The 57,671-nt window shown below is 67.5% G+C and carries 43 protein-coding genes and 1 pseudogene (1 of these 44 cut by a window edge); 19 read left to right on the forward strand and 25 right to left on the reverse strand.

From position 1 onward, the window contains the following. From CAG29_RS28470 to CAG29_RS08170, 6 genes and pseudogenes are all read right to left on the reverse strand, one after another. Positions 1–2,887, reverse strand: a 2,887-nt coding sequence (locus tag CAG29_RS28470) for a beta strand repeat-containing protein (RefSeq protein WP_371916621.1), incomplete at its 3' end; no start/stop codon positions are given. 84 nt (positions 2,888–2,971) lie between these two features. Continuing rightward, positions 2,972–3,325: pseudogene (locus tag CAG29_RS29015) on the reverse strand (ESPR domain-containing protein); the annotation flags it as partial. A gap of 309 nt (positions 3,326–3,634) precedes the next feature. Beyond that, complete coding sequence (locus CAG29_RS08155; RefSeq protein ID WP_085694198.1) at positions 3,635–4,837, reverse strand: EAL domain-containing protein; 1,203 nt, start codon at positions 4,835–4,837, stop codon at positions 3,635–3,637. Between the two features lie 143 nt (positions 4,838–4,980). Then, positions 4,981–8,640, reverse strand: coding sequence for a transporter substrate-binding domain-containing protein (locus tag CAG29_RS08160; RefSeq protein ID WP_085582312.1), 3,660 nt, complete (start codon positions 8,638–8,640; stop codon positions 4,981–4,983). Then, positions 8,641–9,267, reverse strand: coding sequence for a response regulator transcription factor (locus CAG29_RS08165; RefSeq protein WP_085582310.1), 627 nt, complete (start codon positions 9,265–9,267; stop codon positions 8,641–8,643). A 150-nt stretch (positions 9,268–9,417) separates the two neighbouring features. After that, positions 9,418–10,551 carry an EAL domain-containing protein gene (locus tag CAG29_RS08170; RefSeq protein ID WP_256575594.1) on the reverse strand — a complete coding sequence of 378 codons (1,134 nt, stop codon included), beginning with the start codon at positions 10,549–10,551 and terminating at the stop codon, positions 9,418–9,420. Between the two features lie 428 nt (positions 10,552–10,979). On the opposite strand from CAG29_RS08170, the gene CAG29_RS08175 reads away from it, so the two are divergent. Together CAG29_RS08175 and CAG29_RS08180 are read left to right on the forward strand one after the other, a co-directional pair. Next, entirely contained in the window at positions 10,980–11,249 is a 270-nt protein-coding gene (locus CAG29_RS08175; RefSeq protein ID WP_085582306.1) for a hypothetical protein, read from the forward strand. Between the two features lie 183 nt (positions 11,250–11,432). Further along, positions 11,433–11,852, forward strand: coding sequence for an organic hydroperoxide resistance protein (locus CAG29_RS08180; RefSeq protein ID WP_085582303.1), 420 nt, complete (start codon positions 11,433–11,435; stop codon positions 11,850–11,852). A 63-nt stretch (positions 11,853–11,915) separates the two neighbouring features. Here CAG29_RS08180 and CAG29_RS08185 read toward each other — a convergent pair whose 3' ends face one another. Beyond that, positions 11,916–12,335: a cupin domain-containing protein gene (locus CAG29_RS08185; RefSeq protein WP_085582301.1), complete on the reverse strand. Its 420-nt coding sequence runs from the start codon at positions 12,333–12,335 to the stop codon at positions 11,916–11,918. Positions 12,336–12,472: 137 nt separating this feature from the next. Next, positions 12,473–13,393, reverse strand: a complete 921-nt coding sequence (locus CAG29_RS08190) for a transcriptional regulator GcvA (RefSeq protein ID WP_085582299.1) — start codon at positions 13,391–13,393, stop codon at positions 12,473–12,475. 141 nt (positions 13,394–13,534) lie between these two features. Between CAG29_RS08190 and CAG29_RS08195 the strand changes: the two genes are divergently transcribed. The 6 genes from CAG29_RS08195 to CAG29_RS08220 all read left to right on the forward strand — a co-directional run bounded on the left by CAG29_RS08195 (position 13,535) and on the right by CAG29_RS08220 (position 19,320). Further along, the gene (locus tag CAG29_RS08195; RefSeq protein WP_218189701.1) at positions 13,535–14,827 is read left to right on the forward strand and encodes an aminotransferase class I/II-fold pyridoxal phosphate-dependent enzyme; all 1,293 of its coding nucleotides are present in this window, start codon (positions 13,535–13,537) and stop codon (positions 14,825–14,827) included. 26 nt (positions 14,828–14,853) lie between these two features. Continuing rightward, positions 14,854–15,726 (forward strand): TauD/TfdA family dioxygenase, encoded by an 873-nt coding sequence (locus tag CAG29_RS08200; RefSeq protein WP_170930035.1) that lies wholly within the window; start codon positions 14,854–14,856, stop codon positions 15,724–15,726. Then, a complete protein-coding gene (locus tag CAG29_RS08205; protein ID WP_085694200.1) occupies positions 15,723–16,757 on the forward strand; it encodes a hydroxyacid dehydrogenase in 1,035 nt (344 codons plus the stop codon). The genes CAG29_RS08200 and CAG29_RS08205 overlap by 4 nt, the downstream gene beginning before the upstream one ends. 15 nt (positions 16,758–16,772) lie before the next feature. Further along, positions 16,773–17,195 carry a DoxX family protein gene (locus CAG29_RS08210; protein ID WP_085582291.1) on the forward strand — a complete coding sequence of 141 codons (423 nt, stop codon included), beginning with the start codon at positions 16,773–16,775 and terminating at the stop codon, positions 17,193–17,195. 63 nt (positions 17,196–17,258) lie between these two features. Next, positions 17,259–18,761 carry a UbiD family decarboxylase gene (locus tag CAG29_RS08215; protein WP_218189702.1) on the forward strand — a complete coding sequence of 501 codons (1,503 nt, stop codon included), beginning with the start codon at positions 17,259–17,261 and terminating at the stop codon, positions 18,759–18,761. Beyond that, the gene (locus CAG29_RS08220; protein ID WP_085633408.1) at positions 18,754–19,320 is read left to right on the forward strand and encodes a UbiX family flavin prenyltransferase; all 567 of its coding nucleotides are present in this window, start codon (positions 18,754–18,756) and stop codon (positions 19,318–19,320) included. The genes CAG29_RS08215 and CAG29_RS08220 overlap by 8 nt, the downstream gene beginning before the upstream one ends. A 142-nt stretch (positions 19,321–19,462) precedes the next feature. Here the strand turns inward: CAG29_RS08220 and CAG29_RS08225 are convergent, their stop codons facing one another. After that, a complete protein-coding gene (locus CAG29_RS08225; protein ID WP_139831480.1) occupies positions 19,463–20,836 on the reverse strand; it encodes an MFS transporter in 1,374 nt (457 codons plus the stop codon). 101 nt (positions 20,837–20,937) lie between these two features. On the opposite strand from CAG29_RS08225, the gene CAG29_RS08230 reads away from it, so the two are divergent. The 4 genes from CAG29_RS08230 to CAG29_RS08245 all read left to right on the forward strand — a co-directional run bounded on the left by CAG29_RS08230 (position 20,938) and on the right by CAG29_RS08245 (position 23,467). Beyond that, positions 20,938–21,864: a LysR family transcriptional regulator gene (locus CAG29_RS08230; RefSeq protein WP_170930036.1), complete on the forward strand. Its 927-nt coding sequence runs from the start codon at positions 20,938–20,940 to the stop codon at positions 21,862–21,864. 154 nt (positions 21,865–22,018) lie between these two features. Next, the gene (gstA, locus tag CAG29_RS08235) at positions 22,019–22,630 is read left to right on the forward strand and encodes a glutathione transferase GstA (protein ID WP_085582283.1); all 612 of its coding nucleotides are present in this window, start codon (positions 22,019–22,021) and stop codon (positions 22,628–22,630) included. Between the two features lie 62 nt (positions 22,631–22,692). After that, on the forward strand, positions 22,693–23,064 hold the full coding sequence (locus tag CAG29_RS08240) for a Rid family hydrolase (protein WP_085582281.1): 372 nt from the start codon (positions 22,693–22,695) through the stop codon (positions 23,062–23,064). Beyond that, positions 23,054–23,467 (forward strand): nuclear transport factor 2 family protein, encoded by a 414-nt coding sequence (locus CAG29_RS08245; protein WP_085582279.1) that lies wholly within the window; start codon positions 23,054–23,056, stop codon positions 23,465–23,467. The genes CAG29_RS08240 and CAG29_RS08245 overlap by 11 nt, the downstream gene beginning before the upstream one ends. Before the next feature lie 28 nt (positions 23,468–23,495). On the opposite strand, the gene CAG29_RS08250 is transcribed toward CAG29_RS08245, so the two are convergent. Together CAG29_RS08250 and CAG29_RS08255 are read right to left on the reverse strand one after the other, a co-directional pair. Beyond that, a complete protein-coding gene (locus CAG29_RS08250) occupies positions 23,496–24,185 on the reverse strand; it encodes an alpha/beta hydrolase (protein ID WP_085656536.1) in 690 nt (229 codons plus the stop codon). A gap of 97 nt (positions 24,186–24,282) precedes the next feature. Next, complete coding sequence (locus tag CAG29_RS08255; RefSeq protein ID WP_085582276.1) at positions 24,283–25,218, reverse strand: phosphatase; 936 nt, start codon at positions 25,216–25,218, stop codon at positions 24,283–24,285. Between the two features lie 298 nt (positions 25,219–25,516). Here CAG29_RS08255 and CAG29_RS08260 point away from each other — a divergent pair, with 298 nt between their 5' ends. The 3 genes from CAG29_RS08260 (at position 25,517) to CAG29_RS08270 (ending at position 28,225) form a co-directional block, all read left to right on the forward strand. Further along, positions 25,517–26,011: a PaaI family thioesterase gene (locus CAG29_RS08260; RefSeq protein ID WP_085582274.1), complete on the forward strand. Its 495-nt coding sequence runs from the start codon at positions 25,517–25,519 to the stop codon at positions 26,009–26,011. A 204-nt stretch (positions 26,012–26,215) separates the two neighbouring features. Next, on the forward strand, positions 26,216–27,517 hold the full coding sequence (locus tag CAG29_RS08265) for an OmpP1/FadL family transporter (RefSeq protein ID WP_085694202.1): 1,302 nt from the start codon (positions 26,216–26,218) through the stop codon (positions 27,515–27,517). A gap of 45 nt (positions 27,518–27,562) precedes the next feature. Continuing rightward, positions 27,563–28,225, forward strand: a complete 663-nt coding sequence (locus CAG29_RS08270; protein ID WP_085694204.1) for a glutathione S-transferase family protein — start codon at positions 27,563–27,565, stop codon at positions 28,223–28,225. A 6-nt stretch (positions 28,226–28,231) separates the two neighbouring features. On the opposite strand, the gene CAG29_RS08275 is transcribed toward CAG29_RS08270, so the two are convergent. From CAG29_RS08275 to CAG29_RS08290, 4 genes are read right to left on the reverse strand one after another with little or no spacing between them, the layout of a single operon-like run. Continuing rightward, positions 28,232–29,350: an agmatine/peptidylarginine deiminase gene (locus CAG29_RS08275; protein ID WP_085694206.1), complete on the reverse strand. Its 1,119-nt coding sequence runs from the start codon at positions 29,348–29,350 to the stop codon at positions 28,232–28,234. A gap of 23 nt (positions 29,351–29,373) precedes the next feature. Then, complete coding sequence (locus CAG29_RS08280; RefSeq protein ID WP_085582266.1) at positions 29,374–30,477, reverse strand: extracellular solute-binding protein; 1,104 nt, start codon at positions 30,475–30,477, stop codon at positions 29,374–29,376. 1 nt (position 30,478) lies between these two features. Next, positions 30,479–31,387, reverse strand: a complete 909-nt coding sequence (gene aguB / locus CAG29_RS08285; RefSeq protein WP_085582264.1) for an N-carbamoylputrescine amidase — start codon at positions 31,385–31,387, stop codon at positions 30,479–30,481. Positions 31,388–31,390: 3 nt separating this feature from the next. Further along, positions 31,391–32,443, reverse strand: a complete 1,053-nt coding sequence (locus CAG29_RS08290) for an agmatine/peptidylarginine deiminase (RefSeq protein WP_085694208.1) — start codon at positions 32,441–32,443, stop codon at positions 31,391–31,393. A 138-nt stretch (positions 32,444–32,581) separates the two neighbouring features. On the opposite strand from CAG29_RS08290, the gene CAG29_RS08295 reads away from it, so the two are divergent. After that, a complete protein-coding gene (locus CAG29_RS08295) occupies positions 32,582–33,457 on the forward strand; it encodes a LysR substrate-binding domain-containing protein (RefSeq protein ID WP_085694210.1) in 876 nt (291 codons plus the stop codon). 48 nt (positions 33,458–33,505) lie between these two features. Here the strand turns inward: CAG29_RS08295 and CAG29_RS08300 are convergent, their stop codons facing one another. The 9 genes from CAG29_RS08300 to gspG form a co-directional block, all read right to left on the reverse strand. Then, positions 33,506–46,006 (reverse strand): filamentous hemagglutinin family protein, encoded by a 12,501-nt coding sequence (locus tag CAG29_RS08300; protein WP_085694212.1) that lies wholly within the window; start codon positions 46,004–46,006, stop codon positions 33,506–33,508. Between the two features lie 204 nt (positions 46,007–46,210). Further along, the gene (locus CAG29_RS08305) at positions 46,211–47,314 is read right to left on the reverse strand and encodes a substrate-binding domain-containing protein (protein WP_085582256.1); all 1,104 of its coding nucleotides are present in this window, start codon (positions 47,312–47,314) and stop codon (positions 46,211–46,213) included. A gap of 505 nt (positions 47,315–47,819) precedes the next feature. Continuing rightward, on the reverse strand, positions 47,820–49,031 hold the full coding sequence (gene gspF / locus CAG29_RS08310) for a type II secretion system inner membrane protein GspF (RefSeq protein WP_085582254.1): 1,212 nt from the start codon (positions 49,029–49,031) through the stop codon (positions 47,820–47,822). Then, entirely contained in the window at positions 49,031–50,437 is a 1,407-nt protein-coding gene (gene gspE / locus CAG29_RS08315; protein ID WP_085694214.1) for a type II secretion system ATPase GspE, read from the reverse strand. Before gspE ends, gspF begins: the two co-directional genes overlap by 1 nt. Further along, positions 50,434–52,812 (reverse strand): type II secretion system secretin GspD, encoded by a 2,379-nt coding sequence (gene gspD / locus CAG29_RS08320; protein ID WP_085694216.1) that lies wholly within the window; start codon positions 52,810–52,812, stop codon positions 50,434–50,436. The genes gspE and gspD overlap by 4 nt, the downstream gene beginning before the upstream one ends. Then, positions 52,809–53,357: a type II secretion system protein GspM gene (gene gspM / locus CAG29_RS08325; RefSeq protein ID WP_085633391.1), complete on the reverse strand. Its 549-nt coding sequence runs from the start codon at positions 53,355–53,357 to the stop codon at positions 52,809–52,811. Before gspM ends, gspD begins: the two co-directional genes overlap by 4 nt. Further along, a complete protein-coding gene (gene gspL / locus CAG29_RS08330) occupies positions 53,350–54,507 on the reverse strand; it encodes a type II secretion system protein GspL (protein WP_085640512.1) in 1,158 nt (385 codons plus the stop codon). Before gspL ends, gspM begins: the two co-directional genes overlap by 8 nt. After that, on the reverse strand, positions 54,504–55,457 hold the full coding sequence (gene gspK / locus CAG29_RS08335) for a type II secretion system minor pseudopilin GspK (RefSeq protein WP_085694218.1): 954 nt from the start codon (positions 55,455–55,457) through the stop codon (positions 54,504–54,506). Before gspK ends, gspL begins: the two co-directional genes overlap by 4 nt. A gap of 8 nt (positions 55,458–55,465) precedes the next feature. Continuing rightward, positions 55,466–55,924 carry a type II secretion system major pseudopilin GspG gene (gene gspG / locus CAG29_RS08340; RefSeq protein WP_085582242.1) on the reverse strand — a complete coding sequence of 153 codons (459 nt, stop codon included), beginning with the start codon at positions 55,922–55,924 and terminating at the stop codon, positions 55,466–55,468. 146 nt (positions 55,925–56,070) lie between these two features. Between gspG and gspI the strand changes: the two genes are divergently transcribed. After that, positions 56,071–56,448: a type II secretion system minor pseudopilin GspI gene (gene gspI, locus CAG29_RS08345; RefSeq protein ID WP_085694220.1), complete on the forward strand. Its 378-nt coding sequence runs from the start codon at positions 56,071–56,073 to the stop codon at positions 56,446–56,448. 44 nt (positions 56,449–56,492) lie between these two features. Here the strand turns inward: gspI and CAG29_RS08350 are convergent, their stop codons facing one another. Further along, complete coding sequence (locus CAG29_RS08350) at positions 56,493–56,924, reverse strand: type II secretion system protein N (RefSeq protein WP_085582238.1); 432 nt, start codon at positions 56,922–56,924, stop codon at positions 56,493–56,495. A gap of 131 nt (positions 56,925–57,055) precedes the next feature. On the opposite strand from CAG29_RS08350, the gene gspH reads away from it, so the two are divergent. Together gspH and CAG29_RS08360 are read left to right on the forward strand one after the other, a co-directional pair. Beyond that, on the forward strand, positions 57,056–57,508 hold the full coding sequence (gene gspH, locus CAG29_RS08355; RefSeq protein ID WP_085582236.1) for a type II secretion system minor pseudopilin GspH: 453 nt from the start codon (positions 57,056–57,058) through the stop codon (positions 57,506–57,508). After that, positions 57,505–57,671, forward strand: partial view of a prepilin-type N-terminal cleavage/methylation domain-containing protein gene (locus CAG29_RS08360; protein ID WP_085582234.1) — the 5' portion only. It continues 442 nt past the right edge of the window; 167 of the gene's 609 nt are visible here — the first part of the coding sequence; it begins with the start codon at positions 57,505–57,507; its stop codon lies off the right edge, out of view. Before gspH ends, CAG29_RS08360 begins: the two co-directional genes overlap by 4 nt.

Here is a 57,671-nt window from a genome sequence, read left to right on the forward strand (position 1 = left end):
TGGCGCTGGAGCCGGCGGCGAGGCCGGTGATGCGGCGGCCGTCGGCGCCATTGGCGATGTTCACTTCGCCGCCCGCCGTTGCCGTCCCGCCGACGCCATAAGCGGCGTTGCCCAATGTCGCGCCCGTGGCGGACGAGTTGGAGCCCAGTGCCACACCGTTGGCAAGGGTCGCACTCGCCAGCGGCCCGATAGCCACGCTGTCCTGGCCGGTCGCGCTGCTGTCAGCGAGGGTCGAGTTGCTGTGGAAGTATTTGATGCCCGCGCCGTTGTTGACGAGGCTGTCGACGGTTTGGTTGGTCGCGAACAGTTGCGAGCCGTTCACGGCGTCGGTGCTGGTGGCGTTCAGGGCGCCAGCTGCGACGTTGGTCAGCTTCACCGCTGTGCCGGCCGGGTTGAAGGTCACTTGGGTCTTGGTTGCGGCATCGTCGTATTTCACCGCCACGGCGGCGGTGTTGGTCACGCTGGTGTTGAGGTTGCTCAGCGCGGCGCCCACGTCACTGCTGGTCAGCGGGCCGGTATTGGCGCCCGTCACGCTGATGCTGTTGGTGGAATAGCTCGGCGCTGTCCACGCACCGGTAGTCGCGTTGACCGCCGCGCCACCGCCCAAGGCCGACGCCGTGTTCTGGCTGTCGGCGAACAACTGCGAACCGTTCACCGCATCGGTGCTGGTGGCGTTCAGGGCGCCGGCTGCGACGTTGGTCAGCTTCACCGCCGTGCCGGCCGGGTTGAAGGTCACCTGGGTTTTGGTCGCGGCATCGTCGTACTTCACGGCCACGGCAGCGGTGTTGGTTACGCTGGTGTTGAGGTTGGTCAGGGCCGCACCGACGTTGGTGCTGACCAGCGGGCCGGTGTTGGTGCCTGTGGCGCTGATGCTGTTGGTGGAGTAGCTCGGTGCCGTCCATGCACCGGTGTTCGCATCCAACGCTGCGCCGCCGCCCAGTGCGGTCGCGGTGTCCTGCCCGGCCTTGTTCAGTTGGCTGACGTTGACGGCATCGGTGGCGCTGGAGCCGGCGGCGAGGCCGGTGATGCGGCGGTCGTCGGCGCCATTGGCGATGTTCACTTCGCCGCCCGCCGTCGCCGTCCCACCGACGCCATAAGCCGCGTTGCCCAACGTCGCGCCCGTGGCGGACGAGTTGGCGCCCAGCGCCACACTATTGGCGAGGGTCGCGCTCGCGAGCGGGCCGATGGCGACGCTGTCCTGGCCGGTCGCGCTGCTGTCAGCCAGAGTCGAGTTGCTGTGGAAGTACTTGATGCCCGCGCCGTTGTTGACGAGGCTGTCGACGGTCTGGTTGGTCGCGAACAACTGCGAGCCGTTGACCGCATCGGTGCTGGTGGCGTTCAACACACCGGCCGCGACGTTGGTCAGCTTCACCGCTGTGCCGGCCGGGTTGAACGTCACTTGGGTCTTGGTCGCAGCATCGTCGTACTTCACCGCCACGGCGGCGGTGTTGGTCACGCTGGTGTTGAGGTTGCTCAGCGCGGCGCCAACATCACTGCTGACCAGCGGCCCGGTGTTGGCCCCCGTCACGCTGATGCTGTTGGTGGAATAGCTAGGCGCCGTCCACGCGCCGGTGGTCGCGTTGACCGCCGCCCCGCCGCCCAAGGCAGACGCCGTGTTCTGGCTGTTGGCGAACAACTGCGAGCCGTTCACGGCGTCGGTGCTGGTGCCGTTCAAGGCGCCGGCCGCGACGTTGGTCAACTTCACAGAGGTGCCCGCCGGGTTGAAGGTCACCTGAGTCTTGGTCACGGGATCGTCGTACTTCACGGCCACGGCGGCGGTGTTGGTCACGCTGGTGTTGAGGTTGGTCAGCGCTGCGCCGACGTTGGTGCTGACCAGCGGGCCGGTGTTGGCCCCTGTGGTGCTGATGCTGTTGGTGGAATAGCTCGGCGCCGTCCACGCACCGGTTGCCGCATTGACCGCCGCGCCGCCGCCCAAGGCAGACGCCGTGTTCTGGCTGTTGGCGAACAACTGCGAGCCGTTCACGGCGTCGGTGCTGGTGCCGTTCAAGGCGCCGGCCGCGACGTTGGTCAACCTCACAGAGGTGCCCGCCGGGTTGAAGGTCACCTGAGTCTTGGTCACGGGATCGTCGTACTTCACGGCCACGGCGGCGGTGTTGGTCACGCTGGTGTTGAGGTTGGTCAGGGCTGCGCCGACGTTGGTGCTGACCAATGGGCCGGTGTTGGCACCCGTGGCACTGATGCTGTTGGTGGAATAGCTTGGCGCCGTCCAGGCACCAGTTGCCGCGTTGACCGCCGCACCACCGCCCAGGGCCGACGCTGTGTTCTGGCTGTTGGCAAACAACTGCGAACCGTTCACCGCATCGGTGCTGGTGGCGTTCAGTGCACCGATAGCGATGTTGGTCAACTTGACCGCCGCACCCGCCGGGTTGAAGGTCACCTGGGTCTTGGTCGCGACATCGTCGTACTTCACCGCCACGGCGGCGGTGTTGGTCACGCTGGTGTTGAGGTTGGTCAACGCTGCGCCGACGTTGGTGCTGACCAATGGGCCGGTATTGGCGCCCGTGGCGCTGATGCTGTTGGTCGAGTAGCTCGGCGCCGTCCATACACCGGTGGTCGCGTTGAGTGCGGCGCCGCCGCCCAGGGCCGTCGCCGTATCCTGGCCGACCTTGTTCAGTTGGTTGACGTTGACGGCATCCGTTCCGCTGGAGCCGGCGGCCAGGCCGGTGATGCGGCGGCCGTTGGATCCGTTGTTGATGTTCACCTCACCGCCCGTCGCCGTGCCGCCGACACCGTAAGCCGCATTCGTCAGTGTCGAGCCCGTGGCGGACGAGTTGGAGCCCAACGCCACGCCGTTGGCGGAAGTCACCGAGGCAGCGGAACCCAGCGCCAGGCCGGCTGTGCCCGCCGATGTTATCGATGCATTCACACCCAAGGCCGTCGCGTCCGTGGCAGACACGCCAACGCCCCAACCGATACCGGTGGCGTTGTTGCCCGTGACGTTGATTTGTCGTCCAAGCGCGATGGAGTTGCTTCCCGTTGCCTTGGCGGCATCGCCTATCGCGATACTGATGTTACTGGCGGTGGTGATCGATCCCCCGCTGATCGCAATGGAGTTGTCGGCTGCGCTGGAACCGCCACCCAGGTTGGCGGCGGCCATTACGCCAGGGCTGAGGGTGCCCGACGACAATGCGACCACCACAGCGGCCATTGTCGCTCGCTGAGGTGCCGGACCGCTTCGTGTCTTCTTGTCAGCCAGTTCCGACGCCACTACCCAGCAGCGCAACGAGGTATTCCAGACCACCGAAAATATTCTGTTCATCACTGAACTGGCCTCAAGCCAGCCTCCGAAACCCGCGTCATCCATGGCGTGATGACTTCCGCCTTCAACTCGATTGCGGATACGGAGCTTTGCCGACAAACATCGAATCTCGTCATTGGCCGACGGGAATTCAAACTTCGTTTGACATAGCGAACAGGCATCACAATGGAATCAAGTGAATGTATTGTCTCGACTCGCCCCGCGGATTCAGTTAGGAAATTTCCTGCTGTTTGTAGGAAATTTCCCAAGTAACAAACATCAACAAACTCATTTAAACGCCCATAAAAAAACGCCAAAGAACATGAATAAATGTCTTTGGCGTTATGCACTTGCGAATGAACTTACGCATACAGTTCAACCACTGGCTTCAATGCCCCGCTGAAGATCCAGCCAGTTCAACAGACTGGCGGCCGACATCGGCCGCGCACATAAATAACCCTGCCCTTGGGTACACCCCAATTCCAGCAGCACGCTGCGCTGTTCTTCGGTTTCGATCCCTTCGACCACCACTGACATGCCCAACGCCTCTCCCAGGGCCAGGGTGCTGCTGATCACGGCCCGGCGCCGCGGTTCATGCCTGAGCCCGCGCACGAATTCGCCGTCCAGTTTGATTTCGTTGAACGGCAACTGACACAGCCGCTGCAGCGAAGAGAACCCCGCGCCGAAGTCGTCGATGGACAGACTGCAGCCCATCATCCGCAGGCGCACCAGGCTTTCCAGGCTGATCGCCGGGGCTTCGAGCAGGCCTGTTTCGGTCAGTTCGAAAGTCAGCCCGGAACCGGGCAAACCGTGCGCCGCCAACATCGCCTGAATCCGGCCGGTCAGCACCGGATTGACCAGTTGCCCGGCGTGCAGGTTGAACGCGACATTCAGGGCGACGCCCTGATCGAGGGCCTGGCGCTGCAGCCTCAGCCCCTGTTCCAGTTGCAGGAACAGCAATTCGTCCAGCAGCCCGCAACGCTCGATGACCGGCATGAACACCGAGGGCGGCAAGACGCCTTTGAAAGGATGGTGCCAGCGGGCCAGCGCTTCGATGCTGCACACGTCACCGGTCTGCAAATTGAACTTGGGCTGAAAGTAGGTGTGCAACTGATGGTCGGCGAGCGCCTGGCGAACCTCTTCCTCGGAGGCCGGCACGACAGGCAGCGCATCCGCTTCGTTGTCGAGGTCGCTCAGGTGCCTGGCCAGCAGCAGCTGCAACGCCTGCGGTTGCGACAGCTTGCCGGCATCCTCCTGCAGCGCCATGCCCAGCAGCGAAATCAGTTGCCCCGCCACACTGCCCGCCTCGGCCGCCAGGCCATCGCTGATGATGATCGCCCCTCCCTGCCCGGAACGTCCCAGGGTCTGCAACAGGCCCGGAACATCCGGCCGCCCCTGGCTCAGCACGCACAGCGTCACGTCCACCGGGCCGAACTGTTCGAGGTCGGCGAACGCCTGACGGTCATCCGCGACCACCAGAACCTCCCGGCATCCGCCCTGGCGCAGCCTGTTGGCCACCCTCAACGTGCGGGAAGCGTTGTCGCCGATAACCAAGACGCGAAGTGGGAGCATGGGCATGGAAGCAGGCTCACTCTGGAAGGAATGAGCCCATTGTCCGGCGTTGATCCACCGGTATCTCTAGGAAACGTCCTTTTGAATGTAGGAAATTTCCGAAAACTAATAGGCCACCCAGACTGCTCAGATCCGGGACGACAGAAGACTCAAGACTCCACCGTGCCCGGATCACCGATCCGGTGCTCCAGCGTATGCGCCAGGCGCTCCATCGCCTGCTGCAACGCATCCACCGCCTCGGTCAGGGCGGCCGCGTCGGCGCCCATGCAGATGGCCTCCAGTTGCTCGCAGCACTGAATCAGGCCGCCCGCCTTGATGATCCGCGCCCCGCCCTTGACCCGGTGGGCTAGGTCGGAAAGCCCCGACAGGTCGTGTTCGCCGAACAGCTTGATGAGCCGCAACATGTCCTCTTCGTTGCTGCTGGCCAGATCCCCCAACAGTTTCCTGACGGCGCCCTGATCGCCCCGGGTCAACTGCTGCAGGCTGTTCAGGTTGATGTCGCCTTCCGCCGCAGGGCTCACGGCACCCTGCGCGGGTGACTGCGCCGCGGACTGCACTGACGCCAGCCGGGTGCTCAGGTCACCCAGGCTGATCGGTTTGAAGAGGCAGTCGTCCATCCCCTCCGCCAGGCAGCGGTCTTTTTCCTCCGGCTGGGCATTGGCGGTCAGTCCGAGGATCAAGCAGGGCCCGGCCCCCGTGGATCGCTCTTCGTCGCGGATGGCCCGCGTCAATTCATAGCCGTTCATCACCGGCATGTTGCAGTCGGTGATCACCACATCGAAACGGCCGTTGCGCCAGGCGCGCAGGCCATGGGCGCCGTCCTCGGCGTCGCTGACGCTGTGGCCCAGGTAGGACAGCTGCTGGGAAAGCAGCAAGCGGTTGGCCGGGTAGTCGTCGATCACCAGGATGTTCAGCACGCTTGCCTGGTCCGTGAGCTCGGCCGCCGGCAGCTCGGTGGCCGGCACCGGTTGCAGGATCAAAAGATCGAGGCAGATGTCGATCTGCGTGCCCTTGCCGGGAGCACTGGTCAGGTGCAGCTCCCCGTCCATCATTTCGCACAGGGTGCGGCTGATGACCAGGCCCAAGCCCGAACCGCCCCGCGCCGACTGATGATTGTTGCGGGCCTGGCCGAACGGGTTGAAAAGCAGCGCCTGGTCTTCGGGCGAAATGCCGATGCCGGAGTCCTTCACCTGAACGTGGATCCTCAGGCGTTCGCCGCACGCGCCCAGCACCGCCTGAACGCTCAGGCGCACTTCGCCTTCGTCGGTGAACTTGATGGCGTTGCTCAGCAGGTTGGACAGGATCTGCTTGAAGCGCAGGGGGTCGATCAGCACGTCGCGACTGGCCTTGAGGTCGAAGTCCAGCAGCAGCCTCAAGCCCTTCTGCCGGGCCACGCCTTCGAACATGCGCACCACCGACTCGACCAGCTCGCGCAGGCTGGCCCGTTGCGGGGTCAGGGACAGCCGGCCGGACTCGATCCGCGCGATGTCGAGGATATCGCCGATCAGGTCCAGCAAGCCCCTCGCCGCCCCCGAGGCGACCTCGATGGCGAAGCGGTCCATGACGCCTTGGTCGGCCTTCTTCATCGCCAGTTCGAGCATGCCGATCACGGCATTCATCGGCGTGCGGATCTCGTGGCTCATGGTCGCCAGGAAGGTGGTTTTCGCCCGGTTGGCGTCATCCGCGCTTTTCTTGGCGCTCTGCAGCTGGTCCATCAGGCGCTGACGGTCGCTGATGTCGATCCAGCCGGCGATGATGCCCATCACCACGCCTTCGCTGGTGTGGTACGGCAGCATCCAGTGATACACCGTGTGCACCACGCCGTCGCTGTGGATGTAGGTGCGGTCCTGGATCCAACGCGTGCCGCTCTCCATGACCTTGATGTATTCGGCCTGGAAGGTCTGGGCGTCGGAATGCCCGACCACCGAGCTGTCGGTCAGCCGCTTGCCCATCACGGCTTCGCGCGGCAAGCCCAAGGCGTCGAGGTAGGCCGAGTTGCAGCTGATCAGCCGGCCCTCGCGGTCGCGCACGTAGATCGCGTGGGGCGTGCCGTCGATCAAGGCGCGCATGAATTCCATCTGGTCGTTGAGCGCCCGCTCGGCCTTTTCCCGGGTGGACACCAGTTTGCGCAGATGAATGATCCAGACCGCCGCCAGCATCAGCAACAGCGCAAAGATGACAAACCCCTGAATGACCGCCGAACGGTGGTGCAGCCAGCTGTCGTTATCGATCACCACGTCGTGGCGCCAGCGGCTCATCAGTTCGTCCAGCTCTTCCGGGGGAATGCTTTGCAGGGCCTTGTCCAGGATCGAGTACAGCTCCAAAGCCCCGCGGTCGGTGGCGAACCCGGTCGGCGCCGACAGCGGGCCGACGACTGCGGCCACCCGCAGGCGGTCGCGGTACTGGCGCAGGATCATGTAGCGTCCGTTGATCAGCGAATTGAGCGCACCGTCCGCGTCGCCCTTGTCCACCAGCGCCAAGGCCTCGGCCGACGTCGTGGTCTCGATGAGCTGGATGCCCGGAAAGGACTCGCGGAGGTAGTCTTGCAGCGCATTGCCGCGGCGCATCGCCAGCCGTTTGCCGACCATGCCTTGCAGCGATTGCGCCCTGTCCGGCAGGTCCCGAGTGATCAGCACGAACGGGCTGGTCAGGTACGGCCGGGTGAAGCGCAGCTCGCCTTCTCGGGCCGTGCTGGGGGTGAAGGCCGCGATCAGATCCGCCTTGCCGGCCCGAATCTGCTCGATCAGTTTTTCCATCGAACTGCTGCGCACCACATCGAACTTCAGCCCTGTGCGCTGGCTGACCTTGGCCAGCACCTCGGCGCCGATGCCCCGGAACTCGCCCTGCCCGTCAAAGAAGGAGACCGGCGGAAGGCCGTCGTTGACGGCCACGGTCAGGCGCGGATGGTTTTGCATCCAGCGCTGTTCGGCGGCGGTGAACGGGAGCGGATCCAGGCCCGCGACATTGAGGTCCCCCGCCCCCCACCGACGCAGGATCGCCATCCGGTCGCTGATCGGGATCACCTCCAGCGCGGCGTTGAGAATGTGCAGCAACTGACTGTTGCGCTGGTTCAGGGCGAAGGAGAAATGCGTGCTGAGCACACCCGACAACGTCGTCAGGTAGACATCGTTGAGGAAGTACTTGCCCACCAGATAATGGGTGCTGACGGCATCGCCCAGGTAAGCGTCCGCCTGATTGAACGCCACGGCGCCGATGGCGTTCTGGGCCGACGTATGGAACTGAAGCACCGATTTGGGGTAGTTCGCGACGACCGCATCCGTCGGCTGGAGGTGATCGACGATGGCGAGCCGTTCGCCGGCCAGGTCCGGCGCCAGCGCCTTGCTGGCGCCGCTGCGCGTCACCAGCACCGACGGGGCCTGCACGTAGGCCGTGGTGAGCGCAAGCTCAGGGTCGGTGCCGTCGAAACTGTTGACGGCGCCCACCAGGTCCACCTCGCCGTCCCTGAGCGCCTGCATCGCTTCGTTCCGGGAATCGTAACGAAACACATCGATCCTGATGTGCAGCATGCCGGCCAGCAGCGCGGCATAGTCGGCCGTGATGCCCTCGTAGTCTTGGCCCCCGGTGATCATGCCGAAGGGCGCATTGTCCGGCAGCGCAGCCCCCAGGCGCAGCGAGCCCTTGTTGCGCAGCCAGCGCCAGTCCGCCTCCTCCAGCACGACCGCCGGCAGTTCGCCGGTCGAGCGGCCGAACAGGTTCAGGGCCTGCACCGCCGCCTGCGCCGGCGAAACGCTCCCCCACTGGCCGAGCAGACAGACAGCCAGTGCGCAGCAACGCAGAAGAGTCTTCATCTAGATGAGGTTGTTGCGCTTGGCGAAGTCGGCCAGGTACACCACCGACTTCACATTGAGCTTTTCGATGAGGCGGGTCTTGTAGGTGCTGACCGTCTTGTTGCTCAACAGCATGGCGTCACCGATCTCCTTGTTGCTCAGGCCCCGGGCGAGCTGCTGCAGAATGACCAGCTCCCGGTCCGACAGGCCGCGGATCATCTCAAGCTCAGTGGAGTCGATGTCGCTGCGGCGTACGGAGTTTCCGGCAAGGTTGGGAAAAAAGGTATAGCCGGCCATCAATGCCTTGATGGCCTTGCTCAGTTCGCTCAGTTCATCGGTTTTCGAGATGTAGCCCGCCGCGCCCGCCTTCATGCAGCGCATGGCGTAGAACGCCGCCGACTGAGAGGTCAGCACCAGGATCTTGCTCGACAGTTTCAGCGCACTGATCCGGTTGATGACTTCCAGGCCGTCGAGGCTGGGCATGGCGATGTCCAGCAGGATCAGCTCCGGCTGGTGCCTGCGCGCCATCTGCACGGCATCGGCGCCGTTGTCGGCCTCGGCGACGACTTCGAACTGCTCGCGTTCAAGCAGCACCTTCACTGTCGCCCGGATGAACGGATGATCGTCTACAACCAACGCTTTATGCATTTGAACCTCACTGCGGTACGCACAGGAAATACCAGTGACGAATGGGCCATGCATCACAAAAGTATGGAACAAATCACTGGCTAATGCTGCCTGCTTGATTCAGTCATCAGGCAGTTGAATCGGACAATTCATGAAGCGGGGCTGCCACGCTCAGGCGGGTGACTCCGGCGCTTGCAGCCACCGCAGCAGCCGCCCGGCCTCCATAGGGCGCGCCAGGTGGAAACCCTGGCCGAACGAACACCCCATCGCCACCAGGCCGTCGCGGATGGCGCGGCTGCCGACGCCTTCGATCACCAGGCTCATGTTCAGCGCACGCGCCAAGGCCACGGTGCTGCTGACCATCGCATGGGTGCGCGGATCGTCGATGGAGCGCACAAGCTGGCCGTCGAGCTTGAGCTGGTTGAACGGCAGTTGGCAGAGCAGCGTCAACGACGAAAAGCCCATGCCGAAATCATCGATCGACAGGCCGCAGCCCATCATGCGCAGGCGGATCAGGTTTTCCCGGGTGGTCCGCGGAACATCCAGCAAGCCGTTTTCGGCCACTTCGAACAACAACGTCGCCCCCGGGAAACCATGGACGCCCAGCAGCCGATCGATGTGATCGATCAGGTCGTTGCGCGCCAATTGCGAGGCATGGAGATTGAACGCCAGTTCCAGGCGCAGGCCGGCGTCGTGCAAGGCATGCAACAGCGCCATGCCTTGCTCCAGCAGTTGGCGGAGCATTTCATCGATCAGGTCGTAGGCCAGCACGGCGGCCAGGAAGTCCTTGGGCAACAGCAGCCCCTTGTCGGGATGCTGCCAGCGCACCAGGGCCTCCGCCCCGGCCAGCTCGGCGGTCTTCAGATCGAACTTGGGCTGGAACCAGGCCTTGAACTCACCCTGGGCCAGACCCCGGCGCACGTCCTCTTCGCTCGGCAGCCTGGCGGGCGGCACCGGCTCGGCTTCGGCGGCCAGCCACCGACGGGTGTAGCGATTGAGGATTTCCTGCAACGCGTACAGTTGCGTGGGCTTGCTCAGGACGCCCAGCATCTGCATCCCCGACAGGCAGGTCATCTGCTCGACCGCACGGCGCAGCTCCGGCCGCAGGTCGCTGCACAGCGCCACCGCCCGCGCCAATCCGCCTTCGCCGACCCGGGTCAAGAACTCCAGACCGTTGATGGCCGAATGGCTCAGGTCGCACAGCACGATGTCGACGCCCCCCACCCGGCTGATCTGCACCATCGCCTGTTCGCTGTCGCTCGCCTGCAGAATGTCGTTGACGCCCAGATACTGGAGAGCCTTCACCAACGTGCCACGCTGAAACGATTGACCCTCCAAAACCAAAACGCTGGGTACACACATCTCGTCAACTACTCGCAATGACTTGAGGTGAAAATTCTCGCAAGTGCGTTTAACCGGCAGCGAAGGATTTATCTCGGCGATTTGTAGGAAATTTCCTAAAGCCGATCCGCAAGCCGTGCCTGTCATGGGCGAGGCGACAGGTCGGCGCGTTCTCACTGTTTCTGTGCCTTTGCCTTGATCCTTCCCGCCCCTGACCTACACTCCCCCACACTGACCGTAGGGTCATATCCGTGTTTTCCCGGATGCCCCGTTCCACCACATGCAGGGGCGCACGGAAAACCTTCAGGACATGGATGCCGGAAACCATTGAATAGACGGGGCGAACTCCGAAAAGCCAGACGAGTAGGAACTTAAATATGGAGATTTAATTCATGACAGCTCAAGCACATCTCGTTGGTGGATGGACTCCGTACCACAAACTGACGCCGAAGGATCAGGAAGTGTTCAAGGAAGCCCTGGCCGGATTCGTCGGCGTGAACTACGCGCCCGAAGAGGTTTCGACCCAGGTCGTCAACGGCACCAACTACCGTTATCTGTCGAAAGCCACGCTGCCTGGCTCGCCAGGCAGCTGGCAAGCGATCGTGGAGATCTACGCGCCGATCAACGGCAAGCCGCACATCACCCAGATCCACCGGATCTAGTCTGAACCCTCGCATCCGGAGGCTGTAGGGGGCCGGCCGCGTCTGCTGTGGCCGGCCGCCCTCACGCGATCTACACAACGATACACAACCCCCCCCTGCGCGACACATCCCCAATACATGCCGCTGCCAGAGTGTGCCCCATCGAAGCCGACCGGCTTCGACTCACACAGAGGCGAACATCCCATGACCCATTCCAACGACACCGTGCTGTACACCGGCAAGACCCGCACCACCGGCGGCCGTGACGGCGCCGCGCGCAGCAGCGACGGCAACCTCGACATCAAGCTCTCGCCTCCGGGTTCCGGCGGCGCCGGCACCAACCCCGAGCAGTTGCTGGCGGCCGGCTGGTCGGCCTGCTTCATCGGGGCAATGGGCAAGGCTGCGGCAGCGCTGAAGGTTCGTCTGCCGGCCGATGTGGCGGTCGACACCGAAATCGACCTTTGCAAGGAGGAAAACGCCTTCTTCCTGCAGGCCCGCCTGAACGTGAGCCTGCCGGGGCTGGATCCGGCGGTGGCCCGCGCCGTGGTGGACACCGCCCACCAGACCTGCCCGTACTCCAAGGCGACCCGGGGCAACATCGCGGTCACGATCAATCTGGTCTGACCCGAGCGACCATGAAAAGGCCTGCCGCCATGGCAGGCCTTTTCGTGTTTCAGGCGCCGGGGCTCACTCTTTGAGGATCAGCAGCGGCTCGCCCTTCTTGACGATATAGGTCGCCAGTTCCGAGCCCTTGTCGGTGCCGATGTTCTTGGCGATGTGCGCCACCCCGGCAGGGATGAACAGCGAATCGCCGGCCTTGAGCGTGACCGGATCCCGGCCTTCGAGTCGGTACTCGAACGTGCCGCTGATCACGTAGGCCACTTCGACGCCGGGGTGCGCGTGCCGGGGCGAGGTGATGCCCGGCGCAAAATCCACCCGGGCCTGGATGACTTCGCGGTCGGCGGTGCCCAGGTCCTGGCGCACCAGGTCCGTGCGGCTCAGGCCTTGCTGCCAGTTCTGCGGGGCGGGTGCCGGTTGCGCGGCTTGCGCCAGACCGGCCACGCAGGCCAGTGCAACAGCAGAAAGCGTATTCAGATGACGTCGCATGGTGTGTCCTCTTCAAAGCAGTGGTTGACCCCTCCTACCTTGAACCGGCCATGTATTGCCGATGTGTCGGGCAATGGCTGTTCGTCAAGCCAATGTATCGATCGGCGCCCTGGATACAGGCGCATACAAAGTCCGTCTCAGAGCGGCGCCACGACGGGCTGTTCGCCGCTCTGCACCAGGTCGATCAGCCAGGTGCGGAACGCCACGACCTTTTTCGAGTCGGCGATCTCCAGCGGCGTCACCAGGTAGAAGCCCAGGTCGGACTTGAGCTTGAGGTTGAACGGCGCCACCAGCTTGCCGGCCTTCAGGTCGTCGTCCACGTAGGTGGAGCGGCCGATGCACACGCCCAGCCCGTCGATGGCGGCCTGCACCGCCATCATGGCCAGGTCGAAGGTGAGCCGCGTACCCTCAGCCAGCTTCTTCGGCTGCCCTGCCGCGCTCAGCCACATGTTCCAGTCGTTGCTGGTCATGCCGCTGACTTGCAGCAAGGTGTGGTTGGCCAGGTCGACGGGGCTTTTCAGGGCCTTGGGCCCGGTCAGCAGCTTGGGGCTGCACACCGGAAAGATCTCGTCCGACATGAGCCAGTCGGCCCGCAGGCCTTTCCAGTCACCGAACCCGTAGCGGATCGCCGCGTCGATGCCGCCCTTGCGAAAGTCCACCAGTTCGGTGGAAGCGGTGACGCGCACATCGATATTGGGGAACGCATCCTGGAAGGACGCCAGGCGCGGCAACAACCATTTGGACGCCAGCGAGACCAGCGTGCTGATGGTCAACGCGCTGTTGTTGCAGGACTCACGCAGCATTTCGGTGGAATAGCGCAGTTCATGGAAGGCCGAGCGGATGCCGGGCAGATAGGCGTGGCCTTCGGTGGTAAGTGCCAGGCCGTCCTTGAGGCGCAGGAACAGGCGGATGCCCAGTTCGTCCTCCAGCCGGCGGATCTGATGGCTGATGGCCGTCTGAGTGACGTTCAGTTCCTCGGCGGCCTTGGTGAAACTCATATGGCGAGCGGCAGACTCGAACGCTCTCAATCCATTGAGGGAGGGAATTCTGGCGACCATTAGCTTTGTTAATGCTCATGAGATTTTGTCATAAGGTAGCACCCAAGAAGTCCTTTGCAAAATGTTTCGGCGGTCGAGGATCCTAGCGTCGCTTTCAGGCCACAACGGCCTGAAAACGCCCACTCATAGGATGAGATCGCCGTGAACAAGACAGTTGAAATCAACAACAGCCCGGACGAAAAAGCTCCACAACTGAAAGCGCGCAATGCCTCCCGAATGGCCGAAATCAGCCGCCCACATTTCGACGCCGCGTACGAAAAAGGCCTGATGGGGGTTTCCTGCCGCGTGCTTGACAACCGCCGCATCGAAATCGCCACCAGCGGCAAGGAAGTGATCGACTACACCCGCTGCGGCTACCTCAACCTGGACGCCCACCCCAAAGTGCTCGCCGCCGCCAAGGCGTCGATGGACGAAGTGCCTTCGGTGCACTTCTCCGTGGCCCGCACCCGTCTCTCCGCCGAGCCGCTGGCGCGCCTGGAGCACACGCTGGCCAAGCTGTTCGACGTCAACGGCGTGGTGGTCTTCCCGACCGTGGCCGCCGCCAACATGGGCGCCCTGCCCCTGCTGGCCGCCGGCCTGTTCACCGGCGGCGAGAAACCGCTGATCGCCTTCGACCGCTTCGCCCACGTGACCCTGCAGTACCACATTCCGGTGCTGCGCGAGGAAACCGACGTGATCGTCATCGAACACAACGACCTCGAACACCTGGAGCGCCTGTGCCAGAGCGGCCGCAAGGTGGCCTACGTCGGTGACGGCGCCTACTCGATGGGCGGCGCGGCGCCGGTGCGCGAACTGCGCGCCCTGCAGGACAAGTACGGCCTGTTCGTCTACCTGGACGACGCCCACGGGATCTCGGTGGTCGGCCACCACGGTGAAGGTTTCGTGCGTTCGCAGTTGGACGGCCTGGACGGCAACACCATCGTCGCCGCCTCCCTGGGCAAAGGCTACGGCGCGGCGGGCGGCCTGCTGATGCTGGGCACACGTGACATCGAAAACTCGATCCGCCGCTACGCGCCGACCTACGGCTTCTCCTGCGCGCCGAACATGGCGGCGGTGGGCGCCGCGCTGGCATCGGCCGAGATCCACGCCACGCCGGAACTGCACAAGCTGCAGCATGCGCTGCGCAACAACATGAAGCTGTTCGACCACCTGATCCCGACCGAAACCAGCGGCAGCGAACTGCCGATCCGGATCGTGCGCATCGGCAACGAACAGGAAGCCATCGCCAAGGGCGAGTACCTGCTGCAACAGGGCCACTACACCTCCGTGGTGTTCTTCCCGACCGTTCCGCGCGGTCAGGCGGCGCTGCGCATGTCGGTCACCTCGGCGCACAACCCGTCCGACATCCTCGACCTGAGCCTGATGCTCAAGAGCAGCGAATCGAACACGGACACCGCAGCCGCCGGCCGGCAACCGGCCGCCCTGGCCGTTTGACCGACGTCGCCGCAGGAGAAACCAACGTGAAGCGAACGGATCTGGCAGACAGTTTCGTCACGGCAGTGACGGACTTCGATATCAACACGGCCTCCCTGGGCGAGATTCGCGCCCTTCAGGAACTGGTCTATGAACGCAAAGTGGTCGCGGTGAAGAACCAGACGCTGACCCGTGAGGGCTACCAGCAGTTCGCGGCGTGTTTCGGTGAGCTCGAACAGTTCAAGCTCAAGAGTTACCACGACCCGGCCTACCCGAACATCCTGGTGATCAACAACCGCAACGGCGCGGGCGCCGTCGGCGCGCGCAAGCTGGGCAACATGTGGCACAGCGACTCCAGCTACCTGGCCGAGCCGTTGCCGTTGACCATGCTGCACGCCCGGCAACTGCCCGAGACCGGCGGCGACACCCTGTTCGTCGACATGCAATCGGTCTACGACGACCTGCCGCGTGAGCTGTACGAACGGGTGCGCAACCGTCAGGCCGTGCATGACGTGCGCTGGACCTACAAGGTCAAGGAAGACGATGTCGGCGAGTCGATCCAGGAGATCTTCAGCCGCCTGGAGCAACACTTCCCGGCCAGCACCCACCCGACCGTCGCGGTGCACCCGCGCACCGGCCGCGAAAGCCTGTACGTCAACCCCGGCTACACCACGCGCATCAGCGGCTATGCGCAGGAGCAAAGCCGCGCGCTGCTCGACGAGCTGACCGCGTTTGCCCTGACGCCGGAACGGATCTTCCATTACCGGTGGGAACCCAACGACCTGCTGATCTGGGACAACCGCTCGGTGTGGCACTGCGCCACGGAGCTGCCGCGGGAGGCCGAGCGGGTGATGTACCGCATCGGCGTCAACGACGGCGAGTTCTTCGCCCGTGACGCCGGAAAGGAGCACGTCGCATGAGCAAGAAGCGCGTACTGGTCGCCCACATCCTGGGGGACGAAGGCAAGCGCATGCTGCGCGAGCGCGACGACATCGAAGTGGTGGAATTCCACAACATCATCGAGCAGGGCCGCTTCCAGGCCCTGCTCGAAAGCTTCGATGCCGTGCATGGCGTGATCCTGGGCCTGACCAAGTTCGGCGCCGCCGAACTGGAGCGGGCGCGGGGGCTGCAGGTGGTCTCGCGGATCGGCGTCGGGTTCGACGCGGTGGACGTGCCGGCCATGACCGCCGCCGGCGTGCCGGTGATGGTCTGCGCCAACGCCAACCACCGCGCCGTGGCCGAACACACGCTGGGGTTCATGCTGGCGCTGGCCAAGCGCACCGAGGCGCTCACCGGCCTGGTGCGCAGCGGCGACTGGCACCAGCGCTACGACTACCTGCCCACCGAGCTGGAAGGCCGTGAGGTGTTGCTGATCGGTTGCGGCCGGATCGGTGCGCGGGTCGCCGCGCTGTGCCTGGCGCTGGGCATGCGGGTCAAGGTCTATGACCCGTACCTGGCGCCGCAGTCCCTGCCGGTGGGGGCCGAGCCCGTGCCGGTGCTGGAGGCGGGACTGGCCAGCGCCGACTACGTCAGCCTGCACTGCCCGAAGACCGACGAAACGGTCGGTCTGCTGTCGGCGCAGCGCCTGGCCCTGATGAAGCCGCACGCGTACCTGATCAACACCGCCCGCGGCGGCATCGTCGACGAACAGGCGCTGTACGGCCTGCTGGCCGAGAAGCGCATCGCCGGGGCGGCCCTGGACGTGTTCCTGCCCGAACCGCCGGCCCACCTCAGCGGCCTGCCGGGCCTTGCCAACGTGATCTGTTCGCCGCACCTGGCCGGGGTCTCCCGCGAGGCGGTCAGCCGCATGGCGAAACTGGCGGCCGGCAATGTGCTGGACGTGTTCGACGATGCGCCGAACGCCGCGAACTCGGTGAACCCGCAGGTGATCGACCGGAGCACGCCGCAGGGCGTGCGCGCCCCCGCCGAAACCATCCCTTACCCAATCTGACTTGTGAGCAATGGAATGTACTTACGCTATCAGCTGTTCGATGACCAACGCGACGCCATGATCCTGATCGCCCGGATCATGATCCTGATCCTCTACGGCTATTTCGGTTTCACCTACGTCACCGACCACGGCAGCTTCGTGACTTACCTCAAGTCGGTGGACGCGCCGATTCCGGAGACCACCGCCATCGTGGCCACCATCGTCGAATTCTTCGGCGGCCTGGCGCTGCTGTTCGGCTTCTGGACCCGGCCGATCGCCGCGATCTTCGTGGTCTACACCATCGGCACCGGGATCATCGGCCATGCCTTCTGGAACGCCACCGACCCTACGGCGCACCACACGCTCTTCGTGCACTTCTTCAAGAACGTGAGCATCGCCGGCGGCTTCCTTTTCCTTTGCCTGCTGGGGCCTGGAAAGTACTCGATCGACAAGCGTTGATCCCGGTGCGGCGGGCGGAGCGATCCGCCCGCCGTTTTTTTTCCGTTCCTGCGGACATTGATGATGAAAGAATTGATTGAACCGGTTGCCGACCTTCGAGACTGGCTGGCCCGCGCCGAGCGGATCGACGAACTGCAGACCGTCTCGGAAGCCGTCGACCCCCTCGAAGAAATGAGCGCCATCACCTACCTGGTCGCCCGCCAACCCGCCTCCCCCGCCGTGCTGTTCGACCAGCCCGACTCGCCCCTGGGCCTGCGTCACCTGTGGAACATCTTCGGCCCCAGCGTCGCGCGCACTGCCATCACCCTGGAAGAGCCGCCGCACACGCCGACCATGGAACTGATCCGGCGCACCAAGGACAAGCTGCGGCACAGCATCGCCCCGCTGGAGGTGTCGGAGGAACAGGCGCCGATCTACCAGAACACCCTCACCGGCAACGACATCGACCTGACCCGCCTGCCCATCCCCAAGCATTGGCCCAGGGACGGCGGCGCCTACGCCGGCACCGCCGACGCGGTGTTCACCCGCGACCTGGAGTCGGGTTACCTGAACGTCGGCACCTACCGGATGATGATCCAGGGCCCGCGTGAAGTCGGCCTGTCGCTGGCGCCGGGCAAGGACGCGTTGCGCCACATCCACCAGGCTTGGGCCAAGGGCCAGGCGCTGCCCGTCGCCGCCGCCTGGGGCATCGACCCGCTGATGATGGTGGTCGGTTCGCAGTCGCTGCCGCCGGGCATGTCCGAGTACGACTTCGCCGGCGGCATCAAGGGCAAGCCCATCGAAGTGGTGAAGGCCAGACACTCGGACCTGCTGATTCCCGCCGCGGCGGAGATCGTCATCGAAGGCGTCATCCGCCCCGGCTCCACCCGTGAGGAAGGCCCTTTCGGCGAGTTCACCGGCTACTACGGCTACAAGGACATCGACTGCCCGCTGATCGAGGTGACCGCCCTGCATTACCGCACCCGGCCGATCCTGACCAACGCACTGATGGCCGACTTCCCCTCGAACGAGCAAAGCGCGTTCTTCTCCACGATCCGCTCGGCCAAGATCTGGAACGACCTGGACAAGCTGGGCATCCAGGGGATCAAGGGCGTGTACTGCCCGCCGGCCGCCGCCGGGGCCTTCGGCATGATCGTCATCAGTCTGGAGCAGAAATACGCCGGGCACGCCGCCCAGGCGCTGGCGCTGGCCGGCCAGGTGCCGGGCGGCGCCTACATCACCAAATGGATCGTGGCCGTGGACGAAGACGTCGACCCCACCGACATGAACCAGGTGCTGTGGGCCATGGCCACCCGGGCCACGCCCAGCGACGACATCGACATCCTGCGCAACACCCGCGGCTCGCCGCTGGATCCGGCGCAGAACCCGCCGTCCAAGCGTTTCTTCGGCTCCAAGGCGTTGATCAACGCCTGCAAGGACTACCGCGACATCCGCAACTTCCCGACCCGCACGCTGCTGCGCCCGTCGGTCTACGAGCGCGTGCGCGAACGCTGGAGTGAGCTCGGCCTGCCGGGCGAGGTTCCGGCGATCACGGCCTTCGATACGACGGTGGACGCCCATGAGTAACGGGCAACGGCGCATCGTGGTGGGCATCAGCGGCGCCAGCGGCGTGGTCTATGGTGTACGCACGCTGACGCTGCTGCGCGAGCTCGGAATCGAGACCCACCTGATCATGACCCGTTCGGCCCAGGTCACCCTGGCCCACGAGACCGACCTGAAAGTGGCGGACGTCAAGGCCCTGGCCAGCTTCGTGCACGACCCGGCGGACATCGGCGCGTCGATTTCCAGCGGCTCGTTCAAGACCCTGGGCATGGTGGTGACGCCCTGCTCGGTCAAGAGCCTGTCGGAGATCGCCAGCGGCATCACCGGCAGCCTGCTCAGCCGCGCCGCCGACGTGACCCTCAAGGAACGCCGCCCGTTGATTCTGATGGTGCGCGAAACGCCGCTGCACTTGGGCCACCTGCGCAGCATGGCCCAGGTCTGCGAAATGGGCGGCGTGCTGATGCCGCCGGTGCCGGCCTTCTATGCCCGTCCGCAGTCCATCGATGAGATGGTGGACCACACGGTGGGCCGGATGCTCGATCTGCTTGGCCTGGACAGCGGCACGGTGCGGCGCTGGGGTTGATCCCCGGCGTCGCCTGTGCCGAACGCTCTTTCACAATCTGACCCGTTAACCGCAACGTTGCCGTCGCCTGCCTGAAACCTTCGGGGCAGGCGGCGCGACGTTGTTTCATTGCAATACCCTCCGGCGCGCCTCGGCTCGCCGGTCAGCATTCACTCACCGTGTCGACTTCCACGGTGTACAAGCGCAACACCGTCAACAGCCCCGCCGCCAGAAACGCTAGGGCGATGATCGACAACGCCGCACCCGCCCGGCCCGGCCCGTCCAGGGTGGCCCCGAGCAGGGCGATGCCGGTCACTCCGCCGCACTGGCGCGCGGCGTTGAGCACCCCGGAGCCGACCCCGACCTTGCCGCTGGGCACACTGGCCAGGCACGCGCCGACGATCACCGGCAAGGTCGCGCCGCCGAGGCCGATCAACAGCCCGCCTAGCGCCAGGCCGATCCGGTCCATTCCGTACAGCGCCAGAGACGCCGCCCCGAGCGATCCGCAGAGCATCCCCGCCGCCCCGACGCTGCGCGCGCCGAAGGCATTGGACAGGCGCCCGGACAGGCTGGCCATCACGCCGGTCGCGACGGTCATCGGGATCATCGCCACACCGACCTCCACCGGCGTGCGGCCCTGGGCCTGCAACGCGAACGGCAGCGCGAACAGGCTGCCGTAGTAGGCCAGGGTCTGCAGGAAGCCGGCGCCGATGGCGGCGGAGAACGTCCGGGACGCGAACAGGTTGAGCGGCAACATCGGTTCCGGCCGGCGCTGCTGCGACACGATGAAGGCGACGGCCGACACGAGCGCCGCCAGCAGCGCACCGGCCACCCAACGGGTGCCCCAGCCCAGCACCGGCCCTTCGATCAGGGCGAACACCAGCGACACCAGCGCCAGCGCCGACAGCAGTTGCCCCGGCCAGTCGAGCGAACGCGGCTGCACGCTCAGGCGGCTGGGGCGCATCGCGCAGCCCGCCAGCGCAATCAGGCAGAACGGCACGTTCAGAAAGAAGATCGAACGCCAGTCGAACAGCTCCACCAGCGCGCCGCCCAACAAGGGCCCGGCGACCAGCGCGGTGGCCGAGATCCCGCCCCACAACGCCACTGCCTTGGCGCGCCGTCCCGTATCCGGGTAGGCCTCGACCAGCAAGGCCATGGAGCTGGGCAGCATCAACGCCGCGCCGATGCCCTGCACGGCCCGGGCGGCGATCAGCGCCGCCACCCCTTGCGCCAGGCCGCAGGCCACCGACGACAAGGTGAACACCAGCAACGCCGACATGAACACGCGCCAGGCCCCCAGCCGGTCGCTCAGCGCACCGGCGGACAGCAGCAGGCTGGCGAACACCAGGGTGTAGGCCCCGGCGATCCATTGCAGGCGATCCATGCCCGCCGCCAGGTCACGGCCGATGCTCGGCAGCGCCACGTTGAGCGCGGTGACATCCAACGCAACCATGAACGAACTCAAGGCCACGCTCACCAGCACCGGGACTGCCGAGGCGGGGCCGACCGTCACTTCCATTGACCGGGTTTTGTGCACTTTGCGACACCTCACTGTGTATTCGGGAACCGATCCTGAGGCTGCGCAGACCCTTCGTAAAATTAGAAATCGATTACCCGAACATAAGAGGAGCTACTGAAATGATGAACCTGATGCATTGGCGCCTGCTGGTCGCCGTGGCCGACGCCGAGAACGTTTCCCGCGCCGCCGAGCGGTACGGTATCACCCAGTCCGGGGCCAGCCAGGCCCTGACCCAAATGGAAGAGGCCCTGGGGGTCAAAGTGTTCGTGCGTGACCGCCGACAGACCAGCGCCACCGCCATCGGTCAGCAAATCATCGACCGCGCCCGGCGCATGCTGGCCGAGTTCGAGTCGATCCAGAACCTGGTGGACGCTTCGCGCGGTTGCCATCTGGGGCGGATCAAGCTGGCCAGTTTCCCTTCCGTGTTCGCCAACCTGCTGCCGCCGTTGCTGCAGAGCTTCAGCCGGCTGCACCCGGGCATCGAGATCGTGTCGCTGGAAGGCACGGACGAAGAGGTCGAGCAGTGGCTGGCCAACAGCAGCGTCGACCTGGGCGTGGTGATGAACCCCTGCCCTTCGCGCGGCGCGGTGCTGCTAGGGCGCGACTCCTGGGTGGCGGCCGTGCCGGCGACCCACGACCTGGCCCGCCGGTCCTCGGCCAGCACCGTGGCGCTCAAGGACCTGGTGGACGAACCCTTCATCCTCGCGACCGGCGGCTGCCACCTCAACGGCCAGTCGCTGGTCGAGCGCGAGGGCCTGAAGCTCAAGGACATCAAGATCAGCGTGCGCGACTGGACCACGGCGTTCGCGCTGATCAGCGAAGGCATGGGCATCTCCATCGTGCCGGCCTCGACCCTGCCGGTGGATCGCCGCGGCATGCGGGTCTTCGAACTGAGCAAGCCGATCTACCGCGAGTTCGGCCTGGTCTGCTCGCCGTCCGGCGAACGCACCCCTTCGGCCCAGGCGTTCCTCAACGAGATCCGCAAGTCGACCCTGGCCAGCAACATCCCGATGACGGTTCGCAGTACGGAAGCGAAAGTCGCCTGAACGACCATAAGGGCACCTAATGATGGGTGCATAGGATCGTAATTTTACCGAACGATGACATGCCACCACTATGTCTGGAACAAGGTTCACAGCCGTTCCGGAGCCGGAACGGCCACACGCCCGGGCAACCGTTGCCCGCCTATGAGGAGAGACCATGAAACTGTACTTTGCCCCGATGACTTGCTCCCTGTCGCCTCACATCGTGCTGCGCGAACTGGGCCTGCCGTTCGAGCTGATCCGGGTCAACAACAAGACCAAGGACACCGCCGACGGCCGCGATTTCCGTGACATCAACCCCAAGGGCTACGTCGCGGCCCTGGTGCTGGACAACGGCGAAGTGCTGACCGAAGGCCCGGCGATCGTCCAGTACCTGGCGGATCTGGTGCCCGGCAACACGCTGGCGCCGGCCAACGGCACCTGGGCGCGCACCCGCCTGCAGGAACTGCTGAACTTCATCACCTCGGAAATCCACGGCGGCAGCGCCCCGCTGTTCAACGGCGACCTGCCGGAACCGGTCAAGGAAATCTTCCGCCAGAAGCTGTTCAAGCGCCTGGACTACCTCAACCGCGGACTGGTGAACAAGGACTACCTGCTGGGCGCCTTCGGCCTGGCCGACGCCTACCTGTTCACCGTGCTCAAGTGGCTGCCGTTCTTCAACATCGACATCAAGAACTGGACGGAACTGGCGTCGTTCATGAACCGGATCGAAGCACGCCCGAGCGTGCAGGCCGCCATCGCCGCCGAAGAGGCCACCCAACCGGTCTGACCGCGCTCCACGGAGGCCGGCCGACGCCGGCTTCCGCCCCCTTCAACCTGGATGAAGCTCCCATGCACAACATTGAACGCGTCCCAAGCGGCCACGCAGGGCGTAGCCGTTCCAGCGCATACGCCGACCTCGTCTGGACCGTGGCGACCTCGCCGGACACCGCCCTGGACATTGCCGGCCAGACCGAACAGGCACTGGCGGCCCTGAGCGCCAACCTCGAACAACTCGGATCGCACCCTTCGCGGATGCTGTCGGCCCAGGTGCTGCTGGCGGACATGCGCGACAAGCCCCTCGTCGACGGACTCTGGGCCCGCTGGCTCGGCGAGGATCCGCAGCACTGGCCACAGCGGGCCTGCTACGGCGTGGACCTGGGCGGCAAACTGCTCATTGAAATCATCGTGACGGCGGCACGGAGATCAGGCGATGGCGCATAACGATCAGATCGACCTGGTGATCCGCACCTGCGACGCCCAGCGCAGCGCCGCCATGCTCGGCGGCCATCTGGACATTTTCAGCCACCTGTTCCACCCCGACCTGACGTACATCCACGCCAGCGGCGCCGTCGACGACCTCAAGAGCTATCTGGGGAAATGCCGCGCCAAGCAATTCGTCTATCACGCCCTCACCCACCAGATCGACAAGGTGACCCGGGTCGGCGAACTTGCCATCGCGTTCGGCGAACTGGACGCCACGGTCACCTCGTGCGGCGTCAGGAAGCACCTGCACAACCGCACGCTCACGGCATGGCAAAAGACCGGCGAGCAGTGGCAACTGCTGGTCTACCAGGCGACGCCCCTCGCGCCGCCGGCCGTCGCCGAAGACCCCGAGGCCGGCTGACCGCCCGAGGGCCTTTTGCCGCCGGCACTCAGCCCGCGCTGGCCGCCTCGTCGATCAGGGCGGCCACCTCGGCGGCCCGCGACGCCAGCGAAGCATGGCTGGCGTCCAGCGTGATGACCTTCCTGGCCCCGAGCCGGGACGACATGAACGCCTGATTGTCCGGATGGATCATGCGGTCCTGGCTGGAAATCTGATACCAGGACGGCTTGCTGCGCCACGCCGGCACGCTGATCGCATCGCCGAAGGTGCTGGCCACCGGCGCCTTCTGGGTGACGGCCATGACCAGCCCTTCCTCGGCGCTCAGATCCTGGCAGAAGCTCTCGTGGAACTTGTCGGCCTTGAGCCACAGGTAGCCGTCGCTGTCCGGCGCCAGGTTCGGCGCGGCGGCGGGCAGGTGCTGCTGGGTCAGGCCGCCGGGGCTCTCGCCGGCATCCGGCGCGAACGCGGCGATGTAGACCAGGCCGACGACATTCGGCTGGTTGCCCGCCTCGGTGATCACCGCGCCGCCGTAGGAGTGGCCGACCAGCAGCACCGGCCCGCTCTGCTGCGCGATCATCTTGCGGGTGCGCTCGGCGTCGTCGGCCAGCGAGGTCAGCGGCATCTCCACCGCGTGAAGGTCCGTGTAGCCCTTGCGTGCGAGCTCGATGATGACCTTGCCCCAGTGCGCAGCGCCGCCCCAGAACCCGTGCACCAGAATGATCGTCGGTTTGTTGCCCATGGTCGTGCTCCTCTCTTCACCCGCGTGATGTCGGAAAGATCAACAGCCGATGGAGTATGGAGCCGTTGCGCCGATCCGGCCATTGCCGCCTGCGCGGTCAGTGGCGGGACATCAGGCCGTGCAGCACGCCCAGGCGCAGGCCGGGTTCCGACGGCATCATCCGCGCGATGCCGAACACCTTGAAGGCGGCCAACATCACCGCCAGCCCGCCGGGCAGGATGCCGTGCCGATGGGGCTGCAGCCCGGCCAGCTTCAGTTGGCGCACGTTCTTGACCTCCAGCAGGCGCAGCGACAGCCGCAGCAAACCGCCGTAGGTGATGCCGCCCAAACCGTCGTCGTTGAGCCGGTTGGCCTTGAGCACCTTGGCCAGCATGCGCGCGGTGCCCGACGAGCCGATGGTCTGCTGCCAACCCTGGGCCCGGTAGCGCCGGGCGACCTTCTCGAACTGCAGGATCGCCACCCGCTCGGCCTCCAGCAGCGCCGCCGCAGACAGCTCGCCCCCGCTGAAGTAACGGGCGCCCAGGGTGCCGCTGCCGACCGCGATGCTTTCGGTGAGCAAGGGCCGGGTGCCCTGCCCCAGGATCAGTTCGGTGGAGCCGCCGCCGATGTCCACCACCAGACGCATGTCCTCGGCGCAAGGGATGGCGTGCGCGACGCCGGCATACACCAGCCGGGCCTCTTCGTGCCCGGAGATGACATCGATCGGGAACCCCAGGTGGCGCTCGGCGCTGGCCAGGAACAGCGGCGCGTTGTCCGCCTCGCGCACGGCGCTGGTGGCCACCGCCCGCACCCGGCCGGCCTCGAAGCCGCGCAGTTTCTTGCCGAACCGGGCCAAGGCCTGCCAACCGCGGTCCAGGGCCATCTCGTCCAGCGCGCCGCCGTCGAACCCCTCGGCCAGGCGCACCGGCTCGCGCAGGGTCTTGACCTCCTGAATGACGAATCCCCGGCTGTGCCGGAGCGACTGCCCGATCATCATGCGAAACGCATTCGAACCCAGGTCGATGGCGGCGAACAGGGAGGCGTCTTCTTTCATGGAGGGATCCTTCAGGGCGCCCGGCGCGGGATGCGCAAACCGGTTTGCGCGCAGTGTGCCCCGGGATCGATGACAGCCTGATGACGCGGGCAGGCTGCCGGTCGGGCAACGTCTGTCATGACGCTGTCATTTTCAGGCCGCCATACTGAACCCACACCTCGCGTGCTCTTCACTTCGCTGCCGACCTGGCGGCTTTTTTTTGCCTGCCGTCGCAGCCTGTGCGACGGCGGATCTTCCTTGTGCGCGGATCAGGGTTAGAATCGCCCGGTTCGACACTCACGTTAAGGAAGATCGAGGCATGTCCACCCCCGGCATTTCCCTGCAAGACACCGCGGCACCGGAAGGCGTCTGCTACGGCTGCGGCGGCCGCAACCCCCACGGGCTGCACGTCAAGAGTTTCTGGCACGAAGACGGCGTGCACGTCATGGCCGAGCACCTGCCCGAGGCCAAGTACTGCGGCTGGCCGGAACTGGTGTACGGCGGGCTGCTCGCGATGCTGGTGGACTGCCACTCCAACTGGACGGCCATGGCCTACCATTACCGCAACGAGCGGCGCGACCCCGGCAGCCTGCCGCGCATCGATTGCGTCACCGGCAACCTGGGCCTCAAGTTCATCAAGCCGACGCCGATGGGCGTGCCGCTGACGCTCAAGGCCCGGGTGGAAGGCGACGTCGGGCGCAAGACCCGTGTCATCTGCGAGGTCTACGCCGGCGACACCCTGACCGCCGTCGGCGATTCGGTGTTCGTGCGGGTGGACACCGGTCAGCTCGCCGACGCTGCCCACGGCCGCTGAGCCCGCCGCGCCGGCCTGCGCATGCGCCGATTCCTTCGTTCACCGGGTGAGGAAACCCATACAGATCGCAGCGTAGTCCAGGCACCGGGGTTGTCAGACGGGCACGCCGCCGACGGCGCGGCTCGACAACCCGGCCGCAGGGTCTACCTTTACCTGACCGTTTGAACGCCACCGATGGCGCACCGGCGCCACGAGGAACGATGCATGCATGGAACCCGAGTGTGCGGTGCTCCGGCGTCCTGCCTCTATGCCCTGCCCTGGCTGTTCGGCCTCCTGGCCACGGACGCCGTCGCCGGCGGCATCCTGATCTACGAAGCCGGCCAGGAAGGCAACGGCCTGGCCAACGCCGGGGCCGCCGCGCTGGCCAGCGACCCGAGCGTGCTGATGAGCAACCCCGCCGGGATCACTGAGCTTGCCGGCACCCAGATCAGCGCCAACGCCCAGGTGATACTCGGCGACCTGTCCTTCTCCCGCGACAGCCGCAACGGCTTCGACGGCAACGAAGGCGGCAATGCGCTGCAATGGCTGCCGGGCGCGAGCTTCTTCGTCAGCCACCAGCTCGACGACCGCTCGGCCATCGGCTTCGGCATGTACGGCAACTTCGGCCTGGCCCTGGACTACGACGATGACTGGGCCGGGCGCTATTTCACCCAGGAAGCGGCGGTGATCGGCGTGTCGTTCCAGCCCACCGTCGCCCACCGTTTCACCGACCGGCTCTCAGTGGGCATCGGCCCGCGCATCGTGTACGGCTACTACCGCACCGAAATGGCCATCGACAACAACCTGCTCGGCCTGGCGGACCGGCCCGACGGCCAACTGGAATACAAGGACACCGACGTCGGCACGGGGGTCAACCTGGGCCTGCTCTACACGCTCGACGAGCGCACCCGGATCGGCCTGGCCTACACCAGCAAGGTGCGGCTGGAGTTCAAGGACAAGCCCCATGTGCGCAACGTCAGCAACCCGATCATCAACGCTGCCCTGCGCCGCCTGGACGTGGACGACCTGGAACTGGACATGAACGTGCCGCAGACCGTGCTGCTGAGCGTGGCCCATGACCTGACCCCGCAATGGAAACTGCTGGGCAGCCTCGGCTGGCAGGACTGGAGCGACTTCGGCAACATCGGCGTGGAGGTCGACAGCGACGCCGGCGGCGTCGACCGCACCGTGGACAGGCACTACAAGGACACCTGGCACGCCTCCGTCGGCGCGCAGTACCAGGCCACCCGCCAATGGCGCTGGAACATGGGCCTGGGCTACGACAGCTCGGCCGTGGACGACAAGGACCGCACCGTCGACAACCCGATGGGCGACACTTGGCGGCTGGCGACCGGGGTGAACTATCAGGTCGACGAAGGCCTGGACGTGCACCTGGCCTACACCCTGGTCTGGCTCGGCGACATGGACGACGAACAGACCAAGCGGCGTTCCGGCACGACCCTGTCCGGCACCTTCAAGGACAGTGCCCTGCACATCATCGGCGGCGGCGCGACCTGGCGGTTCTGAGCCGCCGTACGGCAAGACCGGCGCGTTGCCCCAAGGAGTCCGACCATGCCCCTGACCCTCTACTACCACCCGTTGTCGTCGTACTGCCACAAGGTGCTGATCGCGCTCTACGAGTACGGCACCGCGTTCGAAAGGCGCATCATCGACCTGTCCGATCCGGCGGACCGGGCCGAGCTGCAGGCGCTGTGGCCGCTGACCAAGTTCCCGGTGATCCGCGACCACGACCGCCAGCGTGACGTGCCGGAGTCGAGCGTGATCATCGAGTACCTGGATCACGTTCACCGCACAGGGCCGCGCCTGATTCCCGACGGCAGGGAGGCGGCCCTTGAGGTGCGCCTGTGGGACCGCTTCTTTGATCAGTACGTGCAGACGCCCGTGCAGCAGATCGTCGGCGACCGCATACAGAACCGCAACGGCGACCTGAGCGCCCAGCGCAGCCTGCTGAACACGGCATACGGCATGCTCGAACGGCAACTGGCGCCCGGCGCCTGGGTCGCCGGCCCGGACTTCAGCCTGGCCGATTGCGCCGCCGCGCCGGCGCTGTTCTATGCCAGCACGCTGGTGGCGTTCCCTGCGCAGCACCGCCGGCTCGGCGACTACTTCGAGCGGCTGGTGCAGCGCCCCTCCGTGCGCCAGGTGCTGGAAGAAGCCAAACCATGGTTCGACTTCTATCCGTTCGCCGAGGCGATACCCCCGCGCTTTCGCTGACGCGGATCAGGCCGGCTGGTGACTGGTCACGCAGTGGATGCCGCCGCCCCCGGCGGCGATGGCGTCGATGTTGAGCTGCACCACCTCGCGCTCCGGATACAGCTGCCTGAGCAGGTCCAGGGCCTTCTTGTCGGCCGCCTTGTCGCCGAACTCCGGGGCGATGACCGCGCCGTTGATCACGAAATAGTTGATGTAACCGGCGGCGAAGTCCGGGTTGCCCTTATTGAACTTGCTGCTGCGCGGGTTGAGCGGCGGCGACATGGTGTGGATCTGCAGCGGCCGGCCGTCGGCATCGGTGGCCTTCTTGAGGATCTCCAGGTGCGCCAGGGTGACCTTGTGGTCGTACGACTGCGGGTCAGTGTCGAGGTTGGCGATCACCACGCCGGGCTTGACGAAGCGCGCATAGAAATCGACGTGGGCATCGGTGATGTCCTTGCCCTTGATGCCCGGCAGCCAGATGATCTTGCGCAGCCCCAGACGCGCCTTCAGTTCCGCCTCGACCTCGGCGCGGCTCCAGCCGGGGTTGCGGTTGGCGTTGACCCAGCAGCTCTCCGTCATGATCGCGGTGCCGTGGCCGTCCACCTCGATACCGCCGCCCTCGCCCACCAGTTCGCTGCGGATGTAGGTCGCCTGGGCCTCGTCGGCGACCCGCCGGGCGATCTTCGCGTCCTTGGCGTGCTGCTGCTTGTTGCCCCAGCCGCTGAAATTGAAGTCCACGGCGCCCAGTCCGTTCTTGTCGTCGACGACGAAGTTGGCGCTGATGTCGCGCATCCAGATGTCGTCCAGGGCCGCCGTCACGTAGGTGACGTTGGAGGTGCCGCAGAACTCCTCGGCCAGGCTGCGTTCGCCCGGGCGGCAATAGACCGTCAGCGGTTCGTAGCGGGCGATGGTGCGGGCGATGCGGCCGAGGGCCTCTTGCACGTCCTCGGTGAAGTCTTCCCAGATCGCGTCCTGGGCGCCGAAGGCGATGAAGGCCCGTTCGTGCCGCTCGCCTTCGTCGGGCATGAACCAGCGGCCGTCGGCGGCGGCCAGCACAACGGAGGACGGCAGGCCGAGACCGGCCAAGGCGACGCCGGCACCGGCGACGACGGAAACCTGTTTGATGAACTCGCGACGAGTCGGCATGGGGCTGTTCCTGATGAATGGAGTTACGGAGCGGTGGCGGTCTTGAATTTGGTCCAGGTACGCATGCGGGCGCGCATGTCGGCCTGGGGGATGTCCTTGCCCGGGATCAGACGGGCGTAGGTCGCGTCGTCGAGGTAGATGTCCGGGTTGTTGCGCATCGCCGCGTCCACACTGGGCCGAGCCTTGGCGTTGGAAGTCGGGTAGCCGGTGAAATTGCTGATGGCGGCCATGTTCTCCGGACGCATCACGAAATTGATGAACGCGTAGGCGTACTCCGGGTGCTTGGCGTCCACCGGGATGGCCATGGTGTCCATCCACACCGTGGTGCCTTCGCGGGGCACGCGGTACTGGAAGGTGTTGGCCTTGCCGGCGGTGTCGGCGGTGCGCTGGGCCTGGGTCATGTCGCCGCTGTAGCCCAGCGACAGGCACAGGTTGCCGTTGACCAGGTCGGTCACCGGCTGCGACTGGAACTTGCGGATGTGCGGCCGCAGCTTGAGCAACAGGTCGCTGGCCGCCGCCAGGTCTTCGCGCTTGGCGCTGCGCGGATCGCGGCCCAGGTAGTTGAGCACCACCGCCAGCACCTCGTCGGGCGAGTCGATCATCGAGATCCCGCAGTCGGCGAACTTGCCGGCCAGCTCCGGCTTGAACAGCATGTCCAGGCTGTTGACCGGCGCATCGGGCATGCGCTGCCGGATCTGCTGTTCGTTGTAGGTCAGGCCGATGGTGCCCCAGGTGTAGGGCACGGTGGCCTTGTTCGAGTGCTCGTAGCGGCTGCGCAGTTTCTGCAGGCCCGGCTCGACGTCCCCCATCGCGGTGATTTTCGACGGATCCAGCGGCAGCAGGCTGCCGGCGCGCATCAGGCGCTCGGCCACGGTGTCGCCGGGGAAGATCAGGTCGTAGCCGCTGCCGCCGGCCAGCATCTTGGCCTCCAGGGTTTCGCTGCCGTCCATCACATCGTAGATCACCTTGATCCCGGTCTCGGCGGTGAACCGGCTCAGGGTGTCTTCGGCGAAATAGTCGGCCCAGTTGTACAGGCGCAGGGTCTTGTCTTCGGCGTGGGCCGCCGGCAGCGCGCAGGCCAACGTCAGGCACAGCGCGGCGGGCAACCATTGGGTGAGTGCAGGCATATCAGACTCCTTGAGGATTCCAGCGTGCGTGAAGGTGACGGCCGTCCTGGCTGAGCAACGCGCCGTACATCTCCGGACGGCGGTCGCGGTAGATCCCCCAGCTCAAGCGCTCTTCGCGCATGGCCGCAAGGTCCAGCGTCTGCACCAGCACGCCGGTGCTGTCGCGGTCGGCCTCGGCCAGCAGCTTGCCCTTGTGGTCGCTGATGAACGACGAGCCGTAAAAGCTCATTTGCAGGTCCGCATCGGTGGTCGCGGTTTCCCGGCCCACCCGGTTGGAGGCCACCACCGGCAGCAGGTTGGCGGCGGCGTGGCCGCGCATGGTCATCTGCCAGTGGTCGCGCGAATCCAGGTCCGCGCAGCCGGGCTCCGAGCCGATGGCGGTCGGGAACAGCAGCACCTCGGCCCCCATCAGAGCCAGGCTGCGGGCGGTCTCCGGGAACCACTGGTCCCAGCAGATGCCCACGCCGAGGCGGCCGAACGCGGTGTCCCAGACCCGGAAACCGGTGTCGCCGGGGCTGAAGTATTCCTTCTCCTGATAGCCGATGGCGTTGGGGATGTGGGTCTTGCGGTACACGCCCAGCAGGCGCCCGTCGGCATCGGCCACGCTCAGGGAATTGAAGTACGCGTTGCCGGCCTTCTCGTACCAGCTCAGCGGCAGCACCACGCCCAGCTCCCGGGCCAGGGCGGCGAACCGCGCAAGGACGCGGCTGTCGCGGTACTCCTCGGCCAGCGCCATATGCTCATGGCGCTGTTCGATGCAGAAGTACGGCGTGGCGAACAGCTCCTGCAGCAGGATGACCTGCGCCCCCTGGGCCGCCGCCTCGCGCACCAGGCGTTCGGCGCGGTCAAGGTTGGCGGCGAGGTCCCAGCTGCACGGCATTTGCGTGGCGGCGATCGTCAGCGTCGTCATGGCTCAACCCTCCAGCGGCCAGGCCGGCTGCTGCTGGGTGATGCAGTGCACCCCGCCGCCGCCGTGGGCCAGACGGTTGATGCGCACCGGCACCACTTCGCGGCCGGGGAACGCCCGGGCCAGGGTCTGCGCCGCCACATCGTCGGCCGCGATGCCGTAGGCCGGCATGATCACCGCGCCGTTGGCGAGGTAGAAGTTGGTGTACGAAGCGCAGAACACTTCGGCCTCGGGATCCACGGCTTCGCTGGCTTCGAACAGTTCGATCAGCTCGAACTTGCGGCCCTTCGCGTCGGTGGCCAGCTCCAGCGCACGGCGGTTCTCCCGCGCCACTTCGGCGTAGACCGAGCTGTGGTCATGGGTCGCGTCCACCAGCAGAACGCCAGGCCGGGCGAAGGCGCACACGCCATCCACGTGGCCGTCGGTCATGTCGCCGGTCACGTAGTCCGGATCCCCCGGCAGCCAGATGGTTTTGGTCACGCCCAGCAGACGGGCGAAGATCTCTTCCATCTCGGCCTTGCTCACGCCGGGGTTGCGGTTGGGGTTGAGCAGCACCGATTCGGTGGTGATCAACGTGCCCTCGCCGTCCACATGGATCGCGCCGCCCTCGTTGCTCAGCGGCGTGCCGAAGCACTCGCCGCCCAGATGGTTGAGCACGCGCCGGGCCAGGCTTTCGTCCAGGTCGTGGGCCGACTTGCCGCCCCAGGCGTTGAACCGCCAGCTCACCCCGGCCAACCCGTGCTGCGGGTGGCAGACGAAGCTCGGGCCGGAGTCGCGGCACCAGCTGTCGTTGACCGCCAGCGGGATCAGTTCGATGTTCGGCCCGCACAGGGCCTGGGCGCTGGCGACTGCGGAAGGATCGACCAGCATCTTCACCGGCTCGAAGCGGGCGATGGCGTTGGCCACCCCAGCGAAATCCTCCTGCACCTGGGCCAGCGTCACGCGCCAGCCCGACTCCCACAGCGCCTGGTTGTGCGGCCAGACCATCCACGTCGCCGCGTGGGGCACCCACTCCGCCGGCATCGTCCAACCGCTGTTGTTGTGTTTGTTCAGTTGCATGGTAAAAAGCCCTTTGTGTTAAGCCATTGTGTTCAGTGAAAAACAGCCTTGGCGGTGATGGCGTGAATGCTAATGGCGCCTTCAAGGGCAAACAAACGATGGATTTAGCGGACAACTGATTAGAGGAACTTATCGATCATGCTCAAACACTGGCCACCGCTCAGCGCTCTGCGTGGCTTCGAAGCGGCCGCCCGGCTGGGCAGTTTCCACAAGGCGGCCGACGAGCTGAGCCTCACCCAGTCGGCCATCAGCCAGCAGATCCGCAGCCTGGAGGCGTACCTGGAGCAGCCACTGTTCTTCCGCGCCGGGCGCAGCGTCAGCCTGACCGACGCCGGCCACGACCTGCTCAGCACCACCCAGGCGATGCTCCAGCAACTGGCGATGGGCATCCGCCGTCTGGGGCAGTACCAGAAGCCCAACCAACTGGTGCTCAACACCACGCCGGCCTTCGCCCGGCACTGGCTGCTGCCGCGCCTGGGGGATTTCCGCCGGCGCCATCCGCAGGTGGACCTGTGGATCTTCAGCACCGACGAAGTGCCGGACATGACCACCCAGACCATCGACCTGGCGGTGCGCGACGACATCAGCGCCCAGGCCGAGTGCGGCTTCCGGGTGCTGCACGCCGACCGCCTGTTCCCGGCCTGCCACCCGAGCCTTTTGGACGTGCCGCCGGCGCAGCGCACCACCCTGCACGGCGAGCGGGAGATGGACTGGAGCCACTGGGCGGTGGAGTCCGGCATCGACGTCGGCCAGCAGGCCCAGGGGCTGAACTTTTCCGATCCCGGCCTGCTGCTGGACGCCGCGTGCGGCGGCCTCGGCATCGCCCTGGTCAGCCGTCTGCTCAGCCGCCAGGCCCAGGCCAACGGGCTGTTGCAGCCCTTGGTGGAGGACACCATCCGCGGACCGAACTGGGCCCTGCTCACCCACCGCGACAGCGAAAGCTATCCCCTGGCCCGCAGCTTCACCGAATGGCTGCTGGCGCAACTGGCCGAACCCGAGCCTGCGCCGGCGTAAAAAAAAGGGCGGCCAAACGGCCGCCCGAAGCGTGTTGCCACGAGAGTCCTAGAGCGTCAGCTGGCGCTGCTCTTCTTCGGTCAATTGCTGCCGGGCGTGGTCGTCGAGCACTCCGGCGCCCAGCACCTGCACCGGGCTGTCCGGGTTGTAGCCCGGCGCCGGCGCCCGGCTGGCGCCTTCCCGGGTCGGCGCCAATTGCTCGGAGCCGAAGCCCAGCACCTGCACGGTGAACACCGACGCCTGGTTCTGCCGCGCCGCGGCCTGCTGCTGGCGCGCCACGTCTTCGGCCGCCTGGGTCGCCGACGAGGCCGCCGAACTGGCCGAGGTGATCGCCCCGGTGTTGACCGACGCCACCACCGGCACGCCGCTGGCCTTGCCCTGCACCGCGATGTTGGCGGCGTTGACCACGGTCAGGGCGGCGATGTTGACGTTGCCCGACACCCGGATCCCCGCCTCGCCGGCATCGATGGTGCCCAGCGGCGCGATCAGGTCGATGTCCCCCGGCGCCACCTCGGCGATGGGGTTGAGGGTTGCGATCCCTGCGCCTGTGCTCGGCACCGACGGCGACAGGCTGACGTTGCCCCACGTGTCGTAGACCCGCTTGGGCGGCGTGTAGACCACGGTGGTCTTCGAGCCCCGGCCGGCGTTGATGTCGCCTTCGGCCGACCAGCCGACGATGGAGCCGCCGAAGGTGGTCATGATCCGGCTCTGGCCGAGCAGGATGCTGCCTTTGGCGTAGAGCTGGATGTCGCCCTGGCCCTGGGTGACGATGCCGGCGGTGGACGGCGGCGCCGCGCCTTCGATGCCGAACACCTGGCCGCCGCCCGGCGTGAGCATCTGGATGCCGCCGCCGAACAGGGTCTTGACCCCGGCGCCGCCGAACAAGGTGATGTCGCCGTCGTAGCGGATCGGGTTGCCGGCCACGTCGGTGCTCGGGAACAGCGCCGCGATGGCGTTGCGGCCGCGCAGGTAACTGCCCTTGCGCGGGCCGTCGGCGTCGTTGTACTCACGTCCCCCCGCCCGCAGTTCGGCGAAGTACACCTGGCGGGCGAAGATCGACTGCTCGGCCGCCGGCAACGCCGCGAAGAAGGCCAGGGCCTGGGCTTCGCCGCCGCTGAAGCCGTAGTGCAGGCTGAGCCAGCTGTTCAGTTCGCCCAGGTACGTCTTGGCCACCTTGCCCGGCTGCGCGCTGAGCGGCACGTTCGGGTCGGCCAGGTTCTGCCGGTCCAGGTAGCGGGCGACGAACCGCGCGTAGTCCGGCCCCTGCGCCCCGGCCCCGGCCTGCAGCACCACGCTGGCGCCCGGACGGTTGTCGCCGACCGCCACCGGCCCGAGGCTGGTGATCGCGGCGCGGTCTTCCATCAGGATGTTGCGCCCGGCGTTGACCTCCAGGGTGCCTGGGCCGGCGATGTCGAAGCTGCTGTAGAGAATGTCGCGCCCGGCCGAGACCCGCGACACGTCCCGCGCATCGCCGTGGATGAACAGGTTGCCGGTGGACGTGATGCTTTCGGTGCCGCGTCCCAGGCCATCGCTCGGCACGGCGGTCGGCTGGCCGAGGTTGGTGCCGGACGCCACGATGTCGCGGCCCGCCAGCATCCACACCGGCCCCGCCGCCTCATACCAGGTGCGCCTGGACAGGTCGAAGCTCAGGGTCTCGCCGCTGCGCACGCCCACAAGATCCCCGGTCAGCGCATAGAAGCGCGCCGGGGCCTGCACCGCGCCGGTAGCCGCATAGGTGTCGGCGCCGAATGCGAACAGCGGGTAACGCACGTTCTTGTTCGCGGCCACGCCGTCGCTGCCCCGGTTGGTCATCACCGGCGTGGCGCTGACGTTGTCGCCGAAGCCGTTGAACGCCGGGGCGAACGGCGTGGCGACGGACGACAGGCTGGCGCCGGAGCGGTTGATCGCATAACCGCCGGCGTAGATCGAATCCCCCGCCAACAGCTCCAGTTGCCCGGCGTTCGAAGGCGCCAGCAGCAGCGAATAGCCCTTGAGCGGATACACCCCGCCCACCGCACCGTAGGCCGCCGAGGGACCTGCGTAGATCGAGCCCTGCCCGGCCACCGCCCGCAGAACCGACGGATACACGAAGCGCCCGTCGGTCGGCGAGCTGTTGCTGCCCTCCACCGGCAGCGACGAGCTGGCGACGATCTCCGCCATTTGCGTGCTCGGCGTCAGGTTGCCGCCGGCCGAGAACAGGTCGATGGCGGTGTGGTCGGTCCACAGCGAGAACCCGCTCAGGCCGCCGCCGGCGTGCACGGTGCCGTCCGCCGTGGTGAACGGCGTGGAGTTCTGCAGGCGCACCCGGCCCGGATCGGCCGCACCGCCGAGCACCAGGTCGCCGCGGGTGTTGATGCGCATGCCGGAGTCGCCGGGGACCAGTACCAGGCCGCCGGACGCGCTGCCCAGGGTCGAGGTGAACAGATCGAACGGACGGGTCTCGCGCGGATCCTGCTGGAACGGCGCGGAACCGTACTGCAGGTTGATCCCGCCCACCGCGCCGCCGCTCAGTTGCGCGGCGCCGCGCAGGTTGATCAGCGCGCCCTGCAGGTCATGCTGCGGGGCGGCGGTGCCGCTCTGCCCTGCCCGTGCGGCGAGCGACGGGTTGAGCGCGCCGCCGATGCGGATGTCCATGTCGCCGCCGCCGGTCAGTTGCAGGCGGCCGTCGCTGCCCACCCGCCCGGTGCTGCCCACCGCCACCACCAGCCCTTGCCCGCGCGGGTACAGGTTGGTGTTGCCGCTGCCGCCCAACGCCTTGAGCTGGCCGCCGTCGGCGCCGGCGCGCAGGCTGATGTTGCCGCCGCCCAGGGTGCCGAAACCGGTGAAGCCGACCAGATAGGCGCCGGTATCGACGCTCTGGTCCGGCAGCGGCTGGGTCGCATAGCTGCCGAAGTTGATCCACCACGCGGTCGGCACGTCCGCGTTGCCGGTGCCCTGGCGCCACAGCCAGTTGCCGACGGCTACGCTCGGCACCTGCTCGCGGGTGTCCATGTTCTGCGAATAGCCGCGACGGCCGAGCACATCACCGGACACCGAGCCGCCGGCATTGACCGTCAGGTTGCCGCCCAGCTGCGGATACCAGGCCTGGTACAGGCTGTCGCGGCCGCCGTCGACCCACTTCTCGTTGTCGGCATCGGCGCTGCCCAGCACCGAGCCGTTGTCCGACAGGCGCCCGCGCGGCTGGTTGAAGCGCGGATCGACGTCGGCCGACTGGGTGCCGGCGGTGTACACGCCGAACGGCGACGCCATGCTCAGGTCGCCGGCCGCCAGCACGTCCAGATCGCCGGTGCCGGTGCGCAGCACGCTGAACATCTGGGTGCGGGTCTTCACGGTGACGCCCGGCTTGTTTTCCACGCACAGTTCCGGGAACGAACCGCACCAGGCCAGCACGTCGTCGTCGGTCATCGGCGCGTTGTCCGGCATGCCCATCCAGTTGCCCGGCGCCCAGCGCCAGCGCGGCGCCGGCACGCAGGAGTTGGGTGCCCAGTCGCACCAGTCCTTGAGGTCGTCCGGCACCGGATCCCCCGGCGTGAAACCGCCCAGGTTGCCCTCGCCCCATACCAGCGTCGGCGGCTTCTCGGTGATTTTCATCCCGTAATGGATGTCGGCCAGGCGCAGGTGGCCGTCGCTGGCCACCGGCTTGACCGCGCGGGTGTCGGCGGCGTCCAGGTCGGCGCCGGCCACCACTCGCATCGACCACGACGCGCTGCCCGACGGCAGCAGGCTGGCCACCGCCCAGTTGCGGCCCTGGGCGGTGCCGCTCAACGGCCGCAGTTCGATGAACGTCGTGCCTTCGGCCAGCGCCACGTCGGTCATGGACGGGATCAGCGAGCCGCGCAGCAATGCCAGCGAGCCGCTCAGGCGCACGCCCTTGACGGTCTGCGCATCGCCTTCGACGCTGCCCGGCAGCGGCACGCCCTTGGGCCAGGTCAGGCCCCGCAGCGCCGTGTTGCCGTTGAGGCGGATGCCGGCGCCCAGACGGGTGCCGGCCGGCACGGTCACGCTGTCGCCCAGCAAGGTGCCGGCGGCGTACAGCAGATTGCCCGAGCCGTCGTGCACGGCGCCGGCCAGCACCGTGCCGGCGGCGAAGGTGTAAGGCGCCGCCAGGGTGCCCTGGGTGGGCAAAAGCGTGCCGGCGGCCAGGGTCGCGGCCTGCAGCGGCACGTCGTAGTTGAGGGTGGCGCCCGCCGGGAACAGCGTGCCTTCGGCCAGGGTCACGCCGCTGCCGGGCACGATCAGGTCGCCGCCGAACGGCTGGATGCCCGGCAGCAGTTTCCAGCCGGCGTCGTCCACGGTTTCCGGCGGCGGCGCAAAGCCGTCGTTGAGGCTGCCGTACACATCGAGGTTGCCGCCGGCGCGGATCGCCAGGCTGCCCGCCTCGCCGGAGCCGTACACCGAGGTCTTCTGCGTGTGCGGATTGAGGCTGGCGTAGCGGTAGCCCGACAGATCGATGTCGCCCTGCACCACCAGATCGCCGTCGGCGGTCTTGCTGGCGATCTCGACGCCTGGGCGCAGGTGCAACGCGTCGCTGTAGGCGCTGCTGCGCAGGCCCGCGAGCTTGCGTTGCAGCAGGTCGCCGTTGGCCAGCGCAGCATCGATGAACGCGCTGCTGTCGACGTGGATCCGGTTCAGGTAGGCCTGATCGATCACCTGGTAAGGACGGCCGCTGGCCGCCGGATCGCTGCCGTCGGCGGCATCGGTGTAGCGCCGCACGGCGTTGAGCCCGATGGAGCGCGCGCCCTGGATGTCCAGCGCCCCGCTGGCGTCGATGGCGATGTCGTCGGCGCCCAGGCGCGGCGCGTACAGCTCCAGGGTGCCGCGCAACCGGCCGTCATGCTGGCCCGGCAAGGTGCCGGCCACGGCGTCGGTGCCGTGGCGCAGATCGATCCGCGCCCCCGAAGCCAGGGTCAGCAGACCGTCGCCGGCGTTGAGTTCGACCGTCGCCCGGTTCGGCGCGTCGATGATCTGCCCGTAGCTGTCGACCCGCAGCACCCGGCCATGGGCATCGAGCACCCCGTTGCCGGCCAGGGTCAGGCCCTGCTTGGCGGCCAGGCGGATGCTGCCGACCCGCTCGCCGCTGGCGTCGATCAGCCCGGCGACCGTCAGGCTGCCGTTGTCCACCGACACGCTCACCTCGCCGGCCTTGAGCCCGTCGCCGATCAAAAGGTTGCCCTGCTTGAGCTGGAAGCTGCGGCTGCCGAACACCTGCCCGGCGTTCAGGCGCCCGTTGAGCGCGGCGAACTGCTCGTTGAGGTCACCGCCCAGGCGCTGGGCGCGGATGTCCACCCCGCCCGCCTTGTACGGCACCCACGTGCCGCCGGCATCGTAGCGCCCGCTGGCGGCGCCGAGGATCTGCCCCTGCAGATCGACCATGCCTGCGTCCGAACCCAGGGCCACCGCGCTGAGGGTGCCGGCCTGGTTGTTCTGCGCCGACAGGTCGATGCGCGAGCCGGTCGCCTGGCGGATCGAACCGTTGGCGCTGTGCAGCACCACGTCGCCGCCCCAGCTGTATTTGTTCACGTCGTTGAACGGCAGCGTGCGCCCGGCCACGTCCAGCAATGCGCCGGCCGCCAGGGTCAGATCCCGTTCGGCCTTGACCGTCAGCTTACCGCTGGCCAGGGCGATGCGGCTGTCGAGCACCACGTCGCGGGCGTCCAGGGTCAGCTCCGCGCCCAGCGCATCGGCGCGCGCCGAGCCACCGCCGCCGCTGAGGGTGAGGCGTTCGCCGGCCCTGAGCCGGTTGACCGACGCCGCCTCGCCGGTCAGCAGCGGCGTGCTCAGGTTCAGGTTGCCGCCGCTGTAGGCGTAGCCCTTGACCGGGTCGTAGGCGCCCTGGGCCTGGTACACCGACAGGCTGCCCTTGTGGTTGGCGGTGATGCGCTCGCTGGCGCTCAGGTTGACGTTGGCGAACCCCAGCGCCAAGCGGTCGTTCTGCGCCAGGCCATTGGGCTGGGCATAGGCGCCGTAGCCGAACTCGATGCGCTGCGCCTGGATGTCCAGGGTGCCGCGGCCGGTGCCCGCGCCGCCGGCGACCACCGCGCCGGGGGCCTGGGTCGCGCCGTTCCAGATCAGGTTGGCGGTGCGCAGGGTCGCGACATCGCCCGCCTCGCCCAGGCCGTAGACCGCCGGGGTGGACAGCATGAAGTTCTTGAGTTTGCTCTGGCCGGTCACGGGGTCGAGCGTGTCGAGGGTGACGCTGCCGTAGAAGTTGAACGCGTCGCGGGTGGTCAGGTTCAGGGTTTCCAGGGCCGGCGCGCCGAATTGCGTGTCGCCGCGCAGCAGGCGGTCGAGCACCTGCTGGTTGAGGGTCAGGCCGGTGGGCACCTTGGCGCCGGCCTGCGCGAGCGCCTCGGCGCTGCCGGCGTTCACCGCGCCCACCGCCAGCGACAGTTGGCGGGTGCCGAAGCGCACCGAATCGCCCAGCTCGAACTGCTTGTCGGTGGCGGCGGTGATGCTGCCCTGGGAATACAGCAGCGCCGGTTCGGCACAAGCCGCCGTGGCGCAGGTGCCGATGCGGATGCTGCCGGAGGACGTGATGCCGTTGCCCGCTGCCGGCGCCAGCACGTTGTTCCAGCCGTTGGACACCACCAGCAGGCTCGCGGCCCCCGGCTGGTAAACGTAACCGCTGGCGGAGTCGTAGGGCACGCCGCCCCGGCTGAGGGTGTTGATGCCGGCCCCCGCTTCCACGGTGATGGCGCCGCTGCCCGCGTTGCTCCACAGCATGACTTCCGGCGCCGACAGCATCGCGCCTTCGCGCAGGGTGACGCTGCGGGTGTTGCCCTTGAAATCGACGATGTTGCCCGCCGTGACGTAGTCCACCGTGGGCGTCGCGCCGATGGCCAGGCGACCGGCGCCGAGCCGGTTGAGGGTGTCGGCGTACAGCGAGACCCCGGTGAAGCCCTCGCTGCGCGAGTGCCCGGCGCCGAGGATCTCGATGTCCGCCAGGCTGCTGCCGCGCACCACCGCCGAACCGGCCACGCCGCCCGCCGCCGCGCCGGACAGCACCTGGCCGTTGAAGTCCAGGGCGATGTCGTGGCGCCCGCCGTTGGTGAGGAACAGGTTGAGCGACTTGGCGTCCGCCGGGGTCAGCGCCCGTGGCACGCCGCGCCGGCCGGCGTCGCTGCGGATGAACGCGGCGAGCCCGGTTTCGTTGTACTGCGAATAGCGGCGCACCACGTCCGCCGAGGTCAGGATCACCTGGCTGGCCACGCTGTCGCGCAGCCCGGTGTTGGCCACCGACAGCAGGCCCGACGCCGTCCACGACCCGTTGCGCATCGCCAGCGCACCGCCGGCCGCCGTCGTGGCCTGGCCGTTGACCTCGACCCGGAACGCGCCGGGCAACAGGGCGAAGGTCGAGGGCAGCAAGGTGTACGTGCCCGCCGTCAGGCCCGGCACGCCGGCGCCGATCGTGATCTGCTGGCCGATCCGCGGATCCGACGCGCCCGCCTCCGCGAGCATCGGCGCGTAGGTGCTCTGGTTGCCCGGCACGATCGCGTACACCGGGTTGGCCGCCAGCCCCGGCAGGCTGAACGTGCCGTCGGCGGCGTTGCGCACCAGCGGGTTGAACCGCGCATCGGTGGAGCCGCCGCGCCCGGACACGAAACCGGCGCCGCGCAGGTCGCCGCCGCCGGACAGGTCGATCTGCGCGCCGTTCTGCACATCGACGTACTGCGAGCGCAGCGTCACCCCGGCCGTGTCGCCGCTGATGCCGTTGAGCACCACCGGTTTGCCGTTGTAGCGGTAGTCGATCCCGTCGGTGGTGCCGCCGTACGGCATCACCAGCCCGGCGCCGCTGACCGACGTCACGCTGCCGGGCAACAGGCGCACTTCGCGGGTCTGGGTCAGCAGGTCGTCGCCCAGGGTGATCATCCCCAACGGCGCCCGCAAGACACCGCCCTGCTCGATGTACCCGGCGAACAGGTTCAGTTGGCCGAACACCGAGTAAGGCAAGGCCTGGGGCGCCGCGCCTGCTGCGCCAATGCTCAGCGTGCGGCCGGGGCCTGCGTCTGCGCCGGCACGCGTGAAGCCGACACGCACGTCGGCGGTGACGCCACTGGCCGGGTAGATCTGCGCCGCACGGAGATCCAGATCCCCCGGCGTCCACAGTTGGGTCTTGGCCTTGCTGTCGGTCGGCGCGAGGAAACGCAGGTCGCCGCGGCTCTCCAGCGAGACCCGGTCGAAGCCCCGGCGCTCGGAGGACACCGCCGGGGCGCCGTGCTGCAGGATCGAACCGCTGGCACCGAACGACAGGCTGTTGGCCACGTCCAGCAGGTCCGCGCTGGCCCGCAGCTGCGCCGCCGACAGCGACACCGGCAATTGCGAGGACGCGGTGTTCTGGATCAGCGGCCGGATGACGCCGACGTTGGTGAAGTACTGGCCGATGCCGGACAGGCGCAGGTACGGCGCCGCCAGGCTGACCTGCGCGGTGTCCTTGCCTTGCTCGCTCAGCGACAGCACACCGGCATACAGGCTCAGGCGCTGGCCCATGCGCAGGTCGACATCGCCGTCGAAGGACAGAAAGCCGTTGCTCATCAGGCTCAGGCTGTCGAAGCCGCCCGCCATCAGACGGTCGGCGCTCAGCCGCGCCTGGCCGTAGCTCAACGGCGCCGAAGCGTCCGTCGGCTGTGCGGTCTGGCCGATGACCATTTCCCGGGGCTTGCGCACTTCGTTGCCGGCGCTGTCCTGGTACAGCGGCGAGTCCAGCACCACCTCCAACTGACCGCCCGCCGCCCCGACGCCGCCGGCCGCCGCGTGCAGGCGCCCCTCCAGGGACAGGCCGTTGTAAGAACTGAACGCGATGCGCCCGCCGTCGCTGGCGACCCGGGTCGGCCCCTGCCCGGCGATGTCCAGCGTCGCTTCGGTGCCGGACGCCTCCAGCCGCGCGCCCTCGCGCACGATCACAAAGGCGTCGGCGGAGGTGGCCGTGGCCTTCTTCGCGTCGATCTCGCCGCCGACGATGATGCTGCCGCCGCGCCCGACCTGCCCGTACACCCGGCCGAGGGCGTCCACCGCCGTATCGGCCCGGCCCGCCACGTCGAGCACAGCGTGTTCGCCGATGAGGATCGAACGCTGGTGCGCTTTCGGGTCGGCGGTCTGGTCGGAGGTCGCAGGGTCGATGGCCGCAAACTGCTGCTGACGAATATCGAGGGTGCCGCCCCAGGCGTTGAGCTCGCCGTCGACGGTGATCTGACCCGGCCCGCGCAGGCTGATGCGCTGGCCCGGGTCGACGCTGATCCGTGACCCCTGCCCCAGCAGCAACGGGCTGTTGGCCGGATCGATCAGGTTGCGCAGGCTGGCCCCGGCCTGCAACGACAGGCTGGCCCCGGCGCGCTGGGTCAGGCGGCCCTGGGTCGGGCTTTCCTGGAACAGGGTCGGCGTCCACACCTGCATCGCCGTGTCCGGGTCGACGCCGCTGGGGCGGTCGGCCGCCGCATCGGCGAACCGGTACACCGGCATCGTCACGTCGAGGGTCGTGCCGTCGGCCACGGTCAACCCGTTCAGGCCGATCAGGCTGTAGGCGGAGAAACCTTTGCCGAACAGCGCCGGGGTCAGGTGCAGGGTGTCGGCTGCCGGCGTTTCAGCGCTCTGACCGACCGTGATCCTGCCGGCCTGCACCGTCAGGCTGCCGCCGCCGGTGACGCCGTAGCCGCGCACGTCGCCGTCGAAAATCAGCCGGGAATCGCCGGGGGCGGAAATGGCGCTGGACTCCAGCGTCACGTCGCCGCCCTTGCCGCCCCGGGTCTTGCCGTTGGCCAGCACCGCGCCGCCAGACGACACGTCCAGCAGGCTGCCGGCGGCGACCCGGATGTCGCCGCTGCTGCGGATCGACACCGAACCGCCGTTGAGGTACGCCAGGCTGGCGGAGTCGTCGGGGTCGCTGCGCAGGTTGCTCCACAGCCCACGGGTGTCCAGGCGCACATTCTGGGCGATGTCCACCACGGTCGGCTGGCCGGCCGGGGCATTGATCCGGGTGTCCGCACGCTTGTCGGTGTTGAGCTGGTTGAGCACGTTGCCCAAGTGCAGGCTGCCGCCCCGGGCGGTGAGGTCGGCGCCGACGTGCACCTGCGGCCCGTACAGGGTGATGTCGCCGCCGGCGTCGACGCTCAGCGCACGGTTGACGTCGATCCGCTCCTTGGCCGCGACCTTCAGCGCACCCAGCCGCCAGCCGTTGAGGGTGTCGGCGTCCAGCGTCAGCGAACCGCTGCGTGCGGCCGGCACGCTGCCGGCGAGATCCGCCGGGGCATCGGTGCCGTCGGCCTTGCCGACCGTCACCCGGTCCATCAATGGATTGAGGCCGTACAGCAGGCCGCCGGCCGCCGCCACGTAGGCCGGGTCGTAGCTGCCGACGATCAGTTGCGCGCGCCGGGCCAGTGCGGTCTGGCTCTGCTCGTAGCCGTCCAGCGCCGCGCGCGGGGCCTGGGTCTGGCGCTCGCCCTGGAAGGTTTCGCCCAGCAGTCGGCCGCCCAGCACCGCGCTGCGGGTGCCGATCACCAGTTGTCCGGCGTCGCGGCCGACGGTGTAGCCCGACTCGAAACGCTGGGTCGGTGCGATCAGCGGGTTGTAGTAGACGCTGGTCTGGCCCCAGCGCTCGCTGCGGTCTTCGTAGCCCTTGTACAGCCCGGTGTAGAGCAGGTCTCCCGGCGCCCGCGAGACCTCGTACAGGCGCCCGTCCGCGCCGCGCAGCCAGCTCTGGCGGATCTCGCCGCTCTGCACGTCGAGGGTGCCGCCGGACAGGTTGATCAGCGAGCCCCGCTCGGTGACCACGTCGTTGCCGGCGAAGCTCACGGTGCCGCCCTGGGCCATCCATTCGCCGATGCCGTGGCCGCGGGTGCCGAGGTAGCCGCCGACCTCCAGCAAGCCGCCGGCGGTGTACCAGCGGTCGGTGGCGTAGCCGTTGGTGCCGGCCGGCACGTACACCAGCTCACGCACGTCGACCCAGACGTCGTTGCTGTTGAGCGCGCCTTTTTCGCGGTTGACCGAGGCATCGCGCTGCTCGTTGCCCTGGACGTTGATCTTGATGCTGTTGGACGCCATCGCCACCTTCACGCCGACGGCCCCGGACACGTCGATCAGCGCACCGTCGCGCACCACGCTGCGGCCCTGGGCCGTCACCGCGACCTGCCCACCGGTGGCGAGGGTGACCGAACCGTTCTGGAACTCGACGCTGCCGCCGCTCTGGATGTCGATGCGCGACTGGTCGCTGCGGATCCGGTTGTTGGCGTTGACCCCGGTCAGCGCGGCCTGGTGCTGGCTGTCCAGGGCGGTGAGGTCGCTGCCGTCGAGCAGGATCGCCGTGGCGCTGCCCTGGCCGAGGGTGACGCTGCCGGCGGCGTCGGCCGCCGGGTTGAGCAAGTGGATCGTGCCCCGGGTGGCCACCGAGGTACTGGCCACCGCCACGCCGTTCTGGACCACCTCGTGGCCGGTCAGGGTGATGTCGCCGGTGGCCGCCTGGATCAGGCCGTTGTTGCTGACCTTGCCCGCGCTGGCGCCGGCCTTGAAGCCCGGGGTGACTTCGTTGCCGAACGTGGTGGAGAACACGTTGCCTTCGGTGCCTGCGCCCTTGCGGATGTAGAAGCGGTCGCCGGCGCCGAGCACGGTCTGGCCCTTGGCGGTGGCGATGCGGCCGTCGTTCTGCACTTCGTTGCCGAGCAGCAGCACGTAGCCGCCGGCAGCGGTGGACGTGGCCGGCGCGTGGGTCTCCAGGGACGCGCCCCGCTCCACCAGCACCTTGCCGGCGGCGTCGGTGAAGGTCGCCTGACTGCCGCTGCTGTCGACGTACAGGCCACGGTCGCGGAACTGGCTGTCGCTGATCGTTGCGGCGGCGGCCACCAGGTTGCGCACGTTGACCTGGCTTGAGCCGCTGAACACCACGCCGTTGCGGTTGATCAGCATCACCGTGCCGTCGCCCTTGATCGCGCCCTGGATCTGGCTCGGCCGCGCCGCCGGGTCGTTGATGCGGTTGAGCACCGCCCAGTCCGCCTGCTGGGCGAACTCCACCGTGGTGTTGCGGCCGACGTTGAAGGTTTCCCAATTGAGGATCGCCTTGTCGGCGGTCTGCTCGATCTTCACCGTGGTCTTGCCGTCGGCCTGGGACTGCTGCGGGCCTTTGGCGTTCTGCCAACCTTGGGCCAGGCTGTTGTCGACCTTCAGCCCGCCTTCGCCGAGCCCGTCCGGCACCCATTGCACCGACCCCAGCGCCGCCGCGCGGCCGGCGGCCTGGACGGCCTGCTGCGCGGCGATGGCGGCGACGGTGTTGTTGAGGGTCTGCAGCGAGCGCTGCAACTGCTGGTTGGCCCGCTGCTGCTGGGCCAGCGGCGGCGTCATGCCCGGCAACCCGCCGACGCTGCCCCGTACGGCGGCGTTCTGCTGCGCGGCGCCCTTGGCCGCGAACCAGCCGGAGCTGAACGCGGTCGCCGCTTCGGCGCTGCCCGCCACCAGGCACAGCGCGACGGCGTGCGCCAACGGCTTGAGCAGCCACAGGGTCGGCTGCGCAGCGGCGTGCGGGAGGGACGGGGCAACGTTACGGCGACGGGACGGGCGAGCGGGCATCACTGCGAAATCCTTTTTTTGTCTGGCGCATTTGTCTGGCACAAGAGACCGCAGGTCACACGCCCCTGCCGTTACCACCTAGGCGGTTGGCGGACGCCGCGACCGAACGGATGTCACACAAACTTCATGAACGAGGAGTAGGCCGGCCAAAAAAAACGGCGGCAGCCCGAGGGCTGCCGCCATTTCTTGCACCGGGTGCTGCGCTTACAGAGGACGGCCTACGCCGTTGCAGACGCTGGCGTTGTTGATGTCCAGGTTGTTGCCGGAGGTGTTGGTGATGAAGTTGGCGGTCACAGCGGCTTTCCAGTTGGTCGGAACCGGCGTGAAGCTGTGGGCCACGGTGGCGGCGTTGTTGCCTGGGTTGCTGTAGTGGGTGGTCAGGAAGCTGCGCACATCGTTGGCCACGGAAGCGTCCTTGTAGCACTGGCCGAAGACGAAGTTGGTGTAGGCCACGATCGGGTAGCCGCTCGATGGGTTAGGCACGACCGGCACCCACTGGGCAGGGTTCGAAGGCGTGGTCGGCAGTGCGGCCGAACCCAGGGCCAGCGAGACGTTGGCGGTGGTCGGCTGTACGCCGTTGACGCGGGCGACCACGGCGTTGCTGGCGGCGTTCACGCCGTCCGGGCCGACGTAGCCGATGGAGCCATCCACAGCGTTGACGGCGGTGGCGACGTCAGCGGTGTTGGCTACGCCCACCCAGTTCGAAGGCAGGGTCGAACCGGCTGGCAGACGGGCGCTGGTGAAGGTCGAGTTGACCGCGAACTTGGTCGGGCAGATCGAGTTCAGGTGACGGCTGAGGATCTCGGTGGTGCCGCTGGAGACGTTGCGGTAAACGACGCGGATCGGGGTGGTGTCGGCGGTGCCCAGCAGGGTGCCCCAGGTGGTGGCGGTGCCGGACAGTGCGTCGCACAGTTGGGCGCTGGTCAGGTTGAGGGCGGTCTGGCCGGCCTTCTTGTAGGGGATGGCAACCGAGGTGGCCACGGAAGGCAGTTGGATCAGCGGGCCGTACGAAGCGCCGAAGTTGGTGTTGTAGGTGCTGATTTCAGTGGCGCTGAGGATCGAGTCGCTGCCGGCGAAGTGCACGGTGCCGGTGGTGCCGAACTGCGAGGCGGTGTTGGTCAGGAAAGCGCTTTTGCCCACGCCGCTGCCGGTCACGGCATAGCTGAAGTTGGCAGGCAGGATGCTGTTGGCAGAGCCTTTGTACAGAGCGGCAGGCAGTGAGGCGCCACCACCGGTTACGGCCATGGCCTGGGCGGAAGCCAGGGCGGCGACAGTCAGTGAGGCGGCGATCAGAGTGCGCTTGAACATGAAGAATCTCCTTTTCAACGTAGGTTGGGTACACAGGTTTTCAGGTGACTTGCATGACGCGGGTCGGACTCACCGCTGACCGTCGCTGACGTGGCCCGTGGTTAAGTCGCAGGGAGAAATTCGCAGGTTCCGGTGACAGATAAAGGAAAAAACCTCGGGAGCCGAAGACGCTTTCCGGCGGTTTTTCCTCGGGTGTTTGCGCGGCCGTTTCGGCTGTCTGGGACGGGGTTTTGCGCAAGATCGGCCAGAGCCGTTGAACGGCCGTTGCAGATGACAGAAAGGAGAACCCGAGGATGGCCGGCGCGGGACTCGGGTGACGAATCAGGCGGTGAAAAAATTTTAGAACTTAACTGATCGGGCGGACCTCTTCGTCGGATCGTCGTCCGGGGCGAGCCTGCTCCCACAGGTTTCTGCGGTGAGCACAGATGCTGCGGACAACCTCAATCACTGTGGGAGCGGGCTTGCCCGCGAAGAGGCCGGTTCAGGCAACCTCAAAGGCACAGCCTTATTGCACCAACTGATTGATCTCGATGATCGGCAACAGCACCGCCATGACGATCACCAGCACCACCCCGCCCATCACCACGATCATCAGCGGCTCCAGCAGCGCGGTCATGCCCATGGCCCGGCGTTCGATGTCCCGGGACAGGGTCTGCGCCGCCCGCTCCAGCATCGGCGGCAGCGCGCCGGTCTTCTCGCCGCTGGCGATCAGGTGGATCAGCACCGGCGGGAACACGTTCTCCGCCTTCAGCGCCGCCGCCAGGTTGGCGCCTTCGCGCACCTTGGCGGTGGCCTCGTTGACGCTCAGGCTCAGGCGGTCGTTGGACAGGGTCTGGCGCGCCGCGTCCAGCGCCCGCAGCAACGGCACCCCGGCCCCGCCCAGGATCGCCAGGGTCGAGGCGAACCGCGCCGTGTTCAGCCCCAGCACGAACCGCCCGAACAACGGCAGCCGCAACACCCGGTGGTGCCAGCTCAGCCGCGCCGCCGGGTTGCGCAAGTACAGGCGCCAGCTCCAGAAGGCACCGCCCAGCAGCCCCGCGCACAGCCAGCCCCAGGCGCGGATGAAATCGCTGGCGGTGAGCATCGCCAACGTCAGCCCCGGCAGGTCCTGGCGGGCCTGGGAAAACGCGCTGACCACCTGCGGCACCACGTAGCTGAGCAGGAAGATCACGATGCCGATCGACACCAGCCCGACCACGCCCGGGTAGATGAACGCGGTGAGGATCTTGCCGCGCAGGTTGTTGCGCTCCTCGATGTAGTCGGCCAGGCGCTCCATGACCTGGGCCAGGTCGCCGGACTCCTCCCCCGCCGCGATCAGCGCCCGGTAGATCTCCGGAAAGTCCCGGGGCCGGGCCGCCAGCGCTTCGGCCAGGCGCATGCCGCTGCGCACGTCGGCGCGCACGGCGCCGAGGGTGTGGGCGATGTGCTTTTTCTCGGCCTGCTCCACCGTGGCGCTCAGGGCGGCTTCCAGCGGCAGGCTGGCGCCGAGCAGGCTCGCGAGTTGCCGGGTGGCCCAGGCCAGGTCGTTGTCCGACAGCTTCGGGCTGAACAGGCCGCCGGCGCCCTGGCCGGCGGCGGTGTTTTCCTTCTGCACCGACAGCGCGGTCAGGCCCCGGCTGCGCAGCAGGCCGAACGCGGCGCTCTGGCTGTCGGCCTCCAGGTGCCCGGTTTCGATCTTGCCGCCGGCGTCGGCGGCCTCAAAGCGGTAGCGGTTCATCAGGCGTCCCGTGTCACGCGCAGGATTTCCTCGGGCGCGGTGGCGCCGCTGCGGATCCAGCGCTCGCCGTCCTCGCGCAGGCTGAGCATCCCGGCCTTCTGCGCCGAGGCGCGCAAGGCCTGCTCCCCTGCCCCTTGGTGGATCAAGGTGCGGATGTCGTCATCGATGCAGAACAGTTCATGGATACCGGTGCGGCCGCTGTAACCGGTGTGGTTGCATGCCGCGCAGCCCACCGGGCGCCAGGTGCCCGGTGCGGCCGGATCCAGCTGCTTGCAGTGGCCGCACAGCCGCCGCACCAGCCGCTGCGCGAGCACACCGAGCATCGACGACGCCAGCAGGAACGGTTCCACGCCCATGTCGATCAGGCGGTTGACCGCCGACACCGCGTCGTTGGTGTGCAGGGTCGCCAGCACCAGGTGGCCGGTCAGCGAAGCCTGCACGGCGATCTGCGCGGTCTCCAGGTCGCGGATCTCGCCGATCATGATGATGTCCGGGTCTTGCCGCAGGATCGCCCGCAGCGCCAGGGCGAAGGTCATGTCGATCTTGGCGTTGACCTGGATCTGGCTGATGCCCGGCAAGTCGTACTCCACCGGATCCTCCACGGTGAGGATGTTGCTGGTGCTGGCGTCCAGCCGGGCCAGCGCGGCGTACAGGCTGGTGGTCTTGCCGCTGCCGGTGGGCCCGGTGACCAGCACGATGCCGTGGGGCTGGCGGATCAGGCCGTCGAGGCGGGCCAGCACTTGGGCGTCCATGCCCAGGGTCTCCAGGTGCAGGCGGCCGGCCTGCTTGTCGAGCAGGCGCATCACCACCCGCTCGCCGTGGCCGGTGGGCACGGTGGACACCCGAATGTCGATGGGCCGCCCGGCCACGCGCAACGTGATGCGGCCGTCCTGGGGCAGGCGTTTTTCGGCGATGTCGAGCTGGGCCATGATCTTGATCCGCGACACCAGCGCGCCGTGCAGGGCCTTGCGCGGCGAGACCACGTCGCGCAGGGTGCCGTCGACCCGGTAGCGCACCACCGAATGGGTCTCGAACGGCTCGATGTGGATGTCGCTGGCCTCGTCCCGGGCCGCCTGGGTGAGCAAGGCGTTGATCATGCGGATCACCGGCGCGCCGTCCTGGGTGTCGAGCAGGTCGGTGATCTCGGGGATGTCCTGCATCAGGCGGTCGAGGTCGACCTCGCTCTCCGCCGCGCCGACCACCGCCGCCGCACTGCCGGTGTCGGCGTAGGCGCTGGCGAGCAGGCCGTCGAGCTCGTCGTCGCGCACCCGCTCCAGCCGCGCCGCGCCGAACTGGCGGCGCACCTCGCTGATCGACCAGCCCGGCGTCGACGGGCACACCGTCAGCACGCCGTCGCGCAGCAAGATGCGTTGGGCCTTGGCCCAGGCGTAGGGCAATGCGCTCATGACCGCGGACTCGCTTCCAGCGGAACGGCCTTGATGGTCGCCCGCGGCCCGGAGGACGGCGCCACCGCCGGCACGCCCTGGGCGGCGTTGGGCAACTGCGGCGCCTGCATGTCCGGCATCGCCCAGCTGCGCTCCGGTTGCAGGCCGCCCTGGGCGCGGCGCATGAAGTCGTAGCGGTTGAGGGTGATGCTGCGCCCCGCCGCGCTGTCGCGGATGATGTACGGGCGCAGGAACACCATCAGGTTGGTCTTGTTGATCGAGCGGCGTTCGTTGCGAAACAGCGCGCCGATCCCCGGCAGGCTGCCCAGCCACGGCACCGCTTCGTTGCTCTGGCTGTAGCCGTCCTGGAGCAGGCCGCCGAGCACCATGATCTGGCCGTCGTCGAGCAGGATGCTGGTGTCGATGGCACGCTTGCTGGTGACGATCCCCGCCGAGGTGGCCGCCGCCGAAGCACGTTCGTCGATGCTGCTGACCTCCTGGTAGATGTCGAGCTTGACCGTGCCGCCCTCGGAGATCTGCGGCCGCACGTTGAGCTTCAGGCCCACCTCTTCGCGGGTCACGGTCTGGAACGGGTTGTTGCTGGTGCCACCGCCGCCGGTGACGTAGCTGCCGCTGACGAAGGGGATGGTCTGGCCGACGAAGATGCTCGCTGCCTCGTTGTCCAGGGTCAGCAGGTTCGGCGTGGACAGCACGTTGGTGCCGCCCTTGCTCTTCAGCGCCCGGGCCAGCACCTTGAGGTCGAGGACCTTGCCGATGCCGGGAATGTCGACGGTGCCGTTGACGTAGCCCACGTTCAGCCCCTGGGGCAGCACGTCGAGGCTGGTCTTGCCGTTGAGCTTGAGCCCGGAACCGCCGAGGTTGGCGCCGCCGATCACGCCCTTGCCGCCGAGGTTGCCGCTCTGCCACTGCACGCCGAATTCGCTGGCGTCGTCCTCGCCGATCTCGACGATCAGGCTTTCGATCACCACTTGGGCGCGTCGCTGGTCGAGCAGGTCGATGACTTCGCGCAGGTTGCGGTACAGCGGCTCCGGCGCGGAGATCAGCAAGGTGTTGGTGGTGGCGTCGGCCTGGATGGTCACGCCGCCGGCGCTGAAGGCGACGTTCTGTTCGCTGGCCTGACCGCCGGCGGTGCCGCTGCCGGCGCTGCTGCCCTGGGCATAGCTGCCCCCGTTGCCGGAACCGCTGCCGGTGGTGGTGCTGCCGGTGGTGGTCTGCGTGCCGTTCTGGTTGGCCTGCCCGCCGCCATTGGCCGTGCTGCCCATGGCGCTGAGCACCGAACGGGCGCCGTCGCCGGTGCCGCTGTCGCTCTCGCCGGTGAGCAGGCCGCGCAGGGCCTGGGCGAGCTTGCCGGCCTGGGCGTTGCGCAGGTACACCACGTGCAGGTTGCTCGGGTTGCTCTGAGCGTTGTCGAGCTTGTAGATCAGGTTGCGCGCCAGCTCCGTGCGCTCGGGGCTGCCGGCGCGGATGATGATGGTGTTGGAGCGCGGGTCGCCGATCACCGCGATCTTCTGCGTGGGGTCGTTGCCCGGCGCGTCCAGCAGGTCGGCGACCATCGGCGCGATGTCGGCGGCGATGCCGTTCTGGATCTGCACCACGTCGGTGTCGATGGCGCTCGGGGTGTCGATGCCGGCGATCAGCTGCGCCACGCGGTTGAGGTTCTCGGCGTAGTCGGTGACCACCACCGTGTTGTTGCCCGGATAGGCATTGATCGGGTTGTTCGGCGACACGATCGGGCGCAGCACCGGAATCAGGTTCACCGCGTTCTCGTACTGCAGGCGGAAGGTGCGGGTGAGCATGCCGTTGCCGGCCGGTTTGTCGGCGCTGTAGATCGGCCCGCCGAGCAGTTTGGCGTCGGCCTCCGGCACCACCTGGGCGACGCCGCCGACGTCCACCACGCTGAAGCCCTGCATGCGCAGCGCCGCCAGCAGCATCTCATAGGCCTGGCGGGCCGGCACCTGGCCTTCGGAGACCAGCGTGAGGTTGCCCTTGACCCGCGGATCGACCAGGAATTGCTGACCGGTGGAACGGGACAGCGCCCGCACCACGGCCTGGATGTCGGCCTCGACGAAGTTCAGGGTCACCGGTTGGTCGCCCAATGGATTGGCCGCCGCGACGGGCCCCTGCACCGCCCCGCCGCTGCGGGCGCGTGCGGTGATGTTGTGCAGTTGCTTGGGCGCAGGCCTGACCTGGGCCTGCATCCGCTCACGGTCCAGCACCGCGTCGCCGCTGCGCTGGGTGTTGGCCAAGGGCCGGCCGAGTTCGCTGTCCACCAGCAACGGCGGCTGATTCTGCGGGGCGGTGTTGCTGCACGCGCCCAACGCCACCAACAGCATCGGCAGCGCCTTGCGCGCCGGGTTGAAACCTGACCCCTTCATGAAGCTTCCTTAGCGCCCAGCGCCTGATCCATGCGTACGGTGCCTGACAGAGTGCCGGCGGTGTCATCGGTCGCGGCGGCCTCTGCGCGTTGCAGACGGGCCTCGACCACGTGCAGCGAAAACTGTTGCGGGCGGCTCAGCAGCCAGTCGAGCACGGCGTCCGCCGGGGCCGCGTCGAAGGTCAGTTGCCAGCCGCCGGACGGCACCGCCTGCAAGCGGAAATGACCCGCCAGCCCGGCGGCCTGCAACCCGTGCTGCAGCGAAGATTCGAGGTCTTGTCCGGCGGCCGGCGCGCTGACGTCGCGCAACAGCACCTCCAGGGCTTCGGCCTGGGCCCGCAGCTTCGGCGTTTCGGCCTGCCAGTCGGCGATCTTCTTCAACGGCGGCTGGATCAGCGCGACCCACACCAGCAGGGACGTCACCGCGACGGCCATGCCGATCACCATGCGTTTCTCCCGCTGGGCCAGCGGCTGCCAGCGGGCCTGCACCTGCCGGGCGACGCGCTGCCAGGCGGCGCGGCCATTGGCCAATGTCACCTTATTCATCTTCCGCTCCGCTGTTGTCGCCGTCGTCGTCGCCTGCCGTAGAGAGGGCCTCGCCGGCCGGACGCAACGTCCAGCCGTCCGCGTCATGGCTGACGCTGATCCCGGCCTGGGCCAGCGTGTCTTGCCACCCCTTGTCGCTGCCGGCCCGGGCGTCGTCCAGCAGGCTCAATTGCAGGGCGCCGTCGACGAACGTGAGGCGCTGCACGCTGCCGGCCATGAACGGCATGCCGTTGCCCGCTTGCAGCACCAGCCGGCTGAAGGCCTGCCCCGGATCGTCCGCCGCCCCCTGCTGACGCGCCGCCAGTTGCTGACGGGCCTGTTGCAGCGGATTGAGGATCACCGGCAATTCGGGAAAGGCCTGTTTCACCCGTTGCATCATCTGCGCCTTGAGCTGTTGGCCCTGCGCGGCTTCGCGGGCGGCGTACAGGTTCAGGCCGGTCACCCACACCGTCAGCGCGAGTGCGCCAAAGCCCAGCGCCCGTCCCCAGCCGCGCCGGTCCACCGGCTGCTGGAGGCCGGCATGCAGCCCCCAGGCCGGCAGCGGTCCGCTCCAGCGCTGGTCGGACGGCAACGACTGTGCGCCTTGCGGGGCGTCGTCGCCGATCCAGTGCAGCGCCACGCCGGGTTCCGCCTGCTCCCCGTCGTCGAGCAGCGGCTGGATCCGCGCCGTGTGCAGGCTGTCGCGCAGCAACAGATGCCCCTCGAACACGCCACCGACCCCGCCGGCCATGACCGGTAAACCGTAGGCCGCCGGGTACAGGCCCTTGAGGTGCAGCCCGGTCTGGCGCAGCAACCGCCCGAGCTGTTGCAGTTCCTGCCGCGCCAACCACGCCACCGCCACCTGCCCGGCGTCATCCCGCGGACCGTGGGCCACGTGCATGGCGGCGACGTCGCCGAGCATCAGGGTCTGGGCCGCGCACTGGACGGCGGCGGCCATCTTGGCGGTCGGCAACGGCGGCAAATCGAGGCTGGCCAGGAGGCTGTCCGCCGGGTGCAGGAAGCACACCAGCGGAGTCTTGGCCGGCAGTTGCCCCAGACGCTGCACCTGTTGGCGGACCACCTGCCCCTGACGGTCGAGCCACACGCAGGCAAGCTCGCTGTCCAGGCTCAGCTGCGCCAGCGGCGGCAGGCCCACGCGCACCGGCGTCATACCCCCACCCTCGACCAGATCACCTGCGGCAGACGGTCTTGGCTTCGGTGCAGCAGCGCTTCGACGCTGACCCGACGCTGCTCGCGGCGGGCCTGGCCGCGCAGGCGGAACCAGTCACTGGTGATGCCGACCTTGACGCTGGTCATCTCCAGTTGCGGCAGGCGCAGGCGGTTGACGAAGTCGCCGCGGTTGATGAACCAGCGGCCGGCGTCGCGCTCATTGATCAGCGCCTGCGCCCGCTCCAGCGACAGTCCCGGCACATACGCCGCCAGCACCGGCGCGGTGGCGGTGTTGCCGTTGACCCAGGTGTTGGCCGGGATCACCGTGAGGTAAGGCGCCAGCTTGCGCAGGACGGCGTCGTCGACGCCCTCGACGCTGCGCAGGTCTTCAAGCGTGCGCAGCATCGGCAGGGTCGGTGGCTGCGGCTTGCGTGCGGCGCCGGGCGAAGTGCCGCGGCCGCTGTCGAAGCCATTCTTCGCCAAGGCCTTGTCCGCCAGGGCCGGGTTCAAAAGCCGTGGGTAGGAATCGATGACCCGCAAAGTGATGCGCCGGGCCAGTGCGTCGCTGACGCCGATCAGTGCGCACAGGCGCTGGAACGCCTCGACCTGGCCGTCATCGACCCGTTCGTTGGCCACCAGCGTGCGCAGGTTGAACTTGCCCTGCTCGTCCTCCAGCCGCCCTTCGAAACCGTAGGCGTTCAGCCCCTGTGCCCAAGGCTGGTCGAGCCGGGTCAACGGGTCGCGCTGCCGGGCGTCCCAGAGCAATTGGCGGCTCAGTTCCAGGCCGCCGTTCAGCAGCCAGCGCCCCTGCACCCGCAGTTGCTCGGCTTCCAGCGCACGGGTCGAGACGCTCTGACGGGTGAGCATGCCGGCGGCGATCACCGCCACCACCGCCGCGATCAGCAGCGCGCTGATGATCGCCATGCCCCGCTGGTTCGATGGGCTGTCCATGGCCGGCCCTACAGTTGCCAGGAGCCGATGTCGGCGTTCACGCCCTCGCCGTCCGGCTGGCCGTCGGCGCCGAGGGAGAAGATGTCGATCTCGCCGTTGGCGCCGGGGTTGAGGTACTGGTACGGGCGGCCCCACGGGTCGTTGGGCAGGCGCTCCAGGTACGAGCGCCAATTGCTGTTCTTGGCGTCGGCGGGACGCTCCACCAGCACCTTCAAGCCCTGGTTCATGGTCGGGTAGCTGCCGTGGTCGAGCCGGTACAACTTGAGGGCCTGCATCAGCCCGCCGATGTCCTGCTTCGCCGCCGTGGCCCGGGCCTGATCCGGCCGGTCCAGCACCTTGGGCACCACCATCGCTGCCAGAATCCCGAGGATCACCACCACGACCATGATCTCGATCAGGGTGAAGCCCTGCTGCCGGCGAGGCATCCGTGGCGGTTGTTGAGGCTGTTTGCGCTGCGCGATATCCATCTCGTCATTCCCTGGCTAGATTCGATTCGACGCGCAGTGTTGCAAGAAGATATGTCAGAGATGTTGTGAATCCTCGGGAGTTTCGGTCTTCAAGCGGTCAAGCGCGGGGGTTAGCGTCAAGGGCTGCCCGACCGCCCGAGAACCCGATGCGCGCCCCTTCCAAAGAAGCCGGATTCACCCTGATCGAAGTGCTGGTGGCCCTGGCGATCATCGCCGTGGCCATGTCCGCCGCCGTGCGCGTGGCGGGGCTGATGACGCAGAGCAGCGGCCTGCTGCGCGACCGCTCGATTGCGATGATTGCGGCGCAGGGGCGCATGGCCGAGCTGCAGTTGGAGGGTCGGTTGCCGATGGGGATGAAAGCCGTGGAGTGCGACCAGGGGCGCCTGCCGTTGCGCTGCGAGCAAATGATCGGCAGCGCCGAGAACGGGCGGCTGCTGAAGGTCGGCGTGCAGGTGTTCGACCGCAGCCAAGATGCGCCGCCGCTGGCGCGGGTCGAGACGCTGTTGAGCCGTCCGCAGCCCTGATCCTGCCTTGTGAAGACGAGTCGCCCTCACCACAGGGTTGTTTTTCAGGGACGGGTCAGCCGAGGCAGGTCCGGGCCTTGCGGCAGTTTGTCCACGGCCAGCCGCTGCGGCTCGCCGCCCTGCTCGATCACCACCGCATCGCCTTCCACCGCCAGCAGTTTCACCCCGGCACTGATGCGCTCGCCTTGCAGGAAGCTCTGCGGCGGTCCGTCGTTGAGGCTGAGTATCGCCACTGCCCCCCGACTACCCGCCATCACGCCGCTGACCTTGATCTGCACCGGCGCCGTGCGGTCGGCAAACCATTGCAGCGCCGGGCTGTCGCTGCGGGCGGCGAGCAGTTGCGGGGCGGCGGCCGGGGTGTGCGATTCGGCGGGGGTCAGCAGCAGCGACGACCATGTCGCAACGCCCACCAGCGCCGCCAGCAGCGCCAGGGCCTGTGCCATCTGCGGCGGGGAAACGCGTGCGGTGAAGTTCATGGGTTCAATCTCCTTTCAATCCCGACCGTCAGACTACCCGGCAATTCTCACGGTTTTATTTCACACGCCTTACATGTTGGCCGGGCACGATGGCGGTTCAGGACAGGTCGACGCAAAGGAGTGCGCAGGGAATGAACCGGTTCACGCAACAGGGCTTCACCCTGATCGAGCTGATGGTGGTGCTGGTGATCATCGGCATCGCCAGCGCGGCGATCAGCCTGAGCATCCGCCCCGACCCGCTGCAACTGCTGCGCAAGGACGCCGAGCGCGTGGCGCAGTTGCTCCAGGTGGCCCAAGCCGAGGCCCGCGCCGACGGCCGGCCGATCGCCTGGCTGAGCGACGCCAAGGGCTTCCGCTTCAGCCGGCGCAGCGACAGCGGCCAGGGGTTCGACCATTTCGAGCGGGATGCGCAACTGCGCCCGCGCCCTTGGCAGAGCCCGAAGCTCGATGTGCGGGTGGAACCGAAGCAGAAAGTGGTGCTCAACGCCGAATGGATCAACCCGCCGCTGCAATTGACCCTGTCCGACGGGCTCAACCGCCTGAGCGTGATGCGCGATGCCGCCGGCCGGATCAGCGTGCAATGAAGCGCCAACAGGGTTTCACCCTGATCGAAGTGATGGTGGCGATCCTGCTGATGGCGGTGGTCAGTCTGATTGCCTGGAAGGGGCTGGACAGTGTCACGCGCGCAGACAGCCATTTGCAGGCCAGTGGTGAGCAGAACGACAGCCTGCTGCGGGCGTTGAACCA

Origin of the sequence: Pseudomonas sp. B7(2017) (genome assembly GCF_002112745.1) — a bacterium.
GTDB lineage: Bacteria > Pseudomonadota > Gammaproteobacteria > Pseudomonadales > Pseudomonadaceae > Aquipseudomonas > Aquipseudomonas ekonensis.

Excerpts from the sequence above, each read along its gene's own strand:
- CAG29_RS08155 (WP_085694198.1), bottom strand. The coding sequence starts at position 4,837 with ATGCCCATGCTCCCACTTCGCGTCTTGGTTATCGGCGACAACGCTTCC.
- CAG29_RS08160 (WP_085582312.1), bottom strand. The coding sequence starts at position 8,640 with ATGAAGACTCTTCTGCGTTGCTGCGCACTGGCTGTCTGTCTGCTCGGC.
- CAG29_RS08165 (WP_085582310.1), bottom strand. The coding sequence starts at position 9,267 with ATGCATAAAGCGTTGGTTGTAGACGATCATCCGTTCATCCGGGCGACA.
- CAG29_RS08175 (WP_085582306.1), top strand. The coding sequence starts at position 10,980 with ATGACAGCTCAAGCACATCTCGTTGGTGGATGGACTCCGTACCACAAA.
- CAG29_RS08180 (WP_085582303.1), top strand. The coding sequence starts at position 11,433 with ATGACCCATTCCAACGACACCGTGCTGTACACCGGCAAGACCCGCACC.
- CAG29_RS08185 (WP_085582301.1), bottom strand. The coding sequence starts at position 12,335 with ATGCGACGTCATCTGAATACGCTTTCTGCTGTTGCACTGGCCTGCGTG.
- CAG29_RS08190 (WP_085582299.1), bottom strand. The coding sequence starts at position 13,393 with ATGGTCGCCAGAATTCCCTCCCTCAATGGATTGAGAGCGTTCGAGTCT.
- CAG29_RS08205 (WP_085694200.1), top strand. The coding sequence starts at position 15,723 with ATGAGCAAGAAGCGCGTACTGGTCGCCCACATCCTGGGGGACGAAGGC.
- CAG29_RS08210 (WP_085582291.1), top strand. The coding sequence starts at position 16,773 with ATGTACTTACGCTATCAGCTGTTCGATGACCAACGCGACGCCATGATC.
- CAG29_RS08215 (WP_218189702.1), top strand. The coding sequence starts at position 17,259 with ATGAAAGAATTGATTGAACCGGTTGCCGACCTTCGAGACTGGCTGGCC.
- CAG29_RS08220 (WP_085633408.1), top strand. The coding sequence starts at position 18,754 with ATGAGTAACGGGCAACGGCGCATCGTGGTGGGCATCAGCGGCGCCAGC.
- CAG29_RS08230 (WP_170930036.1), top strand. The coding sequence starts at position 20,938 with ATGATGAACCTGATGCATTGGCGCCTGCTGGTCGCCGTGGCCGACGCC.
- gstA (WP_085582283.1), top strand. The coding sequence starts at position 22,019 with ATGAAACTGTACTTTGCCCCGATGACTTGCTCCCTGTCGCCTCACATC.
- CAG29_RS08240 (WP_085582281.1), top strand. The coding sequence starts at position 22,693 with ATGCACAACATTGAACGCGTCCCAAGCGGCCACGCAGGGCGTAGCCGT.
- CAG29_RS08245 (WP_085582279.1), top strand. The coding sequence starts at position 23,054 with ATGGCGCATAACGATCAGATCGACCTGGTGATCCGCACCTGCGACGCC.
- CAG29_RS08250 (WP_085656536.1), bottom strand. The coding sequence starts at position 24,185 with ATGGGCAACAAACCGACGATCATTCTGGTGCACGGGTTCTGGGGCGGC.
- CAG29_RS08255 (WP_085582276.1), bottom strand. The coding sequence starts at position 25,218 with ATGAAAGAAGACGCCTCCCTGTTCGCCGCCATCGACCTGGGTTCGAAT.
- CAG29_RS08260 (WP_085582274.1), top strand. The coding sequence starts at position 25,517 with ATGTCCACCCCCGGCATTTCCCTGCAAGACACCGCGGCACCGGAAGGC.
- CAG29_RS08265 (WP_085694202.1), top strand. The coding sequence starts at position 26,216 with ATGCATGGAACCCGAGTGTGCGGTGCTCCGGCGTCCTGCCTCTATGCC.
- CAG29_RS08270 (WP_085694204.1), top strand. The coding sequence starts at position 27,563 with ATGCCCCTGACCCTCTACTACCACCCGTTGTCGTCGTACTGCCACAAG.
- CAG29_RS08275 (WP_085694206.1), bottom strand. The coding sequence starts at position 29,350 with ATGCCGACTCGTCGCGAGTTCATCAAACAGGTTTCCGTCGTCGCCGGT.
- CAG29_RS08280 (WP_085582266.1), bottom strand. The coding sequence starts at position 30,477 with ATGCCTGCACTCACCCAATGGTTGCCCGCCGCGCTGTGCCTGACGTTG.
- aguB (WP_085582264.1), bottom strand. The coding sequence starts at position 31,387 with ATGACGACGCTGACGATCGCCGCCACGCAAATGCCGTGCAGCTGGGAC.
- CAG29_RS08290 (WP_085694208.1), bottom strand. The coding sequence starts at position 32,443 with ATGCAACTGAACAAACACAACAACAGCGGTTGGACGATGCCGGCGGAG.
- CAG29_RS08295 (WP_085694210.1), top strand. The coding sequence starts at position 32,582 with ATGCTCAAACACTGGCCACCGCTCAGCGCTCTGCGTGGCTTCGAAGCG.
- CAG29_RS08300 (WP_085694212.1), bottom strand. The coding sequence starts at position 46,006 with ATGCCCGCTCGCCCGTCCCGTCGCCGTAACGTTGCCCCGTCCCTCCCG.
- CAG29_RS08305 (WP_085582256.1), bottom strand. The coding sequence starts at position 47,314 with ATGTTCAAGCGCACTCTGATCGCCGCCTCACTGACTGTCGCCGCCCTG.
- gspF (WP_085582254.1), bottom strand. The coding sequence starts at position 49,031 with ATGAACCGCTACCGCTTTGAGGCCGCCGACGCCGGCGGCAAGATCGAA.
- gspE (WP_085694214.1), bottom strand. The coding sequence starts at position 50,437 with ATGAGCGCATTGCCCTACGCCTGGGCCAAGGCCCAACGCATCTTGCTG.
- gspD (WP_085694216.1), bottom strand. The coding sequence starts at position 52,812 with ATGAAGGGGTCAGGTTTCAACCCGGCGCGCAAGGCGCTGCCGATGCTG.
- gspM (WP_085633391.1), bottom strand. The coding sequence starts at position 53,357 with ATGAATAAGGTGACATTGGCCAATGGCCGCGCCGCCTGGCAGCGCGTC.
- gspL (WP_085640512.1), bottom strand. The coding sequence starts at position 54,507 with ATGACGCCGGTGCGCGTGGGCCTGCCGCCGCTGGCGCAGCTGAGCCTG.
- gspK (WP_085694218.1), bottom strand. The coding sequence starts at position 55,457 with ATGGACAGCCCATCGAACCAGCGGGGCATGGCGATCATCAGCGCGCTG.
- gspG (WP_085582242.1), bottom strand. The coding sequence starts at position 55,924 with ATGGATATCGCGCAGCGCAAACAGCCTCAACAACCGCCACGGATGCCT.
- gspI (WP_085694220.1), top strand. The coding sequence starts at position 56,071 with ATGCGCGCCCCTTCCAAAGAAGCCGGATTCACCCTGATCGAAGTGCTG.
- CAG29_RS08350 (WP_085582238.1), bottom strand. The coding sequence starts at position 56,924 with ATGAACTTCACCGCACGCGTTTCCCCGCCGCAGATGGCACAGGCCCTG.
- gspH (WP_085582236.1), top strand. The coding sequence starts at position 57,056 with ATGAACCGGTTCACGCAACAGGGCTTCACCCTGATCGAGCTGATGGTG.